Source organism: Hymenobacter monticola, assembly GCF_022811645.1.
GTDB lineage: Bacteria > Bacteroidota > Bacteroidia > Cytophagales > Hymenobacteraceae > Hymenobacter > Hymenobacter monticola.
In genome coordinates, this window is the sequence record NZ_CP094534.1 from 1,431,399 (window position 1) to 1,489,069 (window position 57,671).

44 protein-coding genes and 1 pseudogene (2 of these 45 cut by a window edge) are annotated in these 57,671 nt (G+C 60.3%); 39 read left to right on the plus strand and 6 right to left on the minus strand.

The window, feature by feature from the left end; genetic code table 11:
* From MTP16_RS06040 to MTP16_RS06105, 14 genes and pseudogenes are all read left to right on the plus strand, one after another.
* A protein-coding gene (locus tag MTP16_RS06040; RefSeq protein WP_243516782.1) for an ABC transporter transmembrane domain-containing protein crosses the window boundary here: on the plus strand, nucleotides 1–290 show its end. 724 nt of this gene lie to the left of the window's left edge; the window shows 290 of its 1,014 coding nt (coding positions 725–1,014); its start codon lies beyond the left edge, outside the window; it ends in the stop codon at nucleotides 288–290.
* Nucleotides 283–1,653 (plus strand): HlyD family secretion protein, encoded by a 1,371-nt coding sequence (locus tag MTP16_RS06045; RefSeq protein ID WP_243516784.1) that lies wholly within the window; start codon nucleotides 283–285, stop codon nucleotides 1,651–1,653. The genes MTP16_RS06040 and MTP16_RS06045 overlap by 8 nt, the downstream gene beginning before the upstream one ends.
* A gap of 67 nt (nucleotides 1,654–1,720) precedes the next feature.
* Entirely contained in the window at nucleotides 1,721–3,268 is a 1,548-nt protein-coding gene (locus MTP16_RS06050) for a TolC family protein (protein ID WP_243516787.1), read from the plus strand.
* Nucleotides 3,269–3,457: 189 nt separating this feature from the next.
* Complete coding sequence (locus tag MTP16_RS06055) at nucleotides 3,458–4,228, plus strand: exodeoxyribonuclease III (protein ID WP_243516789.1); 771 nt, start codon at nucleotides 3,458–3,460, stop codon at nucleotides 4,226–4,228.
* Between the two features lie 565 nt (nucleotides 4,229–4,793).
* Nucleotides 4,794–5,894 (plus strand): annotated as a pseudogene (locus MTP16_RS26075) (DUF4175 family protein); the annotation flags it as partial.
* Nucleotides 5,895–8,088: 2,194 nt separating this feature from the next.
* Nucleotides 8,089–8,535 (plus strand): ATP-binding protein, encoded by a 447-nt coding sequence (locus tag MTP16_RS06065; protein WP_243516793.1) that lies wholly within the window; start codon nucleotides 8,089–8,091, stop codon nucleotides 8,533–8,535.
* A 117-nt stretch (nucleotides 8,536–8,652) separates the two neighbouring features.
* A complete protein-coding gene (ybeY, locus tag MTP16_RS06070; RefSeq protein WP_317244092.1) occupies nucleotides 8,653–9,150 on the plus strand; it encodes an rRNA maturation RNase YbeY in 498 nt (165 codons plus the stop codon).
* A 175-nt stretch (nucleotides 9,151–9,325) separates the two neighbouring features.
* Complete coding sequence (locus MTP16_RS06075; RefSeq protein ID WP_243516795.1) at nucleotides 9,326–10,057, plus strand: GNAT family N-acetyltransferase; 732 nt, start codon at nucleotides 9,326–9,328, stop codon at nucleotides 10,055–10,057.
* 213 nt (nucleotides 10,058–10,270) lie between these two features.
* On the plus strand, nucleotides 10,271–12,139 hold the full coding sequence (mnmG, locus tag MTP16_RS06080; RefSeq protein WP_243516797.1) for a tRNA uridine-5-carboxymethylaminomethyl(34) synthesis enzyme MnmG: 1,869 nt from the start codon (nucleotides 10,271–10,273) through the stop codon (nucleotides 12,137–12,139).
* A 122-nt stretch (nucleotides 12,140–12,261) separates the two neighbouring features.
* The gene (locus tag MTP16_RS06085; protein ID WP_243516799.1) at nucleotides 12,262–13,137 is read left to right on the plus strand and encodes a class I SAM-dependent methyltransferase; all 876 of its coding nucleotides are present in this window, start codon (nucleotides 12,262–12,264) and stop codon (nucleotides 13,135–13,137) included.
* Nucleotides 13,137–13,430 carry a hypothetical protein gene (locus tag MTP16_RS06090; protein WP_243516800.1) on the plus strand — a complete coding sequence of 98 codons (294 nt, stop codon included), beginning with the start codon at nucleotides 13,137–13,139 and terminating at the stop codon, nucleotides 13,428–13,430. The genes MTP16_RS06085 and MTP16_RS06090 overlap by 1 nt, the downstream gene beginning before the upstream one ends.
* Nucleotides 13,414–15,048: an Ig-like domain-containing protein gene (locus MTP16_RS06095; protein ID WP_243516801.1), complete on the plus strand. Its 1,635-nt coding sequence runs from the start codon at nucleotides 13,414–13,416 to the stop codon at nucleotides 15,046–15,048. The genes MTP16_RS06090 and MTP16_RS06095 overlap by 17 nt, the downstream gene beginning before the upstream one ends.
* 963 nt (nucleotides 15,049–16,011) lie before the next feature.
* Nucleotides 16,012–16,506, plus strand: a complete 495-nt coding sequence (locus tag MTP16_RS06100) for a DUF4385 domain-containing protein (RefSeq protein ID WP_243516802.1) — start codon at nucleotides 16,012–16,014, stop codon at nucleotides 16,504–16,506.
* A 158-nt stretch (nucleotides 16,507–16,664) separates the two neighbouring features.
* Entirely contained in the window at nucleotides 16,665–17,150 is a 486-nt protein-coding gene (locus MTP16_RS06105) for a hypothetical protein (protein WP_243516803.1), read from the plus strand.
* A gap of 185 nt (nucleotides 17,151–17,335) precedes the next feature.
* Here the strand turns inward: MTP16_RS06105 and MTP16_RS06110 are convergent, their stop codons facing one another.
* Together MTP16_RS06110 and MTP16_RS06115 are read right to left on the minus strand one after the other, a co-directional pair.
* Nucleotides 17,336–18,739, minus strand: coding sequence for an inorganic phosphate transporter (locus MTP16_RS06110; RefSeq protein WP_243516804.1), 1,404 nt, complete (start codon nucleotides 18,737–18,739; stop codon nucleotides 17,336–17,338).
* 167 nt (nucleotides 18,740–18,906) lie between these two features.
* Nucleotides 18,907–19,188 (minus strand): GIY-YIG nuclease family protein, encoded by a 282-nt coding sequence (locus MTP16_RS06115; protein WP_243516805.1) that lies wholly within the window; start codon nucleotides 19,186–19,188, stop codon nucleotides 18,907–18,909.
* Nucleotides 19,189–19,298: 110 nt separating this feature from the next.
* On the opposite strand from MTP16_RS06115, the gene MTP16_RS06120 reads away from it, so the two are divergent.
* The 6 genes from MTP16_RS06120 to MTP16_RS06145 all read left to right on the plus strand — a co-directional run bounded on the left by MTP16_RS06120 (nucleotide 19,299) and on the right by MTP16_RS06145 (nucleotide 32,373).
* On the plus strand, nucleotides 19,299–20,801 hold the full coding sequence (locus MTP16_RS06120) for a glycine--tRNA ligase (RefSeq protein ID WP_243516806.1): 1,503 nt from the start codon (nucleotides 19,299–19,301) through the stop codon (nucleotides 20,799–20,801).
* 120 nt (nucleotides 20,802–20,921) lie between these two features.
* The gene (locus MTP16_RS06125) at nucleotides 20,922–24,374 is read left to right on the plus strand and encodes a DUF7948 domain-containing protein (protein ID WP_243516807.1); all 3,453 of its coding nucleotides are present in this window, start codon (nucleotides 20,922–20,924) and stop codon (nucleotides 24,372–24,374) included.
* 135 nt (nucleotides 24,375–24,509) lie between these two features.
* Nucleotides 24,510–26,957, plus strand: a complete 2,448-nt coding sequence (locus MTP16_RS06130) for an efflux RND transporter permease subunit (RefSeq protein ID WP_243516809.1) — start codon at nucleotides 24,510–24,512, stop codon at nucleotides 26,955–26,957.
* A 186-nt stretch (nucleotides 26,958–27,143) separates the two neighbouring features.
* Nucleotides 27,144–30,722 carry an isoleucine--tRNA ligase gene (gene ileS, locus MTP16_RS06135; RefSeq protein WP_243516811.1) on the plus strand — a complete coding sequence of 1,193 codons (3,579 nt, stop codon included), beginning with the start codon at nucleotides 27,144–27,146 and terminating at the stop codon, nucleotides 30,720–30,722.
* 167 nt (nucleotides 30,723–30,889) lie between these two features.
* Nucleotides 30,890–31,561 carry a lipoprotein signal peptidase gene (locus MTP16_RS06140; protein ID WP_243516812.1) on the plus strand — a complete coding sequence of 224 codons (672 nt, stop codon included), beginning with the start codon at nucleotides 30,890–30,892 and terminating at the stop codon, nucleotides 31,559–31,561.
* A gap of 143 nt (nucleotides 31,562–31,704) precedes the next feature.
* Nucleotides 31,705–32,373: a lipoprotein signal peptidase gene (locus tag MTP16_RS06145; protein WP_243516815.1), complete on the plus strand. Its 669-nt coding sequence runs from the start codon at nucleotides 31,705–31,707 to the stop codon at nucleotides 32,371–32,373.
* 27 nt (nucleotides 32,374–32,400) lie between these two features.
* On the opposite strand, the gene MTP16_RS06150 is transcribed toward MTP16_RS06145, so the two are convergent.
* Complete coding sequence (locus MTP16_RS06150; protein WP_243516817.1) at nucleotides 32,401–32,850, minus strand: M14 family metallopeptidase; 450 nt, start codon at nucleotides 32,848–32,850, stop codon at nucleotides 32,401–32,403.
* A gap of 97 nt (nucleotides 32,851–32,947) precedes the next feature.
* Between MTP16_RS06150 and MTP16_RS06155 the strand changes: the two genes are divergently transcribed.
* The 5 genes from MTP16_RS06155 (at nucleotide 32,948) to MTP16_RS06175 (ending at nucleotide 39,943) form a co-directional block, all read left to right on the plus strand.
* On the plus strand, nucleotides 32,948–34,852 hold the full coding sequence (locus tag MTP16_RS06155; protein ID WP_243516819.1) for an ABC transporter ATP-binding protein: 1,905 nt from the start codon (nucleotides 32,948–32,950) through the stop codon (nucleotides 34,850–34,852).
* A gap of 320 nt (nucleotides 34,853–35,172) precedes the next feature.
* Nucleotides 35,173–37,668, plus strand: coding sequence for a ribonuclease R (gene rnr, locus MTP16_RS06160; RefSeq protein WP_243516821.1), 2,496 nt, complete (start codon nucleotides 35,173–35,175; stop codon nucleotides 37,666–37,668).
* 196 nt (nucleotides 37,669–37,864) lie between these two features.
* On the plus strand, nucleotides 37,865–38,836 hold the full coding sequence (locus MTP16_RS06165) for a polyprenyl synthetase family protein (RefSeq protein WP_243516823.1): 972 nt from the start codon (nucleotides 37,865–37,867) through the stop codon (nucleotides 38,834–38,836).
* An 85-nt stretch (nucleotides 38,837–38,921) separates the two neighbouring features.
* Complete coding sequence (locus MTP16_RS06170) at nucleotides 38,922–39,572, plus strand: rhomboid family intramembrane serine protease (RefSeq protein ID WP_243516827.1); 651 nt, start codon at nucleotides 38,922–38,924, stop codon at nucleotides 39,570–39,572.
* A 101-nt stretch (nucleotides 39,573–39,673) separates the two neighbouring features.
* Nucleotides 39,674–39,943, plus strand: coding sequence for a PLD nuclease N-terminal domain-containing protein (locus MTP16_RS06175; RefSeq protein ID WP_243516828.1), 270 nt, complete (start codon nucleotides 39,674–39,676; stop codon nucleotides 39,941–39,943).
* An 85-nt stretch (nucleotides 39,944–40,028) separates the two neighbouring features.
* Here the strand turns inward: MTP16_RS06175 and MTP16_RS06180 are convergent, their stop codons facing one another.
* The gene (locus MTP16_RS06180) at nucleotides 40,029–40,652 is read right to left on the minus strand and encodes a hypothetical protein (protein WP_243516830.1); all 624 of its coding nucleotides are present in this window, start codon (nucleotides 40,650–40,652) and stop codon (nucleotides 40,029–40,031) included.
* A gap of 141 nt (nucleotides 40,653–40,793) precedes the next feature.
* Between MTP16_RS06180 and MTP16_RS06185 the strand changes: the two genes are divergently transcribed.
* Both MTP16_RS06185 and MTP16_RS06190 read left to right on the plus strand, forming a co-directional pair.
* Nucleotides 40,794–41,642, plus strand: coding sequence for a glycerophosphodiester phosphodiesterase family protein (locus MTP16_RS06185; RefSeq protein WP_243516832.1), 849 nt, complete (start codon nucleotides 40,794–40,796; stop codon nucleotides 41,640–41,642).
* Between the two features lie 264 nt (nucleotides 41,643–41,906).
* Nucleotides 41,907–42,293 (plus strand): helix-turn-helix domain-containing protein, encoded by a 387-nt coding sequence (locus tag MTP16_RS06190; protein ID WP_243516833.1) that lies wholly within the window; start codon nucleotides 41,907–41,909, stop codon nucleotides 42,291–42,293.
* A 197-nt stretch (nucleotides 42,294–42,490) separates the two neighbouring features.
* Here the strand turns inward: MTP16_RS06190 and MTP16_RS06195 are convergent, their stop codons facing one another.
* Both MTP16_RS06195 and recF read right to left on the minus strand, forming a co-directional pair.
* Nucleotides 42,491–42,799, minus strand: coding sequence for a DUF721 domain-containing protein (locus MTP16_RS06195; protein ID WP_243516835.1), 309 nt, complete (start codon nucleotides 42,797–42,799; stop codon nucleotides 42,491–42,493).
* 71 nt (nucleotides 42,800–42,870) lie between these two features.
* Nucleotides 42,871–43,983 (minus strand): DNA replication/repair protein RecF, encoded by a 1,113-nt coding sequence (recF, locus tag MTP16_RS06200; protein ID WP_243516838.1) that lies wholly within the window; start codon nucleotides 43,981–43,983, stop codon nucleotides 42,871–42,873.
* Nucleotides 43,984–44,057: 74 nt separating this feature from the next.
* Here recF and pdhA point away from each other — a divergent pair, with 74 nt between their 5' ends.
* The 12 genes from pdhA to recJ form a co-directional block, all read left to right on the plus strand.
* On the plus strand, nucleotides 44,058–45,224 hold the full coding sequence (gene pdhA, locus MTP16_RS06205) for a pyruvate dehydrogenase (acetyl-transferring) E1 component subunit alpha (RefSeq protein ID WP_243516841.1): 1,167 nt from the start codon (nucleotides 44,058–44,060) through the stop codon (nucleotides 45,222–45,224).
* Between the two features lie 108 nt (nucleotides 45,225–45,332).
* On the plus strand, nucleotides 45,333–46,112 hold the full coding sequence (locus MTP16_RS06210) for a tetratricopeptide repeat protein (RefSeq protein WP_243516844.1): 780 nt from the start codon (nucleotides 45,333–45,335) through the stop codon (nucleotides 46,110–46,112).
* 170 nt (nucleotides 46,113–46,282) lie between these two features.
* On the plus strand, nucleotides 46,283–46,759 hold the full coding sequence (ribH, locus tag MTP16_RS06215; protein WP_243516849.1) for a 6,7-dimethyl-8-ribityllumazine synthase: 477 nt from the start codon (nucleotides 46,283–46,285) through the stop codon (nucleotides 46,757–46,759).
* A 187-nt stretch (nucleotides 46,760–46,946) separates the two neighbouring features.
* Nucleotides 46,947–47,330: a TraR/DksA family transcriptional regulator gene (locus MTP16_RS06220; protein ID WP_196287313.1), complete on the plus strand. Its 384-nt coding sequence runs from the start codon at nucleotides 46,947–46,949 to the stop codon at nucleotides 47,328–47,330.
* 156 nt (nucleotides 47,331–47,486) lie between these two features.
* The gene (locus MTP16_RS06225; RefSeq protein WP_243516852.1) at nucleotides 47,487–49,466 is read left to right on the plus strand and encodes a pseudouridine synthase; all 1,980 of its coding nucleotides are present in this window, start codon (nucleotides 47,487–47,489) and stop codon (nucleotides 49,464–49,466) included.
* A gap of 136 nt (nucleotides 49,467–49,602) precedes the next feature.
* Entirely contained in the window at nucleotides 49,603–50,343 is a 741-nt protein-coding gene (locus MTP16_RS06230) for a type III pantothenate kinase (RefSeq protein ID WP_243516854.1), read from the plus strand.
* A complete protein-coding gene (locus tag MTP16_RS06235; protein WP_243516855.1) occupies nucleotides 50,330–51,670 on the plus strand; it encodes a porin family protein in 1,341 nt (446 codons plus the stop codon). Before MTP16_RS06230 ends, MTP16_RS06235 begins: the two co-directional genes overlap by 14 nt.
* 21 nt (nucleotides 51,671–51,691) lie before the next feature.
* On the plus strand, nucleotides 51,692–52,255 hold the full coding sequence (lptC, locus tag MTP16_RS06240) for an LPS export ABC transporter periplasmic protein LptC (RefSeq protein ID WP_243516858.1): 564 nt from the start codon (nucleotides 51,692–51,694) through the stop codon (nucleotides 52,253–52,255).
* A gap of 27 nt (nucleotides 52,256–52,282) precedes the next feature.
* On the plus strand, nucleotides 52,283–52,546 hold the full coding sequence (locus tag MTP16_RS06245) for a hypothetical protein (RefSeq protein WP_243516862.1): 264 nt from the start codon (nucleotides 52,283–52,285) through the stop codon (nucleotides 52,544–52,546).
* A gap of 175 nt (nucleotides 52,547–52,721) precedes the next feature.
* Nucleotides 52,722–54,845 (plus strand): peptidylprolyl isomerase, encoded by a 2,124-nt coding sequence (locus MTP16_RS06250; RefSeq protein WP_243516865.1) that lies wholly within the window; start codon nucleotides 52,722–52,724, stop codon nucleotides 54,843–54,845.
* A 249-nt stretch (nucleotides 54,846–55,094) separates the two neighbouring features.
* On the plus strand, nucleotides 55,095–56,918 hold the full coding sequence (locus MTP16_RS06255) for a tetratricopeptide repeat protein (RefSeq protein WP_243516869.1): 1,824 nt from the start codon (nucleotides 55,095–55,097) through the stop codon (nucleotides 56,916–56,918).
* A gap of 288 nt (nucleotides 56,919–57,206) precedes the next feature.
* Nucleotides 57,207–57,671, plus strand: the beginning of a protein-coding gene (recJ, locus tag MTP16_RS06260; RefSeq protein WP_243516872.1) for a single-stranded-DNA-specific exonuclease RecJ. The gene runs 1,275 nt beyond the window's last position; 465 of the gene's 1,740 nt are visible here — the first part of the coding sequence; the start codon lies at nucleotides 57,207–57,209; its stop codon lies off the right edge, out of view.

Genomic DNA, 57,671 nt, shown 5'->3' on the forward strand with positions numbered 1-57,671 from the left:
GCAATTCGCACTTTCAGGTGCTGAAAACTTACTACGCCTACGCCACGGCTTTGCGCACCATCCTCACGGCCGGCCTGCTGATTGCGGGCACGCTGTTCGTGGTGTCGCGCCAGATGACGCTGGGCCAGTTCGTGGCCGCCGAGGTACTCATTGTGCAAATCAGCGCTTCCATTGAGAAGCTGATGACGGGCGTGAGCACCATTTTCGATATTCTGACCGGGGTGGAAAAAATGGCGGCCGTGACCGACCTGCCCCTCGACCCCCACCACGCCGACATCGCCCATGCTTAATCTCTCGAACCAACACGTAGCCGAGTGGGTATGGGAAAAAATACCCCGCAAATCGCGCCCCGAGCTGCTGCGCATTAACGGCAGCAAGCGGATGGGCCGCATCCTGCTGGTGGTGGCCGTCCTGTTTATCGTTGCCTTGTTTCTGCCCTGGCGGCAGACGATTTCGGGCACGGGCACGCTCACGGCCCTCACGCCCCAGGACCGGCCCCAGACCGTGCAAAACCAGATTGCTGGTCGCATCGAGCATTGGAACGTGCGCGAGGGCCAGTTTGTGCACAAGGGCGACACGCTGCTCACCGTGTCGGAAATCAAGGACGAATACTTTGACCCCAACCTGCCCGAGCGCCTGCGCGAGCAGCTGGCCGCCAAAGTGGCCAACGTGGCCGCCTACGGCGCCAAAATAGCCGCCACCGACCAGCAGATTGCCGCCCTTGGCACCACGCTGCAGGTGCAGCTCGAATCGGCCCGCAACAAGGTGGAGCAGGCCGAGAACTACCTCAACATCGACCGCGCCGACCAGGTGGCGGCCAACAACTACTACGAAACCACCCGCGCCCGGCTGGCCCGCTACGAGGAAGGCTACAAAAACGGCCTCTTTTCACTTACCGACATTGAAACCCGCCGCCTCAAGCTGCAGGAAGACCTGGCCAAGGTGACAGCCGCCCGCAACAAAGTGGCCAGCAGCCAGCAGGCCCTGGCCAACGCCCGCATCGAACTCAGCAACCTGCGCGCCAAGTACGCCCAGGACCTGGCCAAGGCCCAGTCGGACCGCAGCTCGGCTGTGTCGAGCCGCGCCAGCTCGGAAGGGGAGGTGGCCACCACGCGCAATAAAATTGCCAACGTGGACGTGCGCCGCGGCCTCTACGTAGTGCGCGCGCCCCAAACGGGCTACGTGGTGCGGGCCCTCAAGGCCGGCATTGGCGAGACCATTAAGGAAGGCGAATCCATTGCCACGCTGCAGCCCGAGGCGCCGCTGCTGGCCGCCGAAATCTACGTGCGGGCCATGGACGTGCCGCTCATTCAGCGCGGGCGGCAGGTGCGGCTGCAGTTTGATGGCTGGCCCGCCATTCAGTTTTCGGGCTGGCCCTCGGCGGCGGTGGGCACATTCGGCGGCTTCGTGTCGGTGATTGACGTGGTGAGCAGCGGCGGCGGCAAATACCGCCTGCTGGTGCGCCCGGCGCAGCCCCAGGAAGGCGACAAGCCGTGGCCACGGCAATTGCGCCTGGGCTCGGGCGTGCAGGGCTGGGTGATTCTGGATTCGGTGCCGGTGTGGTACGAAATCTGGCGGCAGCTCAACGGTTTCCCGCCCACCCTGGCCGCTGAGCCCGATGAAGCACCGGTGAAAGGTGACAAGGGCAAATAAGAACGATGTAGAGGTAGGGAAGCCCTGCCCCTACATCGTTCTGTTAACATGAACTTTGTAAATCAAGATGTTATCCGTCGTATCTAAAAAGTTATTTTCTTTCCACCTTAGCCGCCACTGGCCGCTGCTTGGGCTGCTGTTTGCCTTTCTGGGCCGCCCTGCCCAGGCCCAGGACCCCAACCTGCCCACCCGCCGCTCCGGCCTGGAGAAGGCACCGCTGCAAACCACGCAGCTCAATATTATTCGTCCCGGCGATACGGCCAAGGTATTTTCGCTGCAAGACCTGGCCGATTTGGTATTTGCCAACCACCCCATTGTGAAGCAGGCCGACCTGCTTTCGGACGAGGCCCGCAGCCAGGTGCTGCAGGCCCGCGGCGGCTTCGACCCCAAGCTGGGCTCCGATTTCCACCGCAAGCAGTTCGGCGGCACCGACTACTACAACAACTGGGGCAACGAGCTGAAAGTCCCCCTCTGGCCCGGTGGCATCGACCTGAAAGCCAGCTACGACCGGTATGTGGGCACCTACGTGAACCCCGAAGGCCGCACCCCCGTGAGCGGCCTGGCCGGCGTGGGCCTCTCCGTGCCCATCGGAGCGGGGCTGCTGATTGACGCCCGCCGCAGCACCCTTCGCCAGGCCAAAGCCATGCAGAACGCTGCCGAGGCCGACCGCGTGAAGCAAATCAACGAGGTGTGGCTACAAGCCGTGAAAGACTACTGGACCTGGTACTACTCGGTGCAGCAATCCGCCCTTATCCAAGAAGGCGTGGCCCTGGCCGACCGCCGCTTTCAGGGCACCGCCCGCCGCGCCCAGATTGGCGACCAGGCCCCCATCGACTCCGTGGAAGCCCAAATCACGGTGCAGGACCGTCAGGTGCAGGCCGCGCAGCTCGACGTAGACCTGCTGAACGCCCGCCTCGTGCTCTCCAACCACCTCTGGAACAAAGACGGCCAACCCGTTGAACTGCCCACCTACGCCGTGCCCCAAAGCCCCGTGCTGGACACCGTAAGCCGCGCCGAACTGCAGCGCCTCACCGATTTTGCCGCCGCCCAGCACCCCACGCTTCGCAAGCTGGAAGCCAAGCTTAGCCAGCTTAGTATTGAGGAGCGGTACCGCCGCGAGATGCTCAAGCCCAAGGTCAACCTGAGCGGCGTGCTACTCAGCCAGGGCGATTTTTACCGCTCGGAAGTGCCTTCCTACTACAATTTTGGGATGGACAACTACAAGGTGGGCGTCGATTTTTCTTTCCCGCTGTTTCTGCGGGCCGAGCGCGGCAAGCTGCAATACACCCGCATTCAGGTGAAGGAAACCACCCTGGAGCGCCAGCAGAGCCAGCGCACCATCGTGACGCGGGTGAACTCCGTGTACAACACCCTGCGGGCCTATGAGAACCAGCTCGCCCTGCAGGCCCAAACCATTGCCAACCAGCGCCTGCTGCTGCAAGCCGAACTGCAGAAATTCGAGCTGGGCGAAAGCACCATTTTCCTCATCAACGCCCGCGAAACCAAGCTCATCGACTTGCGCATTAAGCAAGAAAGCCTGCGAGCCAACTACGAGAAGTCGCGCGCCGAGCTGTACTACTACGCCGGCACCCGGTCGGTGGACGCGGGGCGTTAGCAGGTTCAAAGAGGGTTGAAAGAACGTCATGCCGAGCGCAGCCGGCGCATCTCGCTTGTGGTAGTAATTCAATCGTCGCAACGATACTGATTACTTCGGCACACGAGATGCCTCGGCTGCGCTTGGCATGACGTTCTTTTTGCGGTCGATTAATTTCGCACGACAGCTCATCCATTCGCTTTATCACAAATGAAAATCGTTTCCTATAATGTCAACGGCCTGCGCTCAGCCCTAAGCAAAGGCCTGCTGGACTGGGTAGCCGAGGCAGTTCCCGACGTGCTCTGCCTCCAGGAAATCAAGGCCGGCCGCGAAGCCATGGACGTGTCGGGCTTCGAGAAGCTGGGCTACGAAGCCTACCTGCACCCGGCCCAAAAACCGGGCTACAGCGGCGTGGCCACCTTCACGAAAGTGACGCCGAAGGCCGTGGTGCACGGCTGCGGGCAGAGCTGCTATGACGACGAAGGCCGGGTGCTGAGGCTCGATTTCGAGGACGTTTCGGTGCTGAACACCTACATGCCTTCAGGCACGAGCGGACCGGAGCGGCAGGCTTTCAAGGTGGAATGGCTGCACTTTTTCCGTCGCTACGTGGCCCAGCTGCGGGCCGGGGGCAGCACGCCGCCACTGCTCATCGGCGGGGATTTCAACTGCTGCCAGACGCCCATCGACCTGCACAACCCCAAAGCCAACCAAAACAGCCCCGGCTACACGCCCGAGGAGCGGCAGTGGTTCCAGGATTTCCTGAACGACGGGCTGGTAGACACCTTCCGCCACCACCACGGTGAGGCCACCGGCCACTACTCCTGGTGGAGCTACCGGGCCGGCTCGCGCAAGCGCAACGTGGGCTGGCGCCTCGACCACTGGCTGGCCGATGCCGCCTTGCAACCACGCCTCACCGGCGCGGGTCTGTTGCCCGATGTGGTGCATTCGGACCATTGCCCGGCCTGGGTGGAGGTAATGTAGCGTGGACTCTGCGAGTCCGCGCATGCGTGAGCAACGACCGGACGATGCGCTGACTCGCAGAGTCCACGCTACATCGAACCAAGCGCCCCATCCTGATGTATCTTTCCCGACTAAGACCTGATTTATGGCGGTGATGATAGAGCAAGGCGCGACGGCAGCCGAGTACCCCGCGCTGGCGCGGGTGCGGACGGAGCTGGAGGCCTTCAAGCGCAAATTTTACTTAAACCTGCTGGTGCGGGGCGGGCTGGTAGCTGGCGGCCTGCTGCTGAGCTTTTTTGTGGTATTCAACGGCCTCGAATACTTCCTGTACCTGCCCACGACGGTGCGGGCCGGGCTGCTGTTCGGCTTTATCGGCCTCACCATCTACAGCTTCATTCGCTGGATTTGGACGCCGCTGGCCGCCCTCACCAACCTGCGCCGCCTGCTGAGCGACGAACAGGCCGCCCGCCGGGTAGGGGAGTTGTTCCCCGAAGTGCAGGACCGCCTGCTGAACGCCCTGCAGTTGCAAGGCCAGGCCCGCGACAACGCCCTCATCGCCGCCAGCCTGGAGCAGCGCGCCGCCCAGATGGGCGACATTTCCTTTGCCAAAGGCATCGACATTCAGCAGCAGAGCAAGCCGCTGTGGAAATACGCCGCCATTCCGGCCGCCGTGTTGCTGTTGCTGCTAGCGTTTTACCCGAGATTTCTGGTGCAGGGCACCGAGCGCATCTGGCACTACAAGCGGGCGTATTCGCCGCCGGCGCCGTTTCAGTTTCTGATTAAAAACCCCAAGCTAACGGCCTTCAAGGGCGAAGATTTTACGCTGGACGTGGGCGTAGCGGGTCAGGCCCTACCGGCCGACGTGAGCATTGCCTTCGACGAAGGCGAGCGGAAGCTGAGCAAGGTGGCGGGCCGGGGCGACCAGTTCCGCTACACCTTCGAGCAGCCGCAGGGCGACGTGACCTTCCAGCTGAAGGGCGCCGGGTTTGCCTCGCCCGAGTACCAGCTCACGGTGCTCGAACGTCCCAATCTGCGCGACTTCAAAGTCAACATCACCTACCCGGCTTACACCGGCAAGTCGGCCGAAACCATCGAAAACGGTGGCAACCTGACGGTGCCCGAAGGCAGCACGGTGCGCTGGGAGTTTGCCACGGCCGCTACCGACGAGTTGGCCCTGGTGTTCCAGAACCCCGATGAAACGCTGGCCGCTAGCGGCGACGACGGCACCTTCACCGCCACGCGGCGCATCATGCGCTCGCAGCCCTACCTACTGCGCCTGAAAAACCCGGCCAGCCTCAACCGCGACCCCATTTCCTACCAGCTCACGGCCGTGCCCGATTTGGCCCCCACGCTCACGCTGGAAGCCTTTGCCGACACCGTGACGCGGCGCTACCTGGCGCTGGGCGGCACTGTGCGCGACGACTATGGCCTGACGCGTTTGTCGCTGCACTACGCCCTGCGCCGCGCTGGCCAGGGCCCTAACGCGGCGCCCGCCCGCCAGGGCAGCACCGCGCTGGGCCTGCCCCGCGAAAGCTCCGGCACCTACGCCTACACCTGGAACCTAAACCCGCTGAACCTGCAGCCCGGCGACCGCCTCGAATACTACGTGGAGGCCTGGGACAACGACGGCGTGCACGGCCCCAAGGCCACCCGCACCCGCCCGGCTGAATTCCGCCTGCCCAGCCGCCGCGAGCTGAAACAGGAAATGCAGGCCCAGGCCCAATCGGTGGCCAGCCAGATGAGCCAGGCCGCCAAGCAAAGCGAGAAGCTGGAGCGCGAGCTGGCCAAAACCCAGGACAAGCTCAAAACCAAGCGCGACCTGAGCTTCCAGGACCGCAAGCAGCTGGAAAACATGCTGGACCAGAAGAACCAGATGAACCAGCAGATGGAGCAGATGCAGAAGATGTTTGAGCAACTGCAGCAGAAGCAGGACCAGGCCAACCCCAAAAGCGAGGAGCTGGCCAAGAAAGCCGAGGAGCTGAAAAAGCTGATGGCCGACCTGCTCGACCCCGAAACCAAGAAACTCTACGACAAGCTGAAAAAGCTGCTGGAAGAGCAGAAGCAGCCCGACGCCGAGATGCAAAAGTTGCTCCAGCAGCTCGAAAACAAGGAAAACACCCTGCAAAAGGAGTTAGACCGCGCCCTCGAAATGTTCAAGCAGATGCAGCTGGAACAGAAGGCCGAAGAAACCGCCAACAAGCTGGAAGAGCTGGCCAAAGACGAGGAAAAGCTGGCCGAGAAAACCGCCCAGAACGACAAGGACAACCCCGACAACAAGCTCTCGAACCAGGAGCAAAAGGCCAAGCAGGAGCAGCTGAAGCAGGAGCAGGCCGAAAACCAGAAGGAGTTCGAAGACCTGAAAAAGGACCTGCAGGACCTCAAGCAGATGGACAAGGAGCTCGACAACCAGAACGGTATGGACGAGCAGAAGCCCGAGCAGGAGCAGACCGACCAAGACATGCAGGAAAGCCAGCAGCAACTCGGCAAAAACCAGAACTCCAAGGCCTCGGCCAAGCAGAAAAGCGCCGCCCAACGCATGAAGAAGATGGCGCAGAAAATGCGCGACCAGATGAGCGAGGAAGAGAGCGACCAGGCCCAGCAGAACATCGACGACCTGCGCGACATCCTCGAAAACCTCCTCACGCTAAGCTTCGACCAGGAAAACCTGATGAAGGATTTCCGCAAGGTCGACCAGTCCGACCCGCGCTTTGTGCAGTTGGGCCAGACCCAGCGCAAGCTGCGCGACGACGCCAAAATCATTCAGGACTCGCTTTACGCGCTAGCTAAGAAGGAGCCCAAAATTCAGAGCTTCGTGACGCGCGAAGTGGGCGAGATGAACGGCCGCATGGACGAGTCGCTCACCCACATCCAGCAGCGCGACCTGGGCCGTGCCACCGCCACCGAGCAGCAGGCCATGACCAGCATGAACAACCTGGCCCTAATGCTGCAAAACTCGCTGCAGCAGATGCAGCAGGAGCAGCAGGCCGGCAAAGGCAACCCCCAGCCCGGCGACGGCAAGCCTGGCAAAGGCAAGAAAAAAGGCAAAGGGCAGGGCCAGGGGCAGGGCAGCAAGCCGGGCCCCGGCAGTATGGGCAAGATGCAGCAGCAGCTCAACGAGCAGATTCAGAAGCTCTCGCAGAGTGGAAAATCGGGCCGGGCCATGAGCGAAGAGCTAGCCAAGCTGGCCGCTCAGCAACAGATGCTGCGCCAGGCCATGCAGCAGCTCGATAAGCTGCAACAGGGCCAGGGCAAGCCCGGCGGCGCGCAGCAGGGCCAGGGTGGCCAGGGCGGGCAAGGCCAGCCCGGCCAGGGCCAGAGCAAGGACGGCAAAGACGGCAAGGAAGGCGGCGACCCCACCGGTAAGGATGGCAAAGGAAAAGGCGACCAGGGCATGGGCGGCACCGGCGAGCTCAAGAAAATGATGGAGCAAACCGAAACCGACCTCGTGAACAAGCGCCTCACCGAAGAAACCATCTTGCGCCAGCAGCAAATCCTCACCCGCCTGTTGGAAGTGGAAAAATCGGCCCGTGAGCGCGACCAGGACACCAAGCGCGAAGCCCAGGCGGCTCAGTATAAACCCCCGGTTTTTCCGCCGGCTTTTGATAAATACAAGGGCACCAAGGAACGCCAGACCGAATTACTACGTAGTACCTCCCCGAACCTCACCCCGTACTATCAGCGCGAAGTGGGCGAATATTTCCAAAAAATCAAGTAGCCGCGCGGTCCAATCCATCCAAAACGGCCGCTATTTCGTTAACTGTTTAGCACTCTGCCGAAACCTAGTGGCGGTGCCCGACATAAATTCTTGTGGCGCTTTGCCATTTAAAAGACTATTTTTGCCGCCCGCATAACTTGCCGCCGCCCTTCCTACAAACCGCCTTATGAAGCAGGTAAAAATTCAGATTCCGTCGCTCGTCGAGAATATCCGCGTGGTCGAAAGTTTCATCGATAACTCCAAGGATACCTTTCAAATTGAGGACGATATCTACGGCAATATCATGGTGGCCGTGACCGAAGCGGTGAACAACGCCATTCGCCACGGCAACAAATTCGACAAGGACAAGAACGTGTACCTGTCGCTGTACGTGGAGCCCCAGCAGCTTAAATTCGAAATCGAAGACGAGGGCACGGGCTTTAATTACGACAACCTCGACGACCCCACGGCGCCCGAAAACCTGGAAAACCCCGGGGGCCGCGGCATATTTCTCATCCGCCACCTGGCCGATGATGTGGAGTTCAGCAAGGAAGGCCGCCGCGTGCTGCTCACGTTCCAGCTGGCTCCCGCGCCCGCCGACGAAGCCGCCCCCGCCGACCACATCGCCGCCTAAAGCGGATTTTAAGTAGTCGGTACTAGGTAGTCAGTAGTCAGACAGAAATGTTCTATGCATTGACTGCTCCCATAGTCCGATTACTGACTACCTAATACTGAATACTGACTCAATCACATGATGAGCACCCCGCCGATGGGCCCGCCCCACCACGAGTCGTTCCCCCCCGGCGAGCTCCACCACGAGGCCCCCGGCATCGAGTTCATGGTGGAAGACGTGCCCGAGTTCGAGCTGTCGGACGCCGAAGAGCTGATTGGCTGGATTGAGCGCGTGGCGCGGGTGCACGAGCACCGCATTGTGCAGCTCACCTACATCTTCTGCTCCGATGACTACCTGCACCGGCTCAACGTGGAGTACCTCGACCACGACACGCTGACCGACGTCATCACCTTCGACAACTCCGATGACGCCGATATTCTCGAAGGCGACATCTTTATCAGCGTGGAGCGCGTGCGTGAGAATGCCCAAGACCTCGGCATCAGCTTCCGCGATGAGTTGCACCGCGTCATGATTCACGGCGTGCTGCACCTGCTCGGCTACCACGACAAAGACCTGCTGAGCCAGACGGCCATGCGCAAAAAGGAAGACGACTGCCTGTCGCTCCGCACTTTTTAGCGCGGCCTTTGTTGCTTCTGAAACGACCCGACGCCCGCTTTTAGCGGGCGTTTGGCATGAATGGCTGTAGAGACGCATACTTGCGTCTCGTTGTCTGGACCGTTGACAAGTCTAAGGCGCCTCCGTTTAACGACGAGACGCAAGTATGCGTCTCTACCTCGCCTTTTTGTTCTTTATGTCTGCTTCTCCTTCCAGCCTTCCCATCATTCGGGGTGATGCGCTGGATTTCTATCTGGCTCAAGGTTACTACCGCATGCAGCAGGAGCTGTTCACCTGCCACTTCGTGCCCTTTGGCAAGCGGCTTTATACCGCCCATTGGCTGCGCCTGGACCTCAGTCGCATAGCTTGGGGCCCGGAGCAGCGCCGGCTGCTGCGTCGCAACGCTCGGTTTACAGCTACCGTTGGCTTGTTCCACCTCACCGAAGAGTACGAGGAATTATACGCCCGCTACCGCGCCGCCATCAATTTCGACGCCGCGCCTACTGTGGAAGCCGTACTGCTCGGCGGCGAGCCCCACAACGCCTTCAACACCCAAGTCATCGAGCTGCGCGACGGCGGCCGCCTGATAGCCGCCGGCATCTTCGACCGGGGCGAACGGACGCTGGCCGGCATCCTCAATTTCTACGACCCCGACTACCGCCAATTCAGCCTCGGCAAGTACCTGTTGCTGCTGAAAACCGACCATGCCCGCCACTTGAGGCTCGATTATTACTACCCCGGCTACTTGGTGCACGGCTACCCGAAATTCGATTACAAGCTTTTCGCCTGCCCAGCGGCCACCGAGGTTTTCGACAACGTGCGCGGTTACTGGCTACCCTTTTCCTGGGAAACCGTCAATGCCCATTCGGCTGAACTGCTGGCCGAATGGCTCCCCGAGGATTTGCAGGGTATGGTCGATAACGGCTAAGCTGCTTTGCGCAATCTACGTTTTGAACCCGTAAGTCATTTCCTCTGAAACTGCTTGCGGGTTTTTGATTTTGTATTTTTGTAGCTGCGACGCCCGCGAACATTTTTTCGCGCTGGATTTCGCCAAGTTGAAATCAAGTTTCGCAAAGCTTGGTTTTAGCTTCTATCGCCTTGGCGAGACTTACATTTTTATCCTCGTGAGACTCCGCGCTCTATGTTTCAGCAAGAAGAATACGACGTCATTGTAGTAGGCGCAGGCCATGCCGGCTGCGAAGCCGCCGCCGCGGCCGCCAACCTCGGCTCGAAAGTGCTGCTGGTGACGATGAACATGAACACCATCGCCCAGATGTCGTGCAACCCCGCCATGGGCGGCGTGGCCAAGGGCCAGATTGTGCGCGAAATCGACGCGCTGGGCGGCCAGTCGGGCATCATCACCGACCAGACCATGATTCAGTTTCGGATGCTGAACCGCTCAAAAGGCCCCGCCATGTGGAGCCCACGCGCGCAAAGCGACCGCATGCGCTTCGCCGAAGCCTGGCGCCTGACCCTGGAAGGCATTGCCAACGTGGACTTCTGGCAGGAAGCCGTAACGGGCCTCGTGGTAGAAAACGGCACGGCCGTGGGTGTGAAAACCCAGCTCGGCATTGAGTTCCGCGGCAAGTCGGTGGTGCTGACAAATGGCACCTTCCTGAACGGCCTTATCCACATCGGCGAGAAAAACTTCGGCGGCGGCCGGGCGGCGGAGAAGGGCAGCCGCGGCATCACTGAGCAGTTGGTGGAGTTGGGCTTCGAATCGGGCCGCATGAAAACCGGCACCCCGCCCCGCGTGGACGGCCGCAGCCTCGACTACTCCAAAATGGAAGCGCAGGGCGGCGACGAGGTGCCCAGCAAATTCTCCTACCTCGACACGCCGCGCCTCACGCAGCAGCGCCCCTGCTACATCACCTACACCAACGAGCGGGTGCACGACATCCTGCGCGAGGGGTTCGAGAAGTCGCCCATGTTCCAGGGCCGCATCAAGGGCCTGGGGCCGCGCTACTGTCCCAGCGTGGAGGACAAAATCAACCGCTTCGCCGACAAGGACCGGCACCAGATTTTCGTGGAGCCCGAGGGCTGGAGCACGGTGGAATGTTACATCAACGGCTTCAGCAGCTCGCTGCCCGAGGACGTGCAGTACCGCGCCCTGCGCGAAATTGCGGGCTTCGAGAACGCCAAGATGTTCCGCCCCGGCTACGCCATCGAGTACGATTTTTTCCCGCCTACCCAGCTTTCGCTCACGCTCGAAACCAAGCTGATTGCCGGCCTCTATTTCGCGGGCCAGATTAACGGCACTACGGGCTACGAGGAAGCCGCCTGCCAGGGCCTGATGGCCGGCATCAACGCGCACAACAAAGTGCACGGCAAGGCTCCCTTTGTACTCAAAAGGAGCGAGGCTTACATCGGGGTGCTTATCGACGACCTAGTGAACAAAGGCACCGATGAGCCCTACCGTATGTTCACGAGCCGCGCCGAGCACCGCATTCTGCTGCGCCAGGACAATGCCGACCTGCGCCTGACGCCGCTGGGCCACGAGTTGGGCTTGGCCTCGGACGAGCGTCTGGAGCGCGTGCGCCTGAAGGAAGCCCAGACGGTTGAAATCGGCTTGCTGTTCCAGAAATTCGCCATCGAGCCGGCCGAAATCAATCCGCTCATGGTAGAGTTGGGCTCGGCTGAAATCCACGAAAAAACCCGCGCCGTGAACCTGCTGCGCCGCCCCAACGTGGAGCTTAAGGACCTGCGCCGCGCCCTGCCCGCGCTGGACGAAGCCCTGGCCGCTTACGACGCCGAGGCGTTGGAGCAAGCCATTATCAACATCAAGTACGAAACCTATTTGGTGAAGGAGCAGCAGCAGGCCGAGCGCATGCAGGAGCTGGAAAACTTCGTGATTCAGGGTCGGCTCGACTACCGCGCCATGCCCGCCCTCTCGCACGAGGCCCGCGAAAAGCTGCTGCGCATCCAGCCCGAAACCATCGGGCAGGCTTCGCGCATCAGCGGCATCTCACCGGCCGACGTGTCGGTGCTGATGGTGTACCTTGGCCGATAAATGTTGAATTTTGAGGGTTGAATGTTGAGTTGGCTTTGGAAGCTTCCAAATGTTTCACTCAACATTCAACCCTCAAAACTTATGATTTCCTCGTGTCCTACGAACGTTTAGACAATTGCCCGGTGTGCGGGAAAACTGAATTCCGCAACAAGCTGGTGGTGGAAGACCGCACGGTGAGCCAGGAAAGCTTCGCCATTGTGCAGTGCGCGGGCTGTGGCTTTCAGTTCACCAACCCCCGGCCGAGCGAGGCCGAAATCGGCAAATACTACGAGTCGGACGCCTACGTGTCGCACAACAGCGCGGCCCAGGGTTTCGTGAACCAGGCCTACAAGGTGGCGCGGTTTTTCACCATGCGCCGCAAGGTGAGCTTGCTGAACAAGCTGGCGCCGCGCCGCGGCAAGCTGCTGGACTACGGCTGCGGCACGGGCCACTTTCTGGCCGCCGCAAAGGCCGCGCGCTGGCAGGTAGCCGGCCTGGAGCCCAACGCCCGCGCCCGCGAAGAAGCCAGCCAGCGCCTCGGCCAGCCCATTGGGCAAGAAAGCCTGATACAGTTTCAGCCCGGCACGTTCGATGCGATTACGCTCTGGCACGTGCTCGAACACGTGCACACGCTGAACGAAACCCTGGCTCAGTTGGTGGCGTTGCTGAAGCCCGACGGCGTGCTGCTCATTGCCGTGCCCAACGTGGAAAGCCTCGACGCCCAGCACTACCGCGAGCTGTGGGCGGCCTACGACGTGCCCCGGCACCTCTACCACTTCGCGCCCAAAACCATGGCCCAGCTGCTCAAGAAGCACAAGTTGGCCATCCGCCAGACCCTGCCCATGCCGCTCGATGCCTACTACGTGAGCATGCTGAGCGAGAAGCACCGCAACGAGCGCGCCGGCGGCCTGCTCACGGTGCTCAAGGCGGGTTATAAGTCGAATCAATACGCCGCGCAGCACGAGGGGCAGTACTCCAGCCTGCTGTACGTGGCCGGGCGGCGCACCCCGGCGGCCTGATGCGGCGCACGGCTGGCCGGTGGGGGAGGGGGCTGCTGCTGGCCGCGTGCCTGCTGCCGACCGCCCACGCCCAAACCGTGCCCGCTGCGCCCCCCGCGCCCGTTGCTGCGCCACGGCCCGATACGGTGAAAACGCCGGCGCCGACCTTTGTGGTTGATACCGCCCGCACGGCCACCGTCGTTACCGCCGAGCCGAGCGATGCCGTGACGCGCCCGCTGGCGTGGCGCATCGGGGCGGCCATAGTTGTTCTCACGCTTTCCACGCTGCTTCTTTATAATGTCCGTTCGCGCTGAACTGCTGGCCTCGCTGGCCCTGCTTGCCTTGCTTGAAAGCTGCGCCGCCGTGGCCCCGCCTCTGGGCGGCCCGCGCGACCGCATTGCCCCGCGCCGTATCAGCAGCTCGCCCGACAGCGCGGCCCGCAATGTGAGCCAGCAATTCGTGCGCCTTAACTTTTCGGAGCCCGTGGTCACAAAAGAGTTAAGCAAAAACCTGCTCATCACTCCGCAGCTGGCCGAAGACAACCCCTACAAACTGCGCGAAGAACGCAACTCCGTCACGCTGCTTTTCGACAAGCCGCTGGACCCCAACACCACCTATAGCTTTAATTTCCGCGATGGCATCGTGGACATTACCGAGGGCCTGCCTGCCAAAAACGCGGTGCTTAATTTCAGCACCGGCGCCGTGCTCGACTCCGGCCGGGTGAGCGGCACCGTGACCGACCTGCTCACCGCCCGGCCCGTGGCAGAAGCCAGCATCGGCCTCTACCGCACCGTCGACACCGCCGGCGTGCGCCGCGGCCGGCCTTACTACACTGCCCTTACCGACAAAGACGGAAAGTTTAGCCTGGGCTTTTTGAAAGACGGCACTTACAAAATCTACGCGGTGGGTGACAAGAACAACAACGGGCGCTTCGACGACGGCGAGCGAATTGCCTACCTGCCCGCGCCCATCACCATTGCCGGCCGTTCGGGCCAGCCCGTGGCCCTCGTGCTCACCCAGCCCGACCGGCGCCCGCCACTGCTCACCACCCGCACGCCTAGCCCCACGCAGCTGCGCCTGGGTTTCAGCGAGGCCCTGCGCACGGCCACTCTGGCCGCGCTGGGCCCCGGCCCCACGCCCGCTGCCCTGGCCGAGGCCAGCCAGCTCACGGACCGCGGCCGCACGCTCGTGCTCTTCAAAACGCCGGAGGTGGGCGACGGCCGCTACCTCCTCACCATGGCCGACAGCACCGGCAACGTGGGCCACGACACCCTGCAAGTGAAATTCCCGGTGCCGCCCGCCACCGCCAAAAGGGTGGCCGTTCCCACCCTCTACAGTGTGGAGGGCAGCCCGCGCAGCGTTTACCCCGAGGGGCAGGTGCGCTTCAAGTTCGCGGTGCCGGTGCGCGTGGCCAGCGGCAAGCCCTTTGGCACCCTCGTCGAGGATTCGACTCGCCGTCGCCCCCTGCGCCTGCCCGCCGATGGCACCCTCAGCGCCGACCGCGACGAGCTGACGGTGCGCTTCAACAGCAAGGCCAAGACCCGGCTTGAAATCGTGCTCGACAGCACCGCCGTCACCGCCGTCACGGGCCAAAACCTGCGCCTGCGGCCCCTGCGCCTCAGCATCAGCGAGCAGGACGTGTCGACCAGCCTCTCGGGCACCATCACCACCAAAGAGAAGAACTTAGAACTGCAGCTGCTCGATTCCAAGTTTCAGGTGGTGGCCAGCCTGGCTTCGCCTAAAGGCAAATACCTGTTTTCCGACATTGCACCCGGCACCTACCGCCTGCGGGTGCTTATCGACGCCGACGGCGACGGCCGCTGGCGCGGCGGCGACCCCAACCTGCTGCTGCCACCCGAGCCGGTATACCTCGACCCCAAGCCTGTGCAAATCCGGTCGGGCTTCGATATCGAGGAGCCACTCGTTTTCTAGGTCCGGCGTCTCTTTCCCGCGCAATTTTTCAAGCCCCGGCAAGGCGGTTCCTCGTGGTTGAGGACCGTTTTGCCGGGGCTTTGGCTTGGGGTATGCTTGCTACATGCCGGCAAGCACTGCTGACGCTATTGGTGAGGCTTAACCCACAATTCACACGCCCGCTGCCCGGCATCGTGGATAACCAAACCTTGATTCCAGTTACTGAGCGCCTTTTTTACTGGTAATCCACGCGTTTTCCACGGGCTTTTCCACAGCGGTTTCGGCTTGTGGGAAATTTCGGGGATAACCTGGGGGAAACATGGGGAGAAGCCGGGGATAAGTGGGGCAAAAGTTTTTTTGGTGCTTTCACTGCCCATACAGGGCATTTTCCCCGGGGATAACCGTGGATAACTTCCCCAGGCCAGAAGCACTTTTCACACCAGGGTTTTTAATGGGGATAGAAAAATGTGGAAACCCGGTGGAGTTGTTGAAAAGCGAGGCAACTCGCTATTAACCCGCGTTTTATTTTCCACAATGCCGGTGGATAGTGCGTGGATAAGGACCCCGTTTCCCCCACGTTATCCACGCTGGGGATAACCACAAGGGCTTTTCCACTTATCAACCGACCTAATGAGTGGAAACAAAAAGAGTTTTTAGAAAAAAAATTTAATTAAAAAGTAAGGTTGGGGAAAACGCGGTTCAAGCGTTTTATCCGCATCAAGGGTTTGGGACGCGGCTCAAGCGTTTTGTCTGGTCCGGGGGCTCAGGGCTTGTTGAGTCGGGCCTAAACTTTTTTCAGGTCTGGGGTTCCGCCTGCAGCCAGCGCTAAAAACGCGGCCAATAGTTTCGTTCACCACACAGCATGTCGCGCCCCGCTAAAAAACCAATCACGCCCGTTGAGTTGAAAAGCGCCGCCAGTCCCGACTTATCCTCCTGCTTTGTGGAAAGGTGCGTAGAACGGCCAGCCACCAATTCCACCCACCCATGCCGTTCGACTACACTCTCGATTTCCACACTGTTGATTTCCGCCAGCACCCCGAGCTGTACCGCGTGGGCCGGGGCGAGCAGGGCGTGCTGCTGGTGCAGCCCTACAAGGGCGAGATTCTGCCGCACTGGCGCTTCAAAGACGCGGCGGCGGCCCGGGAGTCGTCCGAAACGATTTACGGCTTGTTTGAGGCCTATTTAAAGGCCCACGATTTTGTGGGGGCCGACATGGCCCGCAAGTTCATCCAGATGGGCTTCACCCGCGCCCGGCGCTACGCCAACCACAAGGGCGGCAAGAAATACGACGGCCCTGTGCCCGACGACAAGAAAGGCCAAAGCGGCGCCCACGGCCGGGCCGAATTGCCCCGCACCACCCATCCTGATGTGGATAAGGTGGAAGCCGCCGCCATTTTTAAGCGCAAGTGGGACGAGGCCAAAACCAACCCGGAGTACCTGCGGCAGAAAGAGGCATTTATTGAGAAATACGGGAAGTGAGTTTTTCGTGATTAGTGGTTAACGGTTAGTGATTAATGACGCAGTGCGGTCGCACGTTTGGGGGAACGTCGCTGCGCCGATGAAAAATCACTAACCCTTAGCCACTAATCACTAACCACTAAAACCTACCTTTGCTTACCATCCTTTACCCCAACCCCATGAGCACTCCCCAATCCTCCAGCATCGAGGAAAACGAAATAATTCTGGGCACCGGCATGGGCCCGCTGCGCTTCGGCGCCACCATGGACGAAGTGCGGACCCTTGTGGGCGAGCCCGAGGAGATTGAAGAGTCGGACGACGACGACGACTTCGAGCACCAGGCCTGGAACTACCACGAGGAAGACTACCTGCTTTCGCTCTACTTCGACCGCGAAGACGATTTCCGCCTGAGCTGCATCGAAACCGACAACCCCAACATGCGCCTCTTCGGCGAGGCCATCTACGGCCTGAACCTCGACCAGGTGAAGGCCATCATGGCCCGCCACAACCAGCCCACGCCCGAGGTGGAAACTATGGAAGAAGGCGCCGTGCGCCTGTCCTACGAGAAGTCGATGATTGACTTATACTTTGAAGAAGGCGAGCTGCAGTTCGTCAATTTTGGGGTGTTCATCAACGACGATATGGAGGTGCAGTGGCCCAAGTAGGAAACCACTTATCCACATTTACCCGGTTTATTTCTGTGGATAAGTGGACAAGTCGCTAAAAACGGTGGGTTTATCCCCCAAAATTGGCTTTTTGCTAGCAAGCTCCGGTTTTGCTAATTTGCCAAGCACAAAAAAGGCTGCCCCGTTGAAGGGCAGCCTTTTTGCGTTTTGAAGACAGCGTTTCGTTAGCCGAGCAAGGCGCGGAACAACAGGAACAGCAAGCCCGAGAGCACCACCGTGACGGGCAGCGTGAGCACCCAGGCCAGCGCGATGCTGCGCACCATGCCGGGGTTGATGTTCTTGACGCCGCGGCTGGCCACCATGCTGCCCGCAATGCTGGAGGTGAGCACGTGCGTGGTGGACGAGGGCAGGTGCAGGAAGGTGCTGGCCCCAATCATGGCGGCGGCCACCAGCTCGGAGCTGGCGCCCTGGGCGTAGCTCAGGTGCTCCTTGCCGATGCGCTCGCCAATGGTTTTCACGATGCGCTGCCAGCCTATCATGGTGCCCACAGCCAGCGAGAGGCTCACCATCAGCAACACCCACCAGGGGGCGTAGTCGGTGAAGGTTTTCATCTCTTTGGTGGCCGCATCGTAAGTGTTGCGGTCCTGGGTGCTGAGGCTGACGCTGGGCGAGTCGAGCAGCTTTTTCGACTGGTTGGCCAGCAGCAGCACGTCGCGGCGGATTTCAAATCGCGCCTGCTGGGGCAGCTGCTTCACATCGGTTTTGCCGGCGAAAATGCGGTCCAGGTCGTCGGTTTTGGCCTGGATGTCGGCCATTATTTTCTGGTCGTTGGGACTGAGTTCGGCGCGGTTCACGCGGCCCATGACGTACTCAATCTTGGTGAGCGACTGGCGCAGGTCGAGCGGGTTCTTGGTTTCGTCGAGGGCGAAGCGGAAGGGCACAATACCAATCAGAATCAGCATCACCAGGCCCACGCCCTTCTGCCCGTCGTTCGAGCCGTGGAAGAAGCTCACCAGCGTGCAGGTGGTGATGAGGGTGAGGCGAATCCAGAGGGGTGGCGGCTTGCGCTTGTGCGGCTCCTTGAAAATGGCCTTGCTGCGCACGAAGCGTTTGAACAAGAACATGAGGCCGATGGTGAGCGCAAAGCCCAGCAGCGGCCCCACCAGCAGCGCAACGCCGGTTTCGCTAGCCTTGCTCCAGTTCACAGCCGCGCCCTTCGACTCGGGCAGTAGCGAAAAGGCAATGCCCACGCCCAGAATCGACCCAATCAGCGCGTGCGAGCTCGACGCCGGAATGCCATAGTACCAGGTGCCCACGTTCCAGATGATGGCGGCCAGGATGAGCGCGCCCACCATGGCAATGCCGTGGTACACGTTCTGGTCGACCAGCGTTTCGACGGGCAAGAGGTAAATGATGCCCATGGCCACCCCGATGCCGCCGGCAAACACGCCGATGAAATTCCAGAAAGCCGACCACACCACGGCCACCCAGGGCCGCAGGGCGTTGGTGTAAATAACAGTGGCCACGGCGTTGGCCGTGTCGTGGAAGCCATTCACGAACTCGAACGCGCAGGCGGCCAGCAGGCAAATGCCGAGAAGCAGAAGCACGTGAGGTTCTAAACCAAACATAAAAGGCGGTTTTGTGGGAAATTGATTGAAATCATGCGTCAAAGGTAGGAATAGGGCTGACTGTGGATATGTTACCGAATTGTGACGCGCCCGCTTGTCATCCTGAGCGCAGCGAAGGACCTTATCACGTCTTCGCCGTGTGCATCATCAGTATATCGAGTTTGTTATTAAGCTATTAGGAATTCTCTGGTAGGATTTGTTGAAGTAATAAGTGCTTCCTTTTTCGTGCGAGTCCATCCCTTTAATTCCTTTTCGCGCGCTATTGCGGCATCGATGTCGGCGTATTGTTCAGCGTAAATGAGATTGTAGCAGAAATACTTTCCTGCGAAGGTTTCGGGGATACCCCGGTTTTGGAAATGCTGCGCTAAGCGCTGCCGCAGATTATTGGTGACGCCAATGTATAGCACCGTGCGGGCTGGGTTTGTAGTAATGTACACGTAGTAGGCCATCGTGGAACGAGCGGGCGTGGTAAGGTCCTTCGCTGCGCTCAGGATGACAGGCGGGCGCGCCTTCTACGCACAAGTTTCAGCTTCAGCCGCATCGGCCTACTTTTGCGGGCATGAACCCAGCAGCAGAACCCGCACAACTAAAAGATATCGTGGCCCACGCCAAGGAATACGGCTTCGTGTTCCAGTCCTCGGAAATCTACGACGGCCTGGCCGCCGTGTATGACTACGGCCCCAACGGCGTGGAGCTCAAAAACAACCTCAAGCGCCTGTGGTGGGACGCCATGACCCAACTGCACGGCAACGTGGTGGGCCTCGACGCCGCCATTTTCATGGACCCCCGCACCTGGGAGGCCAGCGGGCACGTGGCCGGCTTCAACGACCCCATGATTGACAACCTCGACAGCAAGAAGCGCTACCGCGCCGACGTGCTGCTCGAAGAAAAGGCCGCCGAATACGAAAAGGCCGGTGACCCCGCTCGCGGCGCCGCCCTCACCGCCGAGATGGGCCGCCTGCTGACGGAAAACGACCTGGCCGGCGTGCGCCAGCTCATCATCGACGAAGACATCAAGTGCGCCGTGTCGGGCACCGGCAAGTGGACCGAAGTGCGCCAGTTCAACCTGATGTTCTCCACCCAGGGCTCGGCCGTGGACGGCGACGCGCCGCCCGTGTACCTGCGCCCCGAAACGGCCCAGGGTATTTTCGTGAACTTCCTGAACGTGCAGAAGTCGGCCCGCATGAAGATTCCGTTTGGCATCGCGCAAATCGGCAAGGCCTTCCGCAACGAGATTGTGGCCCGGCAGTTCATCTTCCGCATGCGGGAGTTTGAGCAGATGGAGATGCAGTTCTTCGTGCGTCCTGGCACCGAAGGCGAGTGGTACGACACCTGGAAGGCGGCCCGCCGCCGTTTCCACGAGGCCATTGGCCTGCCGGCCGCGAAGCTGCGCTTCCACGACCACGACAAGCTAGCCCACTACGCCAAGGCTGCCGTGGATATCGAGTTTGAATTTCCCTTCGGCTTCAAGGAAATCGAGGGCATCCACTCCCGTTCCGACTTCGACCTGACCCAGCACCAGAACCTGAGCCGCAAAAAGCAGCAGTACTTCGACGCCGACATCGACCCCGCTACCGGCAAGGCCTACGGCAACTACGTGCCCTTCGTGGTGGAAACCTCGGTGGGCGCCGACCGCCTGTTCCTGGCCACACTCTGCAACGCCTACCAGGAAGAAACCATCACGGAAGGCGAGGGTGAAGCCCAGCAAACCAAAACCCGCACCTTCCTGAAGCTGCACCCCGCCCTGGCTCCCGTGAAGGCCGCCATCTTCCCGCTGGTGCGCAAAGACGGCATGCCCGAGAAGGCCCAGGAAATCTTTGATGCGCTGAAGTACGACTTCCGCCTCGTGCTGGAAGAACGCGACGCCATCGGCAAGCGCTACACCCGCCAGGACCTCATTGGCACGCCCTTCTGCATCGTAGTGGATGGCCAGACCCTGGAAGACAACACCGTGACCGTGCGCCACCGCGACTCGCGCGAGCAAACCCGCATGGCCATTTCGGAGCTGCGTGCCTACATCGGCGAGGCCGTGAGCCCGCGCCGGATATTTGAGCAGTTATAATTTAATGTGATTTAACAAAGATAATTCACCCTAAATTCATCTGAATCAGTCGGAGCCAGTGAAACCGGTAAGCTTATTGCTTGCGGTTTTGCTGGCTTTTTTTACTCCTTCTCCCTTTTTATGCATCAAAAAATTACTTTACAGTTGGGGCTGCTACTGGCTTCGCTGCCCGCCCTGGCGGGAAACCCCGCGCCCGTAGGTCCACCCCCGGCCAGCGCTATTGAGTTTGTGGCCAACCGGAACCAGTGGGAAAAACCCGTTTTGTTTGCCGCCGATGTGCATGCGGGCCGCCTGTTTTTGGAGCGCGGCCGCTTGGTGCAGTCGCTCTACGACAGCAAGCAGGTAGAGAAGCTGCACGAGTTGTCGGCACGGGTTTCGAACAAGCAGCGCGTTCGGGCGCATGCCTACTCCACCACGTTTTTAGGGGCCAGCGCCCAGGCCGCCGTGCAGGGCGAAGCAAAGCTGCCGGGTTTGAATAACTACTTCCTGGGCAACGACAAGAGCCGCTGGGCCAGCAACGTGCCGGGCTACGGCGAGGTGCGCTACGCAGCGCTTTACCCTGGCATCGACCTGCATTTCTACAGCAAGGAGCGGGTGCTGGAATACGATTTTGAAGTGGCCGCCGGGGCCGATGCCTCGCGCATTGCCCTGCGCTACGAGGGCCAGACCAAGTTGCAAATCGTGAAGGGGGCCCTGAACATCAGTACTACGGTGGGCACCGTGGTGGAGCAGCGCCCCTACGCCTACCAGCTGGTGGACGGCCGCCGGCAACGCGTGGCCTGCGACTACGCGCTGGGCAAGGACAACACCGTCACTTTTGCCCTCCCGCAGGGCTACAACCACCGCCTGCCGCTGGTGATTGACCCCGTGCTGGTGTATTCCACCTACACGGGCTCGACCAGCAACTTCGGCTTCACGGCTACCTACGATTCGGTGGGCAACCTCTACGCGGGGGGCACGGTGTTTGGCGTGGGCTACCCCACCACCGTGGGGGCCTACGACGTGAGCTTTAACAGCGGCATCGACATGGGCATCATGAAGTTTGACCCGCGCGCCACCACGGGCCCGGCCAGCCGGGTGTATGCCACCTACATGGGCGGAACCGGCAGCGACTACCCGCACAGCCTCGTGGTGGACCGCAACAACAACCTGATTATTCTGGGCTCAACCAACTCTGGCAACTACCCCACCACGCCGGGCGCCTACGACACCACCCTGGGCGGAACCGACATCGTGCTCACGAAGCTGAATGCCGCGGGCTCGGCGTTGGTGGGCTCGACGTTTCTGGGGGGAAGCGGCCTCGATGGCCAGCTGCAGGACCCCAGCCCGCTGCGGGTGAACTACGGCGACTACTACCGGGGCGACGTAACGGTGGACCGGAACAACAACATCTTCATCGCCTCAATGACGTCTTCGACCAACTTTCCGGTCACCAGCACCAATTTCCAATCCACCAGCGGCGGCGGCGCCAGCGACGGCGTGGTGTGCAAACTGAATGCAACGCTAACCAGCCTCATCTGGAGCTCTTACTTGGGCGGTTCCGGCGCCGATGCGGCCTATTCGGTGCAGATTGACAGCGTGAACAACGTGTTTGTGGCCGGTGGTACGTCGAGCCCCAATTTCCCGGGGGTGCAGGCCGGTTTCCGGAGCACCTACCAAGGCGGTTCGTCCGATGGCTTTGTGGCGCGCATTTCGGCGGCCGGCGACGACCTGACCCAGAGCACGTACCTGGGCACGTCGGCCTACGACCAAGTGCACTTTGTGCAGCTCAACCGCTTCGGCGAAGTATATACCTACGGGCAAACACTGGGAAACTACCCCGTGACGGCGGGCACGTACTCGAACCCCGGCAGCCGGCAGTTCATTCAGAAGCTGAACGCCCGCCTCACTGCCGGCGTCTATTCTACGGTCATCGGCAACGGCCCGGGTTCCACCGTAAACCTGTCGCCCACGGCCTTCTTGGTGGATAACTGCGGCCAGATTATGATTTCGGGCTGGACTTCCCAAGGCAATATGCCCATCACCCCCAACGCTATTCAGAGCACGGGCGGTTCGGGGACTTCTTCCAATGGCATCGGGGCTTACTTCTACATCGGGCAGCTCTCGGCCAACGCCCAGACGCTGGTGTACGGCACCTATTTTGGCAACGGCAACTGCCACGTCGACGGCGGCACGTCGCGCTTCGACAAGCGCGGCATTATTTACCAGTCGATGTGCGCCGGTGGCGGCAGCGGCAACGTGCTCACCACGCCCAACGCCTGGTCGGCCACCAACCCGGGCGGCTACAACAACGCGGCGTTCAAGATGGACGTGCTGCAGCTCAGCGCCGAGTTTGTGCCCACCCTCACGGCCACCAGCACCATCCGCCAGGCCAACCTGTGTGCCCCGGCCACGTTCTACTTCAACCGGCCGGCCGCCACGGGCACCAGCACGCTCTGGAACTTCGGTAATGGCCAAACCTCCACGCTGGCCAACAATGCCACCATCACCTACACCCAGCCCGGCAAATACGCCGTGCGCCTCACGGTATTCGACGTGAACAACTGCCTGCAAAGCGTGAGCACCGTGGATACCGTGACGGTGTATGCCGTGCCGCAGCCCCGCGTGGCCCCCAGCAGCCGCCAGACCATCTGCGTCAATTCTTCCGTCACGCTCTCGGCCACCAACCTGGCCACGGGCACGCCCAACGTCACCTACACCTGGACGACCCCCGGCCAGCCGCCCCTCACGGGCGCCAGCGTGACGGCGCGGCCGCTCGTGACCACCCGCTACACCGTGACGGCCAATACGCCCGCCAACGTGGGCGGCTGCTCGGGCACCGATACCGTGACGGTGCGCGTCATTCCCCGCCTGGTGGTGGTGGCCGGTCCGGCCCGCACCATCTGCCCCGGCACCGCTACCACCCTCTCCGTAGCTGACGCCGGCACCGGCGCTACCTACACCTGGACGGCGCCCGGCCAGCCCACCCTCACGGGCCGCACGGTGACAGTTAGCCCCACCACCAGCGTGCGTTACCTGGTGCGCGTGGTGAACTCCACGGGCTGCGTGGGCCGCGACTCGGTGCAGTTCACCGTGCCGCCCGCGCCCGTGCTGGCCGCCACTGCCAGCGCCCCCAACCTGGTGGGCAAGCCGGTTACGTTCACCAACACCACCACCGGGGCCACCAGCTACCGCTGGGATTTTGGCGACAACACGCCCACCACGACCGAAGTGAATCCCTCGCACATTTACGCCACGGCCAACCCCAAACCCGGCTACCAGGCCCGCCTGACGGCCATCTACGGCCCGGGCTGCGAGGCTTCGCTGATTGTGCCCGTACCCGTGCGCGGCTTCGACCTGCCCAACGTCATCACGCCCAACGGCGACCAGCAGAACGATACGTTCCGCCCGTTTGTGACCACGGAGAAGGTGGATATTCAGATTTTCAACCGTTGGGGCCGCAAGGTTTTCGAGCAGGCAAACTACAGCGATGGCTGGGGTAGCGATGCCGAACTGGCCGCTGGCGTGTACTACTACCGCCTCGTGAGCGCCAGCGGCGAAAGCTGGAAAGGCTGGATTGAAGTGGTGAAATAGTCCGTTTCGTGTTACCCCGATTGCCTTACCGCTCCCGGCCTGTCGCCGGGAGCGGTTTTGTTTTTGGGCTTTAGCCAATGGCCTTGAAAGCAGCCCGCGCCGCGCTTACGTAACTTTGCGTTTTTGCAGGGTTTTATGTGGGAACAGCTCGCCGTCTTCATCATCCGGTTTCGCCTGTCGCTGGTTGCAGTGCTGGCCGCCATCACCGTGTTCATGGCCTACAAAGCCAAGGACGTGGAAATGACCTACGACTTCGCCCAGGTGGTGAGCGAGCAGGACCCAGACATGGTTTACTTCAAGCAGTTCAAGCGGACCTTTGGCGAGGACGGCAACGTGCTGGTTATCGGGATGCAGGACAGCTCGGTGTACCGGCTGGGCAACTTCAACGAGTTTCGTATTCTGACCGATACGCTGGCCAAGGTGCAGGGCGTGAACGGCGTGCTGAGCGTGAGCAAGCTGCTCAATATCAGCAAAGACACGGCCACGAACAGCTTCAAAGCCGCGCCCATTTTCAAGAATCCGCCCCACTCGCAGAAAGAGCTCGACAGCCTGATGCGGGTGGTGAACAGCGTGGAGTTCTACAAGGGCCAGCTCATTAGCCCCACCACGGGCGCCACGCTGCTGGCCCTCACCATGGACCCCAAGTACCTGAATTCCTCGAAGCGGCAGGCGGTGATGAACAACATCCTGGGCTTTGCGGCGCAGTTTGAGAAGAAAACCAGCATCAAGCTGCACTACGCCGGCCTGCCCTACGTGCGCTCCACGATGACGAGCAAAGTGGCCGGCGAGATGAAATTCTTCACCATCCTGGCCATGATTGTGACCGGCATCACGCTGCTGGTGTTCTTTCGGACGTGGTCGGCGGTGCTGTTTCCGCTCATCGTGGTGGGCATCACGGTTATCTGGTGCATTGGCTCCATTGTGCTGCTGGGCTTCAAAATCAACCTGTTGACGGGCCTGATTCCAAGTATCATCATCGTAATCGGCATCCCGAACTGCACCTACCTGCTCTCGCGCTACCACTACGACTACCGCAAATCGGGCAACCAGATGCTGGCCATGACGCGGGTTATCCGCAAAATCGGCCTCGTTACGCTGATGAACAACACGACCACGGCCGTGGGCTTCATCGTGTTTGCCTTTACTGATATCGCCATTCTCTACCAGTTTGGCCTGGTGGCCACCATCAATATTTTCGCGGCCTTCGTCATCAGCTTCATTCTGATTCCGGCCGTTTTTACCTACCTGCCGCCGCCCACGCCCAAGCAGCTGGAGCACCTCGACGCCACGCCGCTCACCAAGCTGCTGGAGTTCTTCGACCACTTGGTACTCGACCGCCGGCCCACGGTCTACATTGCCGCGCTGGTGCTGGTGGCGGGCGCGGCCATCGGCATCTCGCGTATCGAAGCCGTGTCGTACATGGTGGACGACTTGCCCAAGAAAAGCTCCGTGAATTCCGATTTGGCCTTCTTCGAAAGCCACTTCAACGGCGTGATGCCGCTGGAATTTGAAGTCGATACCCACAAGAAAAAGGGCCTGTTCAAGCTGAAAAACCTGGAGAAAATCGACCAGTTCGAGAAGTTCCTGCGGACGCAGCCGGAGCTGTCGCCGCCCGTCAGCCTGGTTACTTTCCTGAAAGCGAGTACGCAGGCGTTTTACAACGGCAACCCGTCGTTCTACCGTCTGCCCGATAATTCGGAAAAGAACTTCATCCTGAGTGCCTTGGCCAACTCCGGCGGCTCGACCGGCGGGGCGGGGATGAACAGCAAGCTGCTGCGCTCCTTCATCGACAGCACCAGCCAGAAGGCGCGTATCAGCCTGAAAATCGCTGACATCGGCTCCCAGAACCTGGACACGCTGATGAACACGAAAATCATCCCGGAGATGAACCGCGTCTTCAAAGGCACCGGCATGGACATTCGCCCCACGGGCACGACCATCATCTTCACCAAGGGCAACGAGTACGTTATCAATACCTTGAAAGAAAGTCTGTTCATGGCTTTCGGGCTGGTAGGACTGGTGGTGCTCATCCTGTTCCGCTCGTTCAAAACGGTGCTTTTTGCCCTTGTCCCCAATGCCGTCACGCTGATTCTCACGGCTGGCATTATGGGCTATTTCAACATCGCGCTCAAGCCCAGTACGGCTCTGATTTTCGTGATTGCGCTGGGCATTGACGGGGATAATTCCATTCACCTGCTGGCCAAGTTCCGCCAGGAAATGGCTGCCAACGGCGGCCGGGTGCGCGATGCCGTATCGGTCACGTTGAGCGAGGCGGGCACCAGCATGATATACACGAGCATCGTGTTGTTTGTAGGCTTCAGCATCTTCGCTTTCAGCGAATTCGGCGGCACCAAGGCGCTGGGAATGCTCATGGCCGCGTCGTTGTTGATAACGAACTTCTCGAACCTGATACTGTTGCCTTCTTTGCTCGTGACGTTTGAGCACGGCAAGAGCGGCGACATGGACCATAACGCCCTCATCCGTCACTATGATGAGTCGTACCACGAGGAGGACGACGACGCCGACCTGAACCTGAAAGAAATGCACAAAGCTTCTGATTACGAAGGCGATTACTCGATTTAGAACGAAGAACAACCAAAAAAGAACGTCATGCTGAGCGCAGTCGAAGCATCTCTACCACGCCGTTAGGCTCCCCTCTCCTGGGGAGAGGGGCCGGGGGTGAGGTTTCGCCCGAACGAAGCGGAAGCGGTAGAGATGCTTCGACTGCGCTCAGCATGACGTTCTAAAGAATTGATAATAACCCAATTCATGAAATACCCCGAATACAAGCAGCCGCTCAACTACGGCCAGCTCGGCGAGGACATCCTCGCCTGGTGGAAGGAGCACGGCATCTTTGAAAAGAGCGTGAGCAGCCGCGAAGGCCAGCCCACGTTCGTGTTTTACGAAGGCCCCCCGTCGGCCAACGGCGCGCCCGGCATCCACCACGTGATGGCGCGCACGGTGAAGGACATTTTCGGCCGCTACCAGACGCTGCTGGGCAAGCAAGTGCCCCGCAAAGGCGGTTGGGACACCCACGGCCTGCCCATCGAGCTGCAGGTGGAGAAGGAGCTGGGCATCACGAAGGAGGATATCGGCAAGAAAATCAGCGTGGAGGACTACAACCAGCGCTGCAAGGAAACCGTCATGCGCTTCAAGGCGCAATGGGACGACCTGACCGAGAAAATGGGCTACTGGGTCGACCTCAACGACCCCTACGTGACCTTCGAGCCGGAGTACATCGAGAGCTGCTGGGCGCTACTCAAGAAGCTCTATGACAAAGGCTTGCTCTACAAGGGCTACACCATCCAGCCGTATTCGCCGGCTGCCGGCACTGGCCTGTCGTCGCACGAGCTGAACCAGCCCGGCACCTACAAGGACGTGAAGGACACGACCGTAGTGGCGCAGTTCAAGGTGAAGCGGGATGAGAAGTCGGAGAAGCTTTTTGACGCTTTTAATGAAGGCGCTAAACGGTGGGGAATCACACCTGACGAACCGAAAATCTTTATTCTAGCTTGGACTACTACGCCTTGGACGCTTCCTGCCAATACCGGCTTAGCAGTAGGGAAGAATATCGAATATGTCTTAGTTCGGACATTCAATCAATACACGTTTGAGCCCATTACTGTTCTGATTGCTAAGAATTTAGCAAATAGGTATTTCGGTGGTAATGACTCCACGAAATTGCAAGAGCATATCAATTTATTAGCCGATGGTAAAGATTACTACCATGGCAGTGAAATGCTTGCTCTTGGTTGGATAGAGGATGGCATCAACGGGACTAGCAGGCATGGAAAAGGGGAACCTGCAACCCCTCAAGCTTTTGCAGAAGTCTTTAAGAAGCCATTTTTTGCCAAAGGAGGCTTGCCTTGGAAAATTGTCGGACAATTCACCGGCGCTGACCTCATCGACATCAAGTACGAGCGCCTGTTCGATTTCACGCCGTTTGAAGGGCAGGAGCGGGCTTTCCGCGTCATCAACGGCGACTTCGTGACCACGGAGGACGGCACGGGCATCGTGCACATCTCGCCCACGTTTGGCGCTGACGACTTCCGGGCCGCGCAGCTGGCCGACATCCCGGCGCTGATGGTGCCGGATGCCGAAGGCACGCTCGGCCCCATCGTGGACCGGACGGGCCGCTACGTGCCCCAAATGGGCGAGTTTGCGGGCCGCTGGGTGAAGAACTACGACGGCCACGACGAATCCGGCGCCGACTATAAAACGCTGGACGAGAGTATCGTCATCAAGATGAAGGGCGACGGCACGGCCTTCAAAGTGGAGAAGTACGAGCACACCTACCCGCACTGTTGGCGCACCGACAAGCCTGTGCTCTACTACCCGCTCGATTCCTGGTTCATCAAGACCACGGCGGTAAAGGACCGGCTCATCGAGCTCAACAAAACCATCAACTGGAAGCCCGAAAGCACCGGCACCGGCCGCTTCGGCAACTGGCTGGAAAACCTGGTAGACTGGAACTTAAGCCGCTCGCGCTACTGGGGCACGCCGCTGCCCATCTGGCGCACCCAGGACCGCACCGAGGAAATCTGCATCGGCAGCATCGCCGAGTTGAAGGCGGAGATTGACAAGGCCGTGGCGGCCGAAGTCATGACCCACAACCCCTACGCCAACGGCGAAAAAGTGGACCTGCACCGGCCCTACGTGGATGATATTTTCCTCGTCAGCCCCACCGGCCAGCCCATGTACCGCGAGGCCGACCTCATCGACGTATGGTTCGACAGCGGGGCCATGCCCTACGCGCAGTGGCACTATCCGATTGAAAACGAGGGCCAGTTCCAGAAGAATTTCCCCGCCGATTTCATCGCCGAAGGCGTGGACCAAACGCGCGGCTGGTTCTTCACGCTGCACGCCCTGGCCGTGATGTTGGAAGATTCCGTAGCCTTCAAAAACGTGATTGCCAACGGCTTGGTGCTCGCCAAAGACGGCCAGAAGATGAGCAAGCGCCTCGGCAACGCCGTCGACCCGTTTGCCACCATCAAGCAGTTTGGCCCCGATGCCACCCGTTGGTACCTCATCGCCAACGCGCCACCGTGGGACAACCTCAAGTTCGACCCCGCCGGCGTGACCGAAGTGCAGCGCCGCTTCTTCGGCACGCTCTTCAATACGTACTCGTTTTATGCGCTTTACGCGAACCTGGACGAGTTTCAGACCAGCGAATTCGACCGCGTGCCGCACGCCGAATTGAGCGAGCTGGACCGCTGGGTACTGAGCAAATTGCAGTCGCTGATTGTGGAAGCGCGCGGGCACCTCGACAATTACGACCCCACGAAGGCCGCCCGCGCCATCCAGGATTTCGTGACCGACCAGCTCTCGAACTGGTACGTGCGACTCTCGCGCCGCCGCTTCTGGAAAGGCGAATTGAGCGCCGACAAGCGGGCTGCCTACGAAACCCTGCAGGAATGCCTGGTGGTAGTGGCGCAGCTGATGTCGCCCATCGCGCCCTTCTTCGGCGAGTGGCTGTACAAGAACATGACCGACGGCATGCGCGCCGAAGCCGTGGTCAAAAACACGCCCCTGGCCACGGAATCGGTGCATCTGACGCTGCTGGTGGAGGCCGATACGGCCCGCATCGACCCGAAGCTGGAGGAGCGCATGGAGCTGGCCCAGCGCATCAGCTCGCTGGCCCACTCGCTGCGCAAAAAGTCGGTGCTGAAGGTGCGCCAGCCCCTGCAGCGCATCTTGGTGCCGGTGCTGAATGACTCGACCAAGGAGCAAGTCGGCCTCGTGGAGGACCTGATTTGCGCCGAAATCAACGTGAAGCACATTGAATTCCTCGACGACGAGAGCGAAAGCGGCGTGCTGGTGAAGTCGGTGAAACCCAATTTCAAGCGCCTCGGCCAGCAATACGGCCCGCGCCTGAAGGCCGTGGGCGCCCGCATTCAGCAGATGACGGCGGCCGAAATCTCGAAGCTGGAGAAGGAGGGAAGCCTCGCCGTGGAAGTCGATGGCCAACCCATCACCTTGGCCCCCGACGATGTGGAAATCCGCACCGACGACCTGCCCGGCTGGCTCGTGGCCACCGACGGCCCCCTCACCGTGGCCCTCGATGTGACCCTGACCGACGAGCTGCGCCAGGAAGGCCTCGCTCGCGAGCTGGTGAACCGCCTCCAGAACCTGCGCAAAGACTCGGGCCTGGAAGTGCAGGACAAAATCCGCGTCACGCTGGCCGACCAGCAGCCCGAGCTCACGGCCGCCGTGGCCGCGTTCGGCGACTACATCCGCACCGAAACGCAGGCCCTCGCCCTCACTTTCGCGGCCGATGTGAACGGCGGTTCCGTACTCGAATTTGATGACTACTCAGTGCCGGTTCGGTTGGAGGTCGCAACTGGCTGATGCTGAACGACTCGCTGGGAAGTGAAATCCCCGGCGAGTTCTCCGTCGCACAAACAGTCAATAAGCTCGTCTTTGGTCGCACAAAACCTCAGACAATCAGTTGTAAAAAGTACAAAAGGACGGTAATAAAACAGGCCGTCGCTCCCGCCACTTTTGGCCCCGTCTGAATGCATCCAACGCTCACCACTCGCCAGCAAAACGCGGCTAAATTTTTCCTGCTGGCGCTGTTCGTCATTGCCCTCGACCAACTCTCGAAGTGGGCCGTGCACACCTATATGCAGCCCGGCATGGCGGGCGAAATCCGCCTGATGGGCGATTGGGCCAAGCTGCACTACACGCTGAACCCCGGCATGGCCTTTGGCGCCGAGCTGCCCGCGCCATATGGCAAGCTGGTGCTCAGCGGGTTCCGCTTGCTGGCCGTGTTTGGCCTGAGCTACTACATTATCCGCCTCTGCAAGCAGCGCGCCGCCAGCGGCTACATCGCCTGCATGGCCCTCATCCTCGGCGGCGCCGTCGGCAACCTGATTGACTCGGTTTTCTACGGCATCATCTACGACAACGCCCCGTTTGGCTCGCCCACGCGCTGGTTCTACGGCCAGGTCATCGACATGCTCTACGTCGACATCTACGAAGGCTTCCTGCCCCAAAACTGGCCGCTGATAGGAGGGAAGTACGTCTCGCTCTGGCCCATCTTCAACATCGCCGATTCCGCCATTTTCATCGGGGTGGCGTTGATTCTGCTTAATCAGAGCCGTTTTTTCAAGCAGGAAGAATCTGCTGTTGCAACTGAGAAGCACAGCGAGCCTCTAGTAGCTCCTGACTCGGAGAATCTGGGGTAGCGAACTGTAGCGTGGACTCTGCGAGTCCGCGCCTGAACGAACGACATATCGCCCAACGATGCGCGGACTCGCAGAGTCCACGCTACAATCTGCGGCATGCCGTTCTTTGTCCTTTCGTTCTGCTCAAGGACAACCCACCTACAATGCACCCAACGCTCACCACCCGCCAGCATTCCGCGGCTAAATTCTTCCTGCTGGCTCTGTTCATCATTGCCATCGACCAGCTGTCGAAGTATTTGGTGCACACTTACATGCAGCTCGGTTCGGCCGGCGAAATCCCGATTTTCGGTCAGTGGGCCAAGCTCACCTATACGCTGAACCCCGGCATGGCCTTCGGGGCCGAGCTGCCCGCGCCCTACGGCAAGCTGGTGCTCACCGGCTTCCGCATGCTGGCCGTGGGCGGGCTGATTTACTACATTATCCGTCTCTGCCGCCAGCGCGTGGCGGCCGGCTACATCGCCTGCATGGCCCTCATCCTCGGCGGCGCCGTGGGCAACCTGATTGACTCGATTTTCTACGGAATTATCTACAATAACGCCCCTGTAGGCTCGCCTACGCGCTGGTTCTACGGCCAGGTCATCGACATGATTTTCGTGCCGCTGTACGTGGGTTATTTCCCCAAATACTGGCCCCTCATTGGCGGCTCGTACAGCAACGGCTTCCCCATCTTCAACATCGCCGATTCGTCCATCTTCATCGGCGTCGCCTTGATTCTGCTCAACCAGAGCCGCTTTTTCAACGAATCGCAGCCCACCGCCGCTCCCAACGAGCCCCAGCCCCTAGTCGCTGCCGATGCTGAGAAGCTGGCGTAGTAGGGGAGAAGCACAGTATTATTTCCGCTACCACAACTTCCACCAAGGTTTCTGCAAATCTGGATTCAGCTTGCCAGGTTCCTTCATTGGCTTCAATTCGCCGTTTTCAGGCAGTAGTATTGGGCCTTCAAAACTGGGGTCCCAGAAACCAACCTGATGCTTCTGCGCCAATCGAAGCGCTGTTTCGTTTGCTTCCTTTGTCAATGACCAGCTAAAAGCCGCATATATAACCACACGGCCAATGCTATAGTCCGTTTCGTAATCACTCGTGTGGTCATCGGTCGCGTTAGGACCGTTCATATCCGGAAATGTCTGCTCCATCTCCGTCAACCAAGCCCGAAGCTCGGGAGTGGTGACAGCTGGGTCATTGTATGTATGGTCCTCTGCCCATTCCGTTTGGATGTCATACCACGCCATAAATTCAGCCTTCGTTTTTGGGGCTGCCTCTTGGCTAAAAACCATCAGGTCGTAACTCATATGGGAAAGGCTTTTGAGAACAAAGTACCACACGTTCCTGCGTACTTGACGTTCTTGCGTACCGAAACCGCCCCAACTGCCACCCATAATTCCCTCCGTGCCCAACCCGCTGCTCACCGTTTCCAACCTCACCATTGACTTCTCCAGCCACCGCGGCGACGTGCGGGCCGTGGACAACGTGTCGTTTGAACTGCACCGGGGCGAAACGCTGGCCATTGTGGGCGAATCCGGCTCGGGTAAATCCGTGACGTCGCTGGCGCTGCTGGGGCTTATTCCGATGCCGCCCGGCTGCATTGCCAGCGGCCAGGCTCTCTTCCAGTCCGAGAAGCTGGGCCAGACCGACCTGCTGAAACTCTCCGAAACCGACCTGCGCCAGGTGCGCGGCAACGACATCGGCATGATTTTCCAGGAACCGATGACCTCGCTGAACCCCGTGTACACCTGCGGCAGCCAGGTGGTGGAAGCCCTGCGCCTCCACACCGACCTCACCGAAGCCGCCGCCAAGGCCCGCACCATCGAGCTATTCACCGAAGCCCAGCTGCCGCGCCCCGAAAGCATCTTCGGCAGCTACCCGCACGAAATCTCGGGCGGCCAGAAGCAGCGCGTCATGATTGCCATGGCCATGGCCTGCCGCCCGGCCCTGCTCATCGCCGACGAGCCCACCACGGCCCTCGACGTGACCGTGCAGGCCCGCATGCTGCGCCTCATCGACGACCTGCGCCGCCAGCACAACACGGCCGTCCTCTTCATCACCCACGACCTCGGCGTGGTGGCCGAAATCGCCGACCGCATTCTGGTGATGTACCGGGGCCGGGTCGTGGAACAGGGGAGGGTGCTGGATATTTTTTCAAATCCGCAACATCCGTACACAAAAGGCCTTTTGGCGTGCCGTCCGCGCCTCTCGGTGGGCAAAAAACGCCTCCCCGTAGTGGCCGATTTCATGCGGGAAGACGCCAGCGGGCAATTGTTGGCCCAGCCCGAGCCCGTGCTTCCGCTCGAAAATGAGGCGCTTACGGATTCCTCGCCCGAAATTGAGGCCCAGCAGTTACGGGATAATTCTGAAACCACCAAAACGTTCCCCGTGGAACATGGCGTTTTGGGGGATGTTCCACGCCCTGCCGAGCTTTCTTCGGCACCCGTTTCCGAGCCCGTAGCAGCCCCCGCGCCCAACGCTTCAGAGCCGCTTCTCCAGGTCCAAAACCTCCAGGTTTACTTCCCGCTCCGCAAGGGCTTCTTCCGCCGCGCTACCGATTACGTGCGGGCTGTTGACGATGTCAGCTTCACGCTCTACCCCGGCGAAACCATCGGCCTCGTGGGCGAGTCGGGCTGCGGCAAGACCACGCTGGGCCGGGCTTTGCTCCGCCTCACGGAACCAACGGCGGGCAGCATCCTGTTTGAAGGGACCGATTTGGCGAAGCTGTCGAGCGGGGAGTTGCGCCGCCGTCGGCGCGATTTGCAGCTGGTGTTTCAGGACCCCTACGCGGCCCTCAACCCGATGCTGACCGTGGGCGAGGCCATCTGGGAGCCGATGCGCGTGCACAACGTGGGCGGCACCCGCCAGCAGCAAAAGGCTAGAGTGCTGGAGCTGCTGCGCACCGTGGGGCTGCGCGACGAGCATTTCCAGCGCTACCCGCACGAGTTCAGCGGCGGGCAGCGGCAGCGCATCTGCATTGCCCGGGCGCTGGCCTTGCAGCCCAAATTGATTGTCTGCGACGAGTCGGTTTCGGCCCTCGACGTCTCGGTGCAGGCGCAGGTTCTGAACCTGCTCAACGACCTCAAACGCGAGTTCGGTATCACCTATCTTTTCATCACGCACGACCTGTCCGTGGCCCGGTTTATGAGCGACCGGCTGCTGGTCATGCACCAGGGCCGCATCGTGGAAAGCGGCCCGGCGGCGGCCATCTACGCCGCTCCCCAACACGAATACACCCAAGGCCTGCTAGCCGCCATTCCGAAGGACAGCCTGGCCGATATCGAAGCCGCCGTAGCCAGCCGGGCGTAACCGTAGCGTGGACTCTGCGAGTCCGCGCTTGGGCGAACGTTCTGCGAGGCGCGGACTCGCAGAGTCCACGCTACGGCCCACGCGCTATTCGCGCTTGTCTAAATACCTTGCGCCGCCAGACGCTGCCTAAGCAGCGTTGGCGAAGCTCCGGACTCTGACTGCTACCGCGTCAAGTTCCACCCCATGCGGACTCGCAGAGTCCGCGCTACAACCTCCCGGCCCGGCCCGCGTTTCACTAAGCGGCGCGGCCCAGCCAGCCAATCCATTTCCGCTCTCGCCGCCTGCGACCAATCAACTTTTCGGCGGCCAACTATTACCCAATGAATACCCCCGAAAATTCCAAGGCTCCCCGCGCCAAGCGCGAAAAGCCCGAACCCGCGGCCATCACCCAGGACCAGGTCCTGCGCGTCTTCGCCGACAACCCCACCAAGGTGATGGCCTACCGCCAGCTCTCGCGCCGCCTCGGCGTCACCACCAAGGGCCAGCGCGAAGAGATATTTGCTCACATCAAGGTGCTGCGCAAAAACGGCCTCATTACGCTGCTCCAAAACGACGAATACCGCCTCGCCGATACGGACGCCGTGGCGGCGGCCCTGATGCCGTCCAGCGCCAAAAAAGGCGGCAAGAAAGGCGAGTCGGCCGTGGCCCCGCCCCGCAACCTTTCGGTGCAGGCGCAGTTCGGCCAGGACCCCATTGTGCACCGTCGCCGCTCGGCCGGCTTTGACCATGTGGACAGCGACGACCGCCCCGAGCGCGCCCCCTCGAACACCATCATCGGCACCGTCGATTTGGCCACGCCCAGCTTCGCCTTCGTGGTGCCCGAGGGCGTCGATGGCGGCGACGACATCCGCGTATTCACCGACCAACTCAAGTTTGCCCTGCAGGGCGACGTGGTGCGAGTGCGCCTGCGCAGCGGCTCCCGCGACGGCCGGCCGATGGGCGACGTGGTGGAAGTCCTCAAGCGGGTGCGCCCCGAAATCGTGGGGCAGCTCCAGGTACAAGGCACGCTCGGCTTCGTGAAAGCCGACAACCGCAAGGTGTATTTCGACGTGTTCGTGCCGCCACATTTGCTGCACGACGCTCGCACCGGCGACAAGGTCTTGGTCCGCATCAACGAGTTCCCGACCGACAACCACCGCCAGCCGGTGGGCGAGGTGGTGCGCAACTTCGGGCAGGCCGGCGGCAACGAAGCCGAGATAAACGCCATCATGGCCGAGTTCGGTTTGCCCTTTGAATTCCCCTCCGAAGTGGAGGAAGAATCGGAAGGCATCAGCGAGGTTATCGAGCAGGACGAGATTGCCCGGCGCCGCGACTTCCGCAACATCACCACCTTCACCATCGACCCCGCCGACGCCAAGGATTTCGACGATGCCCTCAGCATCCGGCAGCTCGAAAACGGGCACTGGGAAGTGGGCGTGCACATCGCCGACGTGACCCATTACGTGCGTCCCGGCACCGAACTGGAGCGCGAGGGCAAGCACCGCGCCACCTCCGTTTACCTGGTCGACCGCGTGATTCCGATGCTGCCCGAGCGCCTCTCCAATGGCCTCTGCTCACTGCGCCCCAACGAGGACAAGCTGACCTTCTCGGCCGTGTTCGAGCTCGATGAAAACGGCAAGCTCTACGAGTCGTGGTTCGGCAAAACCATCATTCACTCTGACCGCCGCTTCAGCTACGAGGAGGCCCAGGAGCGCATCGAAAGCAAGGAGGGCGACTACGCCGTGGAGATAAATGTGCTCAACGACATGGCGCATAAAATCTGCGCCCAGCGCTTCAAGCAGGGGGCCATCACCTTCGAAACCCAGGAGGTGAAGTTCCGGCTGGACGAGAATGGCAAGCCGCTCGGCGTGTATGTGAAGGAGCGCAAGGACGCCCACAAGATGATTGAGGAGTTCATGCTGCTGGCCAACCGCAAGGTGGCCGAGTTCGTGTTCAACCTCAAAAAGACCAAGCCGCGCTTCACGATGGTGTACCGCGTACACGAAGCCCCCGAGCCCGAGCGCCTGCAAACCTTCGCCCTCTTCGCCCAGAAATTCGGCTACAAGCTAAAGCTCGACAACCCGAAAAAAATCAGCACCGAGCTGAACAACCTCAGCTCCGAGGTGGTGGGCAAGCCCGAGCAAAACGTGCTGCAGGGCCTGGCCATCCGGACCATGGCGAAGGCCATTTACACCACCGAGCCGCTGGGTCACTTCGGCCTCGCCTTCGCCCACTATTCGCACTTCACTTCGCCCATCCGCCGCTACCCCGATATGATGGCGCACCGCCTGCTGGAGCACTACCTGGAGGGCGGCAAGAACGTGCCGGCCGAGCCCGTGGAGGAAGAGTGCAAGCACTCCTCGGCCCGCGAGAAACTGGCCGCGAACGCCGAGCGCGCTAGCATCAAGTTCAAGCAGGTTGAGTTCATGGTGGACGAAATTGGCAACGTGTTCAAGGGCGTGGTGTCGGGCCTCACTGAGCGCGGCATGTACATCGAAATCGAGGAGAACAAGTGCGAAGGCATGGTGCGCCTCTCCGACATTCCTGGCGATGAGTTCGAGCTCGACAAGGACAATTACCGCATCGTGGGCCGCCGCACCAAGCGCATCATCCAGTTTGGCGACGTGATGGAAGTAGTAGTAAAATCCGCCAACCTCCTCGACCGCACCATCGACTTCGAGCTAGTAGATGACCGCCCCGACTACGTGAAAAAGCGCGAAGCCGACGAGCGCAAGAACCGTGGCGGCGGTGCCCCCCGCGGCTACCGCGACTACGACAAGGGCGGCAAAGGAGGGGGCATGGCGAAGGGCGCCCACAAGGGCAACAAGCGCCGGTAGGCCTCACCCCCAGCCCCTCTCCCGCGGAGAGGGGAGCCTGACGATTTTAAGGTCCCGACTCTGACTTGAGTCGGGCCTTTTTTGTTGATGACAACGGTGAGTTTATCTCAACCATGAAAAGCTTTCGTGGCTCCCCTATCTGCGGGAGAGGGGCCGGGGGTGAGGTTCCCCGCGTCTGCCGTTCTTTGCACCACCTATGACCCCAGCCGACTTTCCCACTAACATCACCGCCGCCCTAGCGCAACTCAACTACGGTGAGCAACCCGACACCCTCTACGCCCCCATCCGCTACATCATGGGTCTGGGCGGCAAACGCATCCGGCCGCTGCTCACGCTGCTCGGCGCCCACCTCTTCACAGATGAGCTCAGCGGCGTCCTTAAGCCCGCCCTGGCCACCGAAGTCTTCCACAACTTCACGCTGCTCCACGACGACCTGATGGACCAGGCGCCCCTGCGCCGCGGCCAGGCCACCGTGCACGAGAAGTGGAACCCCAACGTGGCCATCCTCTCCGGCGACGTGATGCTGGTGCGCGCCTACGAACTGTTCCTGGACGTGCCACCCGCCTTGCTCCCGCGCATCCTCGCCCGATTTAGCCAGACGGCTGCTGAGGTCTGCGAAGGCCAGCAGTGGGACATGAATTTCGAGACCGAGCCTCAGGTCAGCATCGCCCAATACCTGGACATGATTCGCCTCAAAACGGCCGTACTCCTCGGCTTCTGCCTGGAGCTGGGCGCCCGCCTCGCCGGCGCTTCGGAGGCCGATGCCGAGCACCTGCGCCAGTTCGGCACCGACATCGGCCTGGCCTTCCAGCTGCGCGACGACCTGCTCGACGTGTATGGCGACGCCGCCACCTTCGGCAAGCGCGTGGGCGGCGACATTATCTCTGATAAAAAGACCTTCCTCCTACTCTCCGCCCAGGCCCAGGCCAGTCCCGCTCAGCAAGCCATCCTAGCCCAGTACATCGGCCAGCCCGTGGCCGATGCCGACGCCAAAGTAGCCGCTGTTCGCGCCATCTACGACGAGCTCGAAATTCGCCCTCAGACGGAAGTTCTCATCAACTCTTACTTCCAGGATGCGCTGCAACATTTGGAGCGCGTAGCGGCCTCAAAAGAGCGTAAGCAGCCCTTGCATCAACTGGCTCTCCAACTCATGGACCGCGAAAGCTAGGCACTTTGCTCCCTTGTAGCCCAGGCTCACGCTTGTCCCTTTCTTTCCCGCGCAGGCCAACGTCTGTGCTCAATCTCTATATCCCGTGCTCAATCCCATTCTCATCATCATTGGCCTCACGGTCGCCATTTCCGTCTACGCCTGGTCGAAGCAGGAACTGATGGATTCCTGGATAATGGAGCCCTACCGCATGGCCCGCTCCGACGGGCAATGGTACCGGCTGCTTACCTCCGGCTTCCTGCACGCCGACATCGCCCACTTGTTTTTTAACATGTTTGCCTTCTATTCCTTCGCACCGGTCGTGCTTGGGACCTTGTATGATGGCTACGGCGGGCTGCCCGGCCTCGGCCTGTTTCTGCTGCTTTACCTGGGTGGCATCATCCTTTCCGATTTGCCCACCTACTTCAAGCACCGCGACGACCGGGGCTACCGCAGCCTCGGCGCTTCGGGCGGGGTGGCTTCGGTGCTCTTTGCGAGCATTGTGCTGATGCCCGTCAGCGCCAATGGCGGGGGCATCATCATCTTCCCCATTCCCTTCCCCATCCAGCCCTTCCTGTTTGGCTTCCTCTACCTCGCCTATTCCTACTACATGGCCCGCCGCCGCGCCGACAACGTGAACCACGACGCCCACTTCTATGGTGCCCTGTTCGGTGTTGTCCTGATGCTGGTGCTGATACCAGCTGCCGGTCCTCTGTTTATCCAGCAAGTAAGCCTGTTTATTAAGTCAAAGTTTTGATTATCAATAATTTATATTGATTAATCTGGTTTTTTATATCTATTTGGAGGACATTTCGTAATGATGGGCAAGTACATTCTTTCACTTTCCCTTCTTTCACAATGAACACCCTTCGCCACTTCGCTTCCCGCCTGCCCCTCACGGCCCTGTTGCTTCCCCTGATGCTTCTGGCCACTTCCTGCAGCCGCTATAACGACAACGGTAGCCTTTCCATTATTGGCGTCATTTACCTCATCCTTGCCATTGCAGCCGTCATCAGCTTGCTGAAACAGGATTGGAGCTTGGGCAAGAAGCTTATCTGGGGTGTAGTCATTTGGTTCTTCCCTGTCTTGGGCTCCATCATCTACTTCCTGTTCTCGGGCCGTAAATAGTCCCTGTCGTTACAAACAAAAAGCCCCGGCCAATTGGCCGGGGCTTTTTGTTTCCCCAAGCAGCAAGCGCACGCTGCAGGTCTACCTATTGGTTGAGCAGCCGCTTCTTTTCCAGCCGGGCCACTCCTCGCAGTAGCTCCCCGCTGTTCGTAATCTGCGTCATCTGCCAATGGTCGCCCTGGCGGCGCATCTTCACTTCTACCACCATTGTGGTGTCGTACTTAGGCTGGGTTACCTCCAGGCCCACAAAAGCATTGTCGCCTTCCTCGCGCGTGTATTTGATGCCCTTGAATTCGCTCTCTGGGCTCACTACGCGGCCCGCCAGACCGGTGAGCGAAATGTTCACCAGCCGCTTCGGCGCCGCAGCTGCCGCCGCTTCCAGCGAGCCTGTTTCCACATAGCGTTGCACCTCCTGGCGCGCCGCCTTGGCTAGTGCGGGCTTGAGCATGCGCATGGCCCCACCCATCATCAGGCTGCCGCCCGGTAGCAGCGACGTCAGCGCCGAGCCTTGCTGGGCTACATCGTCCACCAAATGGCCCGTGACGCTGCTCACGTCCACATATTTCTCGAAGGCCACCATGTCGTGGCTCTGCACGGCCGCCGCCGCCGATACCAACGCCCCTTTGGGCCCATTCTTCAGGCTTTGGAAGTAATAGTAGCCGCCCCCAACCAAGGCCAGTAGCAGTACGAGTATCAGCAGTTTTTTCATGTAGGTTTTGCAGTGAATGATGAGCTGCAAAATTACCCGCAAACCCCGGCTTTGCGAGGAACGACGTAAGCACATCGTGCAAAGCTTTTCATCTCCCCCGCGCACTCAATTATAATCCTCACCTAATACTTCGTTCCATCCATGTTCACGCTTCGACGCCCTGAGCTACACGGCCACCGCGGCTGCCGCGGCCTACGTCCCGAAAACACCTTGCCCGCCTTCCTGCATGCCTTAGAGCTTGGCGTCGACACCATCGAACTAGACGTAGTCATTTCCGCCGACCACCAGGTAGTGGTTTCGCACGAGCCGTGGTTTAACCCGCTCATCAGCCTCGACCCAAACGGCCAAACCATCCCGCCCGGTGAGGCGTGGATGCACAACCTTTTCCAACTCGATTACGCCACCATTCGCCAATACGACTGCGGCCTCCGGCAACATCCTGGCTTTCCAGAACAAATCGCCCAGCCCTGTTACAAGCCTCTGTTACGAGAGGTTTTCACCTCCGTCGAAGCCGCCAGCCGTCAGCTGCAGCGTGCACCTGTTGGTTACTCTATTGAAATCAAATGTGACCCTGCCGGGGACAACGTTTTCCATCCTAGCCCCGAAACCTTCCTGTCGCTGGTGCTGGCTGAGCTTCGCTTATCCCAGGTGCTCGACCGTACCACGCTGCTGTGTTTCGACCAGCGCATTCTTCAACTAGCACATTGGCAGGTTCCGGAGTTAGCAACCTGCTTGCTGGTGGAAGACCATCGGCCCTGGACCGAACGAATCAACGAACTAGGTTTTGTGCCCACCACGTTCGGTCCGGATTTTACGAGCGTGACGAAAGCAGCCGTTGAAGCCCTGCGTAAAGATTTCCCCGGCCTTCGCCTTGTGCCCTGGACAGTGAACGAGGCGGCGGATATACTGCGAATGATTCACCTTGGCGTTGACGGCATCACCACCGATTATCCAGACCGGGTTCAGGTTCTTTTTTTAGACGTAGGGTAGAAGTATAAAACGCGCTGCCACTGTATTGTGAGGCACATTAGCTTCACCTATGTAAATTCCCTGAGTGTATCATACAACACTCATCGCTGTAACGATATTGTCATTGTAACGCTTCAATGATACAAAATGCGTTATGTTACAATAGTTTGTTACACTGTTAATCGAACAATTGTTCCCGATACACGTATCATAATTGTCTTGTCATGTTTGTTAAATTCGAACATAACAGGCATATTTGTACAAGCGTTACGTAACACCTGAAATATGTCACACCAAGGCGAAATCCTGCAGGATGCCATCAAAAACAGCGGTATTTCTATTACTCGTATTGTTGAAGAACTCGGGATTACACGCCCAACGATTTACCGTAAATTCAAAGATGAGACAATCGAATACAGCTTTGTAAAAAGAATTGGTGACATTATAAATCACGATTTCTCTAATGATTTTACATCTGTCCAACAATCTGCTTTGCCGTTTGTAACATCTGTACAAAAAACGAGTGTTACGCCAACTGTAACGACACGTGTAACACAAGCGCAAGCTGCTGATTCTGACCCGTCAAAGCAGCTTTTATTACTGCAATCAAAGTACATATCCCTTCTTGAAGCCTACAATGAGCTTTTGCTGAAAGTGTATGGGCCGAAGTGACAAAAATGTTCCACGTGAAACATTTTTGTTCATGTCGCAATAGGCATGATTAAAGGACGAGGCTAATCGAGCCTTCGGTTTAACAAGTTTGGAAGGAACGCGTCATCAGTTGGCAGCAGCCATCAGTCTCTTTGTAGCAAAGAGCAGGAGAGCACCTCGATGATAGGAAGGACTTGACCAGGTCCACCCAAAGGGGATTAAAGGAAGATGACCTCCTTGATGACGGTCTCTCCAACTTCTGCGTTGATGAGCTCAGCCACGCGCGTCTTGGCCATGAGTAGCTCATGCTTGAGTGGGGCAGAGGTGAGCCGAACGAAAAGGCGCCCTTGGTTAACGTAGACTTCCTTCGTCTTTAAAGCAACGGCTTTGCCCATCACCCGCTCCCAGCTCGATACCACCATCACCTCGTTGAGCTTGCCCTGGAGTCGGTAGGCTTTCACCAATGCTTCGAGTCCTTCTTTAAGAGAGATGTCGCCGGAGCGGGAAGGAGAGGAGGGCTTTTTCACAGGGCAAAACGAGGCAGCGCAACAACGTGAACATGCGCCGTTGCAGAAGCCGCAAAGATACCGCCTATGGGCTAGAAGGGCGCAACCGTTCCGCCCTGAACTCGGAAGCGAAGGATGGGAATGGTGACCCGCGCCAGAGCTTGGTCGGTGCGTTCCAAATTGGTATCAGTAAGAAAAACCTGGCCGAATGTCTCGTCCGCCACGAGCTCCAGCAAACGAGCAATGCGCTTGTCGTCGAGCCGGTCGAATATGTCATCAAGTAAAAGCAGCGGCTTGTGCTGCTGCTTGGCGGCGAGCATTTCAAACTGGGCCAGCTTGAGCGCAATAGCAAACGACTTCTGCTGGCCTTGCGAGGCGTGACTTTTCACCGGCATGTCTTCCATGAGAAAGACGAAGTCGTCGCGGTGCGAGCCGGTGGTGCTGCGTTGCAAGGCGAAGTCCCGACGCTCATTGTAGCGGAGGAGCTGCGCGAAATCGGCGCCAAGAAGCTGACTCTTATAAGTGAGCGTGACGACTTCGCGGCCATCGGCCAACTGCTGGTAGTGGCGCTGAAAGATGGGCACATATTCGCCAAGAAAGGCCTCTCGCAATTGGGTGAGCTGCTGGCCCAACGGAGCAAGCTGCTCATCGAGGGCGAGAAGGTAGTCCCGGTCAAAACCGTGGCTGGGTCGGTCTCCCTGTTTGAGCACCGCATTGCGCTGGCGTAGCAGGGCGTTATAGGAGATGAGTATTTCCAGAAACTCATGGTCGAGTTGCGACATGAGGCTGTCGAAATACTTGCGGCGCTCCTCGCTGCCCTGGCGGATGAGGTCGGTATCGTAAGGCGAAATTAGGACGGCGGGATAACGACCTATGTGGTCGGCCATGCGCTCGTAAGCCTGCTTGTTGTGCGTAAGAGCCTTTTTCTGACCTTGGCGCAAACTTACTTGGATAGTTTCTGGACTTGTCGGCAATTCAGACGAGAAAACCCCCTTAACTACAAAGAAATCAGCCCCTTGCTTAATGCAAAGGGAGTCGGATGTAGTTATTGCGCTCTTAGTCAGCGACAAATAGTGAATGGCGTCCAGCAGATTGGTTTTTCCGCTGCCGTTGTCGCCGATGAAGCAGTTCAAGCCGGGGGAGAGGCGCAGGGCGGCATCATCGTAGTTTTTAAAAAAGAGCAGCTGCAGGGAGTCAAGGGTCATAAGGTTCGGTATTGCCAGCTCTTTTACGTAATTTCGCCCTCCCAACGCGAAATATTCTTTTCCTCAAACGTGCTATGGCGGATACGAAAGTAAAAGCGGCTTCCAAAAAAACGACGGCCCCCAATGGCGAAGCAGCCAAAGGCAACAGCAAAGCCGCTGCCACCAAGAAACAGCCCGACCCGGTGATGCCGGGCACCGACGCGCCAACGCTGGCTGCCTCCGGCACTGACCTCTCCCAGCAGGCTGCTGCTGGGACCGACTTCCCAAAGGAGACCTACCTGCAGTGGTACGAGCAGATGCAGCTCATGCGCAAGTTTGAGGACAAAGCCGGCCAGCTCTACGGCCAGCAAAAAATCAAAGGCTTCTGCCACCTCTACATCGGCCAGGAGGCCTGCGTAGCGGGCGCGGTGTCGGCCTTGGAAAAAGGCGACAAGTACATCACCGCCTACCGCGACCACGCCCACCCGCTGGCGCTGGGCACCTCGCCTAATGCCGTGATGGCCGAACTGTTTGCCAAAGCCACCGGCTGCTCGAAAGGCAAGGGTGGCTCGATGCACATGTTCGATAAGGAAGTGGGCTTCATGGGCGGCCACGGCATCGTGGGCGGCCAGGTGCCCATGGGCGCCGGCATCGCCTTCGCCGAGAAGTATAACAAGACGGGCAAGCTTTGCATTTGCTACATGGGCGACGGCGCCGTGCGCCAGGGCGCCCTGCACGAGGCCTTCAACATGGCCATGCTGTGGAAGCTGCCGGTCATCTTCGTGATTGAGAACAACGGCTACGCCATGGGCACGTCGGTGCAGCGCACCTCGAACGTGACCGACCTCTACAAGATTGGCCTGAGCTACGACATGCCCTCGGAGCCGGTAAACGGCATGCGCGTGGAAGACGTGCACCAGGCCGTGGCCCGCGCCGCCGAGCGCGCCCGCGCCGGCGAAGGCCCCACGCTGCTCGAGTTCAAAACCTACCGCTACAAGGGCCACTCGATGAGCGACCCGGCCAAGTACCGCACCAAGGAAGAGCTGGAAGACTACCGCCATCGCGACGCCATCGAAGGTGTACGTCACACCATCCTGTCGAAAAACTTCGCAACGGAAGCCGACCTCGAAGCCATCGACGAGAAAATCAAAGCCCAGGTACAGGAATCGGTGGATTTCGCCGAGAACTCGCCCTTCCCCACGCCCGACGAGCTGTACAAGGACGTGTACGTTCAGGCTGATTATCCTTATATTCACGATTAATTTGGATGTGCTGTAAGCTAAAAGCCAGCTTTTGCAGAATCCAAGGACCTCATTTCTTTAAATAAAAAGCCAGTCGCTGCTAGCAAATGGCTAACAGCTTCTCTTAGTATGTCGAAGATTCCTTACACTGGCAAAAGCCAGCAGGCCCAGCAGAATCGCCAGGGACAGCAAGTCACCCAACAAGTACCGGCCGACCCGCTGGCACCGGCCGAGAACCTCGCGCCTGAGAACCCGCTGCTGGAAGACCCGGACGCGCTGGCGGCTCGCCTGGCTCAGTCGGAAGACTTTGTGCGCAGCAACCGCAACGTGCTGTTCACCATCCTGGCGGTGGTGGTGCTGGCCGTGATAGGGGGCTTCGGCTACTACACCTGGCGCAACCAGCAAGACGAGAAAGCCCAGGCCACGATGTTCCGCGCCGTGAACAACTGGGAAGCCGACTCGTTGAACCAAGCCATCAAAGGCGACGGCAAAGCGCCGGGCCTGGTGACGGTGGCCAACGAGTACGGCAGCACCAAAGCCGGCAACCTGGCCAATTTCTACGCTGGCGTGGCTTCGCTGAAGCAAGGCAAGTTTAAGGAAGCCCTTGACTACCTCGAAGACTTCAGCTCCGACGACTACCTAGTACAGAGCCGCGCCTATGCCCTGATGGGCGACGCCCAGTTGGAACTCGGCAAAGCCAAGGAAGCCGCCGACCTCTACGCCAAGGCCGCCGACCACAACGCCAACGAATACTTCTCGCCTGGCTACCTGCTGAAGGAAGGCACGGCCCGCGAAATCGCCAACGACAACGAAGGCGCCGTGAAGGCTTACGACCGCATCATCAACGAGTACCCCACGGCCCAGGAAGTAGCCGAAGCCCGCCAGTACAAAGCCAAGCTCGACAAGTAAGTCGGTGCCCAATCTGACTGATTCTTATTGCGCTTCCTCATCGGTGGGGAAGCGCAATTTTTTTATTTGGCCCGGCAAACTTTCAGGTCATTGCTTTTTTAAGCTGATGCCGCGAAGAACCGGCCCACTGCCACCAACCGTATTTTTTCACCAGCTACCACGCCCAACCCATGGCAACTGCCTTACAAAACCTGAGCGACTACGACGCTTCCACTTTCATCGACATCAGCCAGAAGCGCTTTGGCCTGGTGGTGGCCGACTGGAACCGCGAAATCACCGACGTGCTGAGCGCCGGCGCGTACGAGACCCTGCTCAAGCACGGCGCCAACGCCGACAACATCTTCCGCAACACCGTGCCCGGCAGCTTCGAATTGACCTTGGGCGCCCAGTTCCTGGCGCAGCACGAGGAGATGGACGCGGTGATTTGCCTAGGGGTAGTGATTCAGGGCGAAACCAAGCACGACGACTACATCTGCCATGCCGTGGCACAGGGCATCACCAACGTGGCGTTGAAGTTCAACAAGCCGGTCATTTTCGGGTTGGTAACGACGAATACCCTGGAGCAAGCCTGGGACCGGGCCGGCGGCAAGCACGGCAACAAGGGAGTGGAAGCCGCAGTGGCTGCCATCCAAATGCTGGGCTTTTAGCCGGCTGAGGAAAAGCGGGTTAAAAGCCGTAGCTTTGCACCCGCAAAATCAGGCCTTGCCGCGGCATTTAGGTGAGGACAGTAGCCGCTTTCGCACGCTACTAAACCATTTAGCGGCGGGCGGCGTTGCCTGAACATTAGCTGACACAATTCCTTAACCTGCTTCGCAGTCTTTTTTACCGATTTCAATGAACGACGACAACATTCGCTATTCGCGGGAGGACTTGAACGAGTTCGACCAGATTATTCAGGAAAAACTGACGGCGGCCCGCAAGGAGTTGTCGTTCATCAAGGAGACCCTGAACCGCAGCAACGAATCCGGCACCGACACGACGGCCTCCTCGGCCAAGGTGCTGGAAGATGGCGCTGACACCGCCGAGAAAGAAAGCATGAACCAGTTGGCCTCGCGCCAGATGAAGTTCATCCAGCAGCTCGAAAACGCCCAGGTGCGCATCAAGAACGGTACCTACGGCGTGTGCATTGGCACGGGCAAGCTTATTCCCAAAGAGCGTCTGCGGGCAGTGCCCCACACCCAACATTCCATCGAAGCTAAAATGGCGCGGCGCGACTAAGCGCTGACCTTTTTGATAGTCGGTACGAAGTAGCCGGCAGTTAGAATTTTATTCGGGTTGATGCTGTTGACCCGCTTCTGACTGCCGGCTACTTCGTGCCGACACTTTTTTTTATAACCTGTACCGTAGCGATACGGCACGCAAATTTTTCTCCCCATGGGCAAGAAACATTTCTCTGACAACAACAACGCGGACCGTCGCGGCGGCCGCAATACCGGCGGCCCCGGAGGCTTCGGCAACAACGCCGGCCGCGGCAACGAGCGCGGCGGCAATGACCGTGGCGGCTACGGCAGTGAGCGTGGCAACAGCCGCGGCGGCGAGCGCCCGGCCTATGGCAACGGTCGCCCGGCCAGCAACGGTGCCTTTGGCCGTCCGGCAGCAGGTGGCAGCGGCTTTGGTGGGAAGAAATTTGGGGAGGGCGGCAGCCGCCCTTACGGCAGCAGCTACGGCGGTGGCCAGCGCGAAGGCGGCAGCGGCTTCGGTGGCGGCAAGAGTTTCGGCGGTGGTAACCGGAGCTTCGGCAACGACCGTTCTTTCGAGCGCCGCGACGACAAGCCCCGCGTAGGCAAGGAGCAGCGCACCGGCACTAGCTACGGCCGCACCGCTGCGCCGCGCCCCGAGCGCAGCAGCTTCGGTGGCGACCGCGACGAGCGCCGCGGACCGGCCGCCGATGCGCGCCCCATCCGGGAGTACCAGCCCAAGGAGAACTGGGCCGGCCAGCCCTACCGCCGCGACGGCGAAAAGGCCGTGCCGCGCGGCCTGCCCGGCGAGCGCAACCGCAAGTTCCAGAAGCAAAATCCCAACGAGTCCGCCGAAGACCGTTCGCCGCGCACTGGTGGCAGCTTCGGCCGCAGCACGCCGCGCGAGCCGGAGAATTTTGACCGCAACGCCGAGCGCGGCGAAGAGCGGGGCCCGAACCGTCCCATCCGTGCCGCCCGTCCGTTCGAGGCCAACCCGCCGCAGCCGCGTGAGGAGCGCAGCGAGCGCCGTAGTTTTGGTGGCGACCGGGATGAAGCCGGCGATGCCGACTACCGTGCCGACCAGGCCGCGTTTGGCCGCAAGTTTACGCCCGGCGCCTTTGGCCGCCGCGATGGGGCGCCCGGCACGCCCCGTAGCACCGGCGAGCGGCCCGGTGGCTATGAGAAGCGTGGTCCTAAGGAGAAGTGGGCCCCGGCCCCCGGCAGCTTTGCCGAGCGCCGCGAGATGCTGAAGGCCCAAGAGCGGAGCGTGCGCCGTTCAGGAACGGGCTACGGTTCGGGCGTGGAGAAGCCTCGCCCGGCTCGCCCGGTGGTGCAGGAAAACCGCGCCGACAAGCCCCGCTACGGCGAGAAACCCGGCGAGGCGCCCGATTACAAAAACCTGAAGCACTACGAAGCCGACAAAACCCGCGGCAACAAGCGCCGCCGCGAGGAGGAAGACTTCGGCGCTGACGAAACGCGCCTGAACCGCTACATCGCCAACGCCGGCATCTGCTCGCGCCGCGAGGCCGATGCGCTGATTGCGGCCGGCGAAATCAGGGTGAACGGCGAAGTGGTGACAGAAATGGGCTACAAGGTGCAGCCCGAAGACACGGTGCAGTACGGCAAGACCAACCTCAACCGTGAGAAGTCGGTGTACGTGCTGCTGAATAAGCCCAAGGATTTCATCACGACCACCGAAGACCCCGAAGGCCGCCGCACGGTGATGGACCTAGTGGCCAGCGCCTCGAAAGAGCGCATCTTCCCGGTGGGCCGCCTCGACCGCAACACCACCGGCCTGCTGCTCTTCACCAACGACGGCGAAGTAGCGCAGAAGCTCTCGCACCCCTCGCACAAGAACAAGAAAATCTACCAGGTCGAGCTGAGCCGTCCGCTGACAGAAGAAGACCTGCGCAAGATTTCGGAAGGCCTGGAGTTGGAAGACGGCAAGGCTGTGGTGGACGATGTGGCCGTGGTGGCGGGCAACGCGCACTTCGTGGGCATCGAAATCCACATTGGTCGCAACCGCATCGTGCGCCGCATCTTCGAGCACCTTGGCTACGAGGTGGTGGCCCTGGACCGCGTGCAGTACGCCGGCCTCACCAAGAAGGACCTGCCGCGCGGCAAGTGGCGCTTCCTGAGCGAGCAGGAGGTAATTCGTTTGAAGTACTTCCTGTAGTCCATTGAGGAAATTCAGAACGTCATACTGAGCGCAGCCGAAGCATCTCTAATGCACTAGTACTTAGTTACTAATGCGGTGGAAATGCTTCGACTGCCCTTGGCATGACGTTTTACTTGGCGCTCATTACAAACCCATGCACACCCTTGCCCTCGACATCGGCAACACGGCTGTGAAGGCTGGCTGCTTCGACGGCCCAGCCCTGCGCGAGATGGCGGCTGGCCTCACGCCGGCTTCGACGCGGGAACTGGTGCGCCGTTGGCAGCCGCAGCACGTCATCGTGGCCTCGGTGGCTGAGGCGGCGGTGCTGGCTGTGGAAGAGCTGCGGGATTTGGTGCCGGGGCAGGTGCTGGGTTTTAGCCCCGGCACCACGCCCGTGCCCTTGCGCAATGCCTACGCCACGCCGCACACGCTGGGGGCCGACCGGCTGGCGGCTGCCGTGGGGGCGGCAGCTTTGCGCCCGGGCCGCACCACGCTCATCATTGATGCAGGCACGGCCCTCAAGTTCGACCTCGTGACGGCTGATGGCACCTACCACGGCGGCAGCATCGGGCCGGGCCTGCAAATGCGGCTGCGGGCGCTGCACGAGTTTACGGGCCGGCTGCCGCTGCTGCCGCTGCCGGCTTCGGATGCAACGATTTCGCTGGTGGGCGACTCCACTACCGGGAGCCTGCTGAGCGGGGTAGTGAACGGGACGGTGGCCGAAATCGAAGGCCTGCTCGGGCACTACCGCGCGCAGCATCCCGGCCTGGGGGTGCTGCTGACCGGGGGCGACGCCGCCTTTCTGGCGGCCCGGCTCGCGGCGCGTATCTTTGTTGTGCCTGAGCTGGTGCTGCTCGGCCTAAATCGGATTTTAGCTTATCATGTTGAAGAATAAAGTGATGGCTGGCCAGGGCGCTGGCCTGGTGTTGGTGGGATTGATGATGTTCGGGGCGACGGGCGCGCAGGCGCAGGGCCTCGGCAATTCGCCGTACTCGCGCATTGGCCTCGGCGATTTTAACGCCAATACCGGCGGTGTGCGCCAGATGGGGATGGGTGGCGTGGGCCTGGCCGCCCCCAACGGCGCCAACGTGAACGAGTTGAACCCGGCCTTGCTCTACTACACGGGCCGCACCACGTTTGAGGCCGGCTTCAATGGCCAGTACAAAACGGTGAAGAACGCCACGGCCTCAAACCGCAGCGGCAGTGGCACGCTGGGCTACCTGGCCCTGTCGGTGCCGCTGAGCACGCGCTGGGGCGCGGCCGTGGGCCTGAAGCCGCTCAGCGCCGTCGATTACGAATCGAACATCCTGCAGGACGTGGTCGGCACGCCGGTTACCACGCAGGTACTGAAGGAATACAGAGGCACGGGGGGCGTTTCCGAGGCTTACCTGGGCCAGGGCTTCCGCATCGCCAAGGGGCTGACGGTGGGCTTGACGGCGTCCTACGTCTTCGGCGTGATTGACGAAACGACGGGCACCACAGTCATCATCAGCAACAGCACGACCGCACTGGAGCGCGCGGTAGAACGCCAGCACGTGCGCTACTCGGACTTTGGTTTCCGGGCCGGAGCGCACTACCGCCAGAAGCTGGCCAAATCGCTCAACATGAACCTGGGCGGCGTGTACAGCTTCGGCTATAACCTGAACGGGCAGCAAACCAACACCCAGGAGCGGGAATCCGCTACCACGGGCGCCCAGCTCATTCCGGCTACCGTTGTGAGCGACACGCGCGGCAGCAGCTACGTGCCGGCCCTCACGCAGGTAGGTGTGAGCTTCGACAATGATAAAAACTGGAGCATTAATGCGGACGTGAGTCAGCAGCAGTGGTCGCAGTTCCGCAACTTCAACTCAAACGGCCTGGCCCTGCGCAACACCATGCGCTTCGGCCTGGGCGGTGAGCTGACGCCCGACCCGGGCTCGGTGGACCACTACTTCCAGCGGGTGACCTACCGCGCCGGCCTCTCGCTGGCGCAGATGCCCTACCAGCCGGGCGGCCAAACGCTGTATGACCGCGCGGTGAGCTGGGGCTTTGCCTTTCCGCTGCCCACGGCCACGGCCCTCGACGCTACCACCATCAGCCTGGCCTTCACCTACGGCGTGCGCGGCAACACCGACGTGCTGAACGCGACGCAAGGCACTAGCAACGTGCAGGAAAGCTACATCCGCGGGCAACTGGGCATCACGCTCAACAACCGCTGGTTCATCAAGCGCCGCCTGCAATAACCGCCTCTTCTTTCGCCTCCCATGACCATGCGCGCATTCGGAAAACCGGCAGGAAGCCTGGTGCTGGCCACGCTGGCCCTGGCCAGCTGCGAAAAGCAGAAAATGAGCGGCCCGCTGACCGTGTATACCGGCCCGCTGATGGAAACCACCAACGTGCGGACGCTCATCAGCGACTCGGCCAAGCTCAAGTTTCAGCTCACGGCCCCGCTGGAGCAGCAGTTTGAAAACGGCGACGTCATCTACCCCAAGGGCATGGTGGTCACGTTCTACTCGGCCGACGGCAAGAAGACGGTCATCAACACCCTCACGGCCAAGTACGGCAAGGTGGATAAGGCCAAGAACCTCTACATTATGCGCGGTAAGGTACAGGTGGTGAACGTGCCCAAAGAGCAGCGCATGGACACCGAGGAGCTGTTCTTCGACAAAACCAAGCAGGTGATTTACACCGATTCGGCCATGGCAGTGCGCATGGAAACGCCCACTGAAATCCTGAACGGCCACGGCCTGTGGGCCAAGCAGGATTTGAACCCTTACCGCATCTACCACCCGTCCGGTATCATCGACAAGGTGGGCGCGGGCCTGTAGGCAGCCGCTCGCGCGGACTTTTAGCTTATGAAATTCGACAAATCCTTACTGCGCACCGTTCTCTTCGCCGTGGGCGTGGTGGCCATGGTGATTGGCATCTACCAGACGATATACTACAACGACCTAGGCCGCAACTACTGGATTTTCATGGTTTCGATGACCTGCTGGATGCCCTTGCTCTACTGGCGGCAGCAGGAACGACTGGAAGCCAAAATTGCCGAAGAAAAAGCCAGACAAGCTCAGCAGGCTCGCGCCAAAACGCCGGCCAAATCGGCCAAGAAGCGCCGCTAAACGCAGGTGGGTTGGCTAAGCCGCTCGCAGCCAACCGTTGAGCCACGGGAACGATTGGGGATTTTTGCGAAGCAGTTTCCGCGCTTAAAATTGGGTAAAACTTTGATTCCCGGTCAAATTCTGGTTATTTTGCGCCTCTTTTGACCAACACGACTTCGATTCTTTTGACAAGTAAATGGCTTTAATTAACACGATTCGGGAAAAATCTGGCTGGGCGGTAGGCACCGTGGCGGTCGGGATGCTGCTCTTCATTGTGGGCGGCGACCTGGTGGGCGGCAAAAACCGCCTCTTCAACCGCAACGAAACCGTGGTGGGCGAAGTGGCCGGCCAAAAGGTGGAACTCGCCGACTACAACAATGCGCTGGACCAGGCCAAAAACGCCTTCGTTGCCCAACAGCAGCGCCAGCCCGACGACCAGGCCATGGGCTACCTGCGCGACCAGGCCTGGAACCAGACCATTTACAACCTGGCCTTCCAGCCCGAGTTCGACAAGCTGGGCCTGAAAGTATCGGACGACGAGCTGGTGGACATGGTGCAGGGCGATAACATCAGCCCCGGCATTAAGCAAGCCTTCACCGACCAGAAAACCGGTCAGTTCGACAAGGCCCGCCTGATTGACTACCTGAAGAACCTCGACAAGCTGCCGCCCGAAAACCAGATGGCCTGGCACAATTTCGAAGCCAACCTACCCATCGAGCGCCTGCGCAACAAGTACAACGCCCTGCTGAAAAACTCGGTGTACGTGACCACGGCCGAAGCCAAGCGCTTCGATGCCAACCAGAACGCCAAGGCCACGGTGAAGTACCTGTTTGTGCCCTACGGCAGCATCTCAGACTCGGCTGTGAAAGTGACGGACTCGGAGCTGCAAGCTTACCTCGACAAGAACAAAGGCAAGTACAAAGTAGAGGACGGCCGCTCGGTGGAGTACATCACCGTGCCGGTAGTGGCTTCGAAGGAAGACAGCGCCGCCGTGAAAACCTCGATGGCCGACCTGGCCACGCAGTTTGCCTCGGCCCCAGTCGATTCGCTGTTTGTGGGCGCCAACTCGGAGCAACCCTACAACAAGGCTTTCCGCAGCCCCGCCGACCTGCCCGAGGAACTGCGCAAGCAACTGCCCCTGGCCTCGGGCAAAATCTACGGACCTTACGCCGAAAATGGCACCTACTCGCTGTACAAGGTGACGGGTACCGGCGCTGGCAAGCAGGCCGCCGCCCGTGCCAGCCACATCCTCATCAAGGCCGACGGCACCACGCCCGAAGCCAAAGCCGCCGCGAAAGCCAAAGCCCAGGACATCCTGAACAAAATCAAGGGCGGCGCCGACTTTGCCGCGATGGCCCGCCAGTTTGGTACCGACGGCACCAAGGACCAGGGCGGCGACCTGGGCTGGTTCGGTCAGGGCCGCATGGTGCCCGAGTTTGAGAAAGCCATTTTCGGCGCCACCAGCACCGGCCTGCTGCCGAATGTGGTGGAAACTTCGTTTGGCTACCACGTCATCAAAATCACGGCCGTGCCCACCAAGCAGACCTACCAGGTGGCCGAGGTGAAGAAAACCATTGCCCCCAGCGACGCCACCCGCGAAGCTGCTTACGCCAAAGCCCAGGAGCTGAAAGGACAGGCCACCGACCTCGCCAGCTTCCGCGCCCTCACCACCAAAGACAAGACTTTGGTGAAGCAAGAAGCCAAAAACCTCGACCGCGGCGCCCGTAGCGTGAACAACCTGCAAAACGCCCGCGAAATGGTGCGTTGGGCCTTCGGCGTAGGCCCGAACGGCTCGGAGACCAAAGTGGGCGACATCTCGGAAGTGTATGAGATGGGCGACCAGTACGTCATTGCTGCCCTCACCGACGAGCGCACCAAAGGCACCGCCACTATCGAAGGCCTGCGCCCCGAGCTCACCGCCTTGGTACGGAACGAGAAAAAGGCCCAGCAAATCATGGACAAGCTCGGCAAGGGCGGCACCATCGAGAGCATGGCGGCCAAGTACGGCCCCACCGCCCAGGTGGGCACAGCGCCCAACGTGGTGCTCGGCCAAGGCAGCATAGCCAACATTGGCTTCGAGCCGCTGGCCGTGGGCAAAGCCTTCGCGCTGAAGCCCGGCCAGACTTCGGCCCCCATCCAGGGCGAGCAGGGCGTGGTAGTGGTGCAGACGGAGAGCGTGACGCCCGCTCCGGCCCCGGCCAACCTCAAAAACGTGCAGCAGCAGCTGGCCCAGCAGCGCGCCCAGCAGCAGGACGGCAAAATTTACGAGGCCATTAAGGCCCACGCCAACGTGAAAGACAACCGTACCAAGTTTTTCTAGGTCGTCAATCCGCAAGTTTGAAAAGGGCCGTACCTTCGGGGACGGCCCTTTTTCGTTTTCAAGGGCCTGAAAATAGGCTTGGGCCTCATGGCACGAGTAGCCTGAAGCTGCGCTTCGGTTCGCGTCTGCCTCGTTCAACGGGCCGAAGCTCAGCTTCCGGGTACTCGTGCCCCACGGTTCGGCTGCGTTGAACGAACCCGTTGTGGCCCAACGTTTATTGCCTTATCCGATTACCAAGTACCTTCTTCCATGCGCCCGTATTCTTTTCTGCTTGCTGCTTCCCTGCTCACGGCCGCACCGGCGTTGGCCCAGCAGCCTAAGGGCTGGGTGCCAATGAGTGGCACGGCCCTGGCCCAGGACTACGCCCGCCGCGGCGAGCACGAGAAGGTGGTGTTTCTGTTCGAGAAGCTGTCGACGGAAGAGCAGGCCAGCCCGGCCGTATTTCCGCTTTACCTGACTTCCCTGCAAGCCCTGAAACGCTACAAGGAAGCCGAAAAAATAGCCAAGAAAGCCGTGAAGCTGCACCCGGAAGATGCCACCCTGGGCGTAGCCCTCGGGGGCGTGTACGCGGCGGCGGGCGACAAACCAGCTGCTGATAAACAGTGGCAGAAAGTGCTGGCCCAGCTCACACCCGCGCAGGTGGTGCCAGTGGCCACCGAGTTTGGCCGCCGCGAACTGCCCGAGTGGACCGAGCGCACCTACCTGCGCGGCCGCGCCCTGGCCAAAAATGACACCGAGTACGCCCCGCAGCTCATCCAACTCTACACCCAGACGCAGAACCAGCCCCAGGTGCTGGCCGAAACCCTGCGCCTCGTGGCCCAGGACGACAAGCAGCTGCCATTCGTGCGCAACATGCTGCAAAACGCTCTGCACGAGGAAAAGGACTTCGATGCGCTGGAAAAACTGCTGCTTACTGCTACACAAGAGCATCCCGAGCAGGCCGCCTACAGCGAGCTATTGCTGTGGCTGCAGGTGCAGCGCAAGGATTTCAGCGGGGCTTTGGTGCAGGCGCGGGCCCTGGACCGCCGCAGCCGCGGCGAAGGTGTGCGGGTGCTGGAGTTGGCCGCTATTGCCCAGCAAAACAAGGATTACGAAAGCGCCATCGATGGCTACGCTTACGTGGCTAAGGAATACCGCAACGGTCCCTACGGCAACCTGGCCCGCCAGCGCTTGCTGCAGGCCCGCGAAGCCCAGGTAAGCACGACATACCCCGTCGATTTAGCGAAAGTGCGGGCTTTGGTGACCGACTACGAGCAGCTGCTGGCCGAACTGGGCCGCACGCCCGCCACGGCGCCGGTGCTGCGCAACCTGGCCAATCTGTACGCCTTTCAATTGGGCGACCGGCCCAAGGCCATGGCTTTGCTACAGGAAGTTATTGATATGCCCCGGGCCAGCGACGAGGTGATTGACGAGGCTAAAATCACGCAGGCCGACTTGTACCTGCTGAAAGGCGAGCCCTGGGAGGCCACACTGCTGTACTCGCAGGTGGAAAAGTCGCATAAAGACTCGCCGCTGGGCTACGAGGCTAAGCTGCGCAACGCCCGCCTGAGCTACTACGCCGGCGATTTCAAGCTGGCCCAAAGCCACCTCGACATCCTGAAGGAAGCCACCACCCGCGAAATCGCCAACGACGCCATGCAGCTCTCGCTGCTGATTCAGGACAACACCGTGGAGGACACACTGGGCCTGGGCCTCAAGGCCTACGCCGCCGTAGAGCAGCTGGTCTTTCAAAACAAGGTAAAAGAGGCCATCGCGGGGCTTGATGCGCTGCTGGAGAAGTTTCCCGGCCACTCGCTGTCCGACGATACCTACTATCTGAAAGCCCAGTTGCAGCGCCGTACCGGCGACTTTGCGGGCGCCATTGCCACGCTCGAGCGCATCACCAACAACCCCAAGTACGATGTGCTCAGCGACGACGCGTTGTTTCTGCTGGCCCGCATTCAGGAGGAGGACGTGAAGGACAAGGTGAAAGCCCAGGAGCTCTACAACCAGGTAATTACCAAATACCCCGGCAGCATTTACGTGGCCGAGGCGCGGAAGCGCTTCCGCAAGCTGCGTGGTGATGGAGTGTAGATGGCACGAGTACCCCGAAGCTCCTGCTTCGGTTCACGTCTGCATCGTTCTAAAAGCCGAAGCAGGGGCTTCGGGGTACTCGTGCTACCCAAAAAACACGAACATGAGCGCCAAAACCAGAATGAACGTGCCGTACATCAGCGCATCGGTGCCGATGTATTGGCGGTATTTCTGGTAAAAATCTTGCAGCTTGCGCATAGCGGGAGGGAGGGGCCGCCCCAAAGGTACGCCAAGGGGAAAGCGCCGGGGTTTGGTCGTACTTTTAGGACCATTTTGACGAAGTACCCGATGCCCGTATCCGCGATTAAGCGGTGGAATTATATCCCCGAAACCGACCCGGCCCTGGCGCACCGCCTGGCGCAGTCCCTCTTCATTGCCCCCGAAATAGCCGCCCTGCTGGTGCAGCGCGGCCTCGACACGCCCGAAGCTGCCGCTGAGTTTTTCCATCCCGACCTGCGCCGCCTCCCCAATCCGCTGCTGATGCGCGACATGGCCCGCGCCGTGGCCCGTTTGGTCAAAGCCCTGGAGGGCGGGGAAAAGGTGCTGGTGCTGGGCGACTACGACGTGGACGGCATTACCTCCGTGGCCACGGTGATGAGCTACCTCACGCCCCTGTTTGGCGCCGAGCGGCTGCGCGACTACATCCCCGACCGCTACACCGAGGGCTACGGTATCTCTCAGAAGGCCATTGACTTTGCGGCCGATAATAGTTTCGGGCTGGTGGTGGCGCTCGATTGCGGCATCAAGGCCGTG

Coding starts and splice junctions, on each gene's coding strand:
- MTP16_RS06100 (WP_243516802.1), top strand. CDS start 16,012: ATGCCGTTCGACTACACTCTCGATTTCCACACTGTTGATTTCCGCCAG.
- MTP16_RS06190 (WP_243516833.1), top strand. CDS start 41,907: ATGTCACACCAAGGCGAAATCCTGCAGGATGCCATCAAAAACAGCGGT.
- MTP16_RS06225 (WP_243516852.1), top strand. CDS start 47,487: ATGGGCAAGAAACATTTCTCTGACAACAACAACGCGGACCGTCGCGGC.
- MTP16_RS06045 (WP_243516784.1), top strand. CDS start 283: ATGCTTAATCTCTCGAACCAACACGTAGCCGAGTGGGTATGGGAAAAA.
- rnr (WP_243516821.1), top strand. CDS start 35,173: ATGAATACCCCCGAAAATTCCAAGGCTCCCCGCGCCAAGCGCGAAAAG.
- ybeY (WP_317244092.1), top strand. CDS start 8,653: ATGATGAGCACCCCGCCGATGGGCCCGCCCCACCACGAGTCGTTCCCC.
- MTP16_RS06250 (WP_243516865.1), top strand. CDS start 52,722: ATGGCTTTAATTAACACGATTCGGGAAAAATCTGGCTGGGCGGTAGGC.
- MTP16_RS06130 (WP_243516809.1), top strand. CDS start 24,510: ATGTGGGAACAGCTCGCCGTCTTCATCATCCGGTTTCGCCTGTCGCTG.
- MTP16_RS06120 (WP_243516806.1), top strand. CDS start 19,299: ATGAACCCAGCAGCAGAACCCGCACAACTAAAAGATATCGTGGCCCAC.
- MTP16_RS06245 (WP_243516862.1), top strand. CDS start 52,283: ATGAAATTCGACAAATCCTTACTGCGCACCGTTCTCTTCGCCGTGGGC.
- MTP16_RS06180 (WP_243516830.1), bottom strand. CDS start 40,652: ATGAAAAAACTGCTGATACTCGTACTGCTACTGGCCTTGGTTGGGGGC.
- MTP16_RS06220 (WP_196287313.1), top strand. CDS start 46,947: ATGAACGACGACAACATTCGCTATTCGCGGGAGGACTTGAACGAGTTC.
- MTP16_RS06115 (WP_243516805.1), bottom strand. CDS start 19,188: ATGGCCTACTACGTGTACATTACTACAAACCCAGCCCGCACGGTGCTA.
- ribH (WP_243516849.1), top strand. CDS start 46,283: ATGGCAACTGCCTTACAAAACCTGAGCGACTACGACGCTTCCACTTTC.
- MTP16_RS06105 (WP_243516803.1), top strand. CDS start 16,665: ATGAGCACTCCCCAATCCTCCAGCATCGAGGAAAACGAAATAATTCTG.
- MTP16_RS06050 (WP_243516787.1), top strand. CDS start 1,721: ATGTTATCCGTCGTATCTAAAAAGTTATTTTCTTTCCACCTTAGCCGC.
- MTP16_RS06185 (WP_243516832.1), top strand. CDS start 40,794: ATGTTCACGCTTCGACGCCCTGAGCTACACGGCCACCGCGGCTGCCGC.
- ileS (WP_243516811.1), top strand. CDS start 27,144: ATGAAATACCCCGAATACAAGCAGCCGCTCAACTACGGCCAGCTCGGC.
- MTP16_RS06075 (WP_243516795.1), top strand. CDS start 9,326: ATGTCTGCTTCTCCTTCCAGCCTTCCCATCATTCGGGGTGATGCGCTG.
- MTP16_RS06255 (WP_243516869.1), top strand. CDS start 55,095: ATGCGCCCGTATTCTTTTCTGCTTGCTGCTTCCCTGCTCACGGCCGCA.
- MTP16_RS06210 (WP_243516844.1), top strand. CDS start 45,333: ATGTCGAAGATTCCTTACACTGGCAAAAGCCAGCAGGCCCAGCAGAAT.
- MTP16_RS06175 (WP_243516828.1), top strand. CDS start 39,674: ATGAACACCCTTCGCCACTTCGCTTCCCGCCTGCCCCTCACGGCCCTG.
- MTP16_RS06145 (WP_243516815.1), top strand. CDS start 31,705: ATGCACCCAACGCTCACCACCCGCCAGCATTCCGCGGCTAAATTCTTC.
- MTP16_RS06150 (WP_243516817.1), bottom strand. CDS start 32,850: ATGAGTTACGACCTGATGGTTTTTAGCCAAGAGGCAGCCCCAAAAACG.
- MTP16_RS06090 (WP_243516800.1), top strand. CDS start 13,137: ATGCGGCGCACGGCTGGCCGGTGGGGGAGGGGGCTGCTGCTGGCCGCG.
- mnmG (WP_243516797.1), top strand. CDS start 10,271: ATGTTTCAGCAAGAAGAATACGACGTCATTGTAGTAGGCGCAGGCCAT.
- MTP16_RS06055 (WP_243516789.1), top strand. CDS start 3,458: ATGAAAATCGTTTCCTATAATGTCAACGGCCTGCGCTCAGCCCTAAGC.
- MTP16_RS06125 (WP_243516807.1), top strand. CDS start 20,922: ATGCATCAAAAAATTACTTTACAGTTGGGGCTGCTACTGGCTTCGCTG.
- MTP16_RS06110 (WP_243516804.1), bottom strand. CDS start 18,739: ATGTTTGGTTTAGAACCTCACGTGCTTCTGCTTCTCGGCATTTGCCTG.
- MTP16_RS06095 (WP_243516801.1), top strand. CDS start 13,414: ATGTCCGTTCGCGCTGAACTGCTGGCCTCGCTGGCCCTGCTTGCCTTG.
- pdhA (WP_243516841.1), top strand. CDS start 44,058: ATGGCGGATACGAAAGTAAAAGCGGCTTCCAAAAAAACGACGGCCCCC.
- lptC (WP_243516858.1), top strand. CDS start 51,692: ATGACCATGCGCGCATTCGGAAAACCGGCAGGAAGCCTGGTGCTGGCC.
- MTP16_RS06065 (WP_243516793.1), top strand. CDS start 8,089: ATGAAGCAGGTAAAAATTCAGATTCCGTCGCTCGTCGAGAATATCCGC.
- MTP16_RS06230 (WP_243516854.1), top strand. CDS start 49,603: ATGCACACCCTTGCCCTCGACATCGGCAACACGGCTGTGAAGGCTGGC.
- MTP16_RS06235 (WP_243516855.1), top strand. CDS start 50,330: ATGTTGAAGAATAAAGTGATGGCTGGCCAGGGCGCTGGCCTGGTGTTG.
- recF (WP_243516838.1), bottom strand. CDS start 43,983: ATGACCCTTGACTCCCTGCAGCTGCTCTTTTTTAAAAACTACGATGAT.
- MTP16_RS06165 (WP_243516823.1), top strand. CDS start 37,865: ATGACCCCAGCCGACTTTCCCACTAACATCACCGCCGCCCTAGCGCAA.
- MTP16_RS06140 (WP_243516812.1), top strand. CDS start 30,890: ATGCATCCAACGCTCACCACTCGCCAGCAAAACGCGGCTAAATTTTTC.